At 69.0% G+C, this 55,009-nt stretch carries 58 protein-coding genes (2 of these 58 only partly in view); 34 read left to right on the top strand and 24 right to left on the bottom strand.

Going from position 1 to position 55,009, the window contains the following annotated elements:
• Together EV644_RS30165 and EV644_RS30160 are read left to right on the top strand one after the other, a co-directional pair.
• A protein-coding gene (locus EV644_RS30165; RefSeq protein WP_241998996.1) for a Mur ligase family protein crosses the window boundary here: on the top strand, positions 1-656 show its 3' portion. 1,039 nt of this gene lie to the left of the window's left edge; 656 of the gene's 1,695 nt are visible here — the last part of the coding sequence; its start codon lies off the left edge, out of view; it ends in the stop codon at positions 654-656.
• Between the two features lie 38 nt (positions 657-694).
• On the top strand, positions 695-1,561 hold the full coding sequence (locus EV644_RS30160) for a hypothetical protein (protein WP_132192355.1): 867 nt from the start codon (positions 695-697) through the stop codon (positions 1,559-1,561).
• A gap of 526 nt (positions 1,562-2,087) precedes the next feature.
• On the opposite strand, the gene EV644_RS30155 is transcribed toward EV644_RS30160, so the two are convergent.
• The 7 genes from EV644_RS30155 to EV644_RS30125 all read right to left on the bottom strand — a co-directional run bounded on the left by EV644_RS30155 (position 2,088) and on the right by EV644_RS30125 (position 11,504).
• On the bottom strand, positions 2,088-3,206 hold the full coding sequence (locus EV644_RS30155; RefSeq protein ID WP_241998994.1) for a Dyp-type peroxidase: 1,119 nt from the start codon (positions 3,204-3,206) through the stop codon (positions 2,088-2,090).
• Positions 3,207-3,286: 80 nt separating this feature from the next.
• A complete protein-coding gene (locus EV644_RS30150; RefSeq protein WP_132192353.1) occupies positions 3,287-3,832 on the bottom strand; it encodes a copper chaperone PCu(A)C in 546 nt (181 codons plus the stop codon).
• 77 nt (positions 3,833-3,909) lie between these two features.
• Positions 3,910-6,717, bottom strand: coding sequence for a cyanophycin synthetase (cphA, locus tag EV644_RS30145; RefSeq protein WP_132192352.1), 2,808 nt, complete (start codon positions 6,715-6,717; stop codon positions 3,910-3,912).
• On the bottom strand, positions 6,714-7,844 hold the full coding sequence (locus EV644_RS30140; RefSeq protein ID WP_132192351.1) for a cyanophycinase: 1,131 nt from the start codon (positions 7,842-7,844) through the stop codon (positions 6,714-6,716). The genes cphA and EV644_RS30140 overlap by 4 nt, the downstream gene beginning before the upstream one ends.
• A 35-nt stretch (positions 7,845-7,879) precedes the next feature.
• Positions 7,880-8,791, bottom strand: a complete 912-nt coding sequence (locus EV644_RS30135) for a zinc-binding dehydrogenase (RefSeq protein WP_132192350.1) — start codon at positions 8,789-8,791, stop codon at positions 7,880-7,882.
• Positions 8,792-9,019: 228 nt separating this feature from the next.
• Positions 9,020-10,435 (bottom strand): glycoside hydrolase family 16 protein, encoded by a 1,416-nt coding sequence (locus tag EV644_RS30130; protein WP_132192349.1) that lies wholly within the window; start codon positions 10,433-10,435, stop codon positions 9,020-9,022.
• A 115-nt stretch (positions 10,436-10,550) separates the two neighbouring features.
• On the bottom strand, positions 10,551-11,504 hold the full coding sequence (locus EV644_RS30125) for a GNAT family N-acetyltransferase (protein ID WP_132192348.1): 954 nt from the start codon (positions 11,502-11,504) through the stop codon (positions 10,551-10,553).
• A 167-nt stretch (positions 11,505-11,671) separates the two neighbouring features.
• Here EV644_RS30125 and EV644_RS30120 point away from each other — a divergent pair, with 167 nt between their 5' ends.
• Positions 11,672-12,475 (top strand): hypothetical protein, encoded by an 804-nt coding sequence (locus EV644_RS30120; RefSeq protein WP_132192347.1) that lies wholly within the window; start codon positions 11,672-11,674, stop codon positions 12,473-12,475.
• A gap of 39 nt (positions 12,476-12,514) precedes the next feature.
• Here EV644_RS30120 and serB read toward each other — a convergent pair whose 3' ends face one another.
• Together serB and EV644_RS30110 are read right to left on the bottom strand one after the other, a co-directional pair.
• Positions 12,515-13,735, bottom strand: coding sequence for a phosphoserine phosphatase SerB (serB, locus tag EV644_RS30115; RefSeq protein ID WP_132192346.1), 1,221 nt, complete (start codon positions 13,733-13,735; stop codon positions 12,515-12,517).
• 27 nt (positions 13,736-13,762) lie between these two features.
• The gene (locus EV644_RS30110) at positions 13,763-14,506 is read right to left on the bottom strand and encodes an Rv1486c family protein (RefSeq protein WP_132192345.1); all 744 of its coding nucleotides are present in this window, start codon (positions 14,504-14,506) and stop codon (positions 13,763-13,765) included.
• A 79-nt stretch (positions 14,507-14,585) separates the two neighbouring features.
• Between EV644_RS30110 and EV644_RS30105 the strand changes: the two genes are divergently transcribed.
• The 4 genes from EV644_RS30105 (at position 14,586) to EV644_RS30090 (ending at position 18,477) form a co-directional block, all read left to right on the top strand.
• Positions 14,586-15,368 carry an ABC transporter ATP-binding protein gene (locus EV644_RS30105; protein WP_132192344.1) on the top strand — a complete coding sequence of 261 codons (783 nt, stop codon included), beginning with the start codon at positions 14,586-14,588 and terminating at the stop codon, positions 15,366-15,368.
• A 202-nt stretch (positions 15,369-15,570) separates the two neighbouring features.
• Positions 15,571-16,089 (top strand): NfeD family protein, encoded by a 519-nt coding sequence (locus EV644_RS30100; protein WP_132192343.1) that lies wholly within the window; start codon positions 15,571-15,573, stop codon positions 16,087-16,089.
• A 322-nt stretch (positions 16,090-16,411) separates the two neighbouring features.
• Positions 16,412-17,587 carry an SPFH domain-containing protein gene (locus EV644_RS30095; protein ID WP_132192342.1) on the top strand — a complete coding sequence of 392 codons (1,176 nt, stop codon included), beginning with the start codon at positions 16,412-16,414 and terminating at the stop codon, positions 17,585-17,587.
• Positions 17,588-17,730: 143 nt separating this feature from the next.
• Complete coding sequence (locus EV644_RS30090; protein ID WP_132192341.1) at positions 17,731-18,477, top strand: sulfite exporter TauE/SafE family protein; 747 nt, start codon at positions 17,731-17,733, stop codon at positions 18,475-18,477.
• Positions 18,478-18,484: 7 nt separating this feature from the next.
• Here EV644_RS30090 and EV644_RS30085 read toward each other — a convergent pair whose 3' ends face one another.
• On the bottom strand, positions 18,485-19,138 hold the full coding sequence (locus EV644_RS30085; RefSeq protein ID WP_132192340.1) for a TetR/AcrR family transcriptional regulator: 654 nt from the start codon (positions 19,136-19,138) through the stop codon (positions 18,485-18,487).
• Between the two features lie 103 nt (positions 19,139-19,241).
• On the opposite strand from EV644_RS30085, the gene EV644_RS30080 reads away from it, so the two are divergent.
• On the top strand, positions 19,242-20,195 hold the full coding sequence (locus EV644_RS30080; protein WP_132192339.1) for a quinone oxidoreductase family protein: 954 nt from the start codon (positions 19,242-19,244) through the stop codon (positions 20,193-20,195).
• Positions 20,196-20,232: 37 nt separating this feature from the next.
• A complete protein-coding gene (locus EV644_RS30075; protein WP_132192338.1) occupies positions 20,233-20,664 on the top strand; it encodes an organic hydroperoxide resistance protein in 432 nt (143 codons plus the stop codon).
• 53 nt (positions 20,665-20,717) lie between these two features.
• On the opposite strand, the gene EV644_RS30070 is transcribed toward EV644_RS30075, so the two are convergent.
• The 3 genes from EV644_RS30070 to EV644_RS30060 all read right to left on the bottom strand — a co-directional run bounded on the left by EV644_RS30070 (position 20,718) and on the right by EV644_RS30060 (position 22,504).
• Positions 20,718-21,587, bottom strand: a complete 870-nt coding sequence (locus EV644_RS30070) for a Sco1979 family transcriptional regulator (RefSeq protein WP_500789601.1) — start codon at positions 21,585-21,587, stop codon at positions 20,718-20,720.
• An 84-nt stretch (positions 21,588-21,671) separates the two neighbouring features.
• Positions 21,672-22,205, bottom strand: coding sequence for a YbaK/EbsC family protein (locus EV644_RS30065; RefSeq protein ID WP_132192337.1), 534 nt, complete (start codon positions 22,203-22,205; stop codon positions 21,672-21,674).
• Positions 22,202-22,504, bottom strand: a complete 303-nt coding sequence (locus EV644_RS30060; protein WP_132192336.1) for a GNAT family N-acetyltransferase — start codon at positions 22,502-22,504, stop codon at positions 22,202-22,204. The genes EV644_RS30065 and EV644_RS30060 overlap by 4 nt, the downstream gene beginning before the upstream one ends.
• 197 nt (positions 22,505-22,701) lie before the next feature.
• Here EV644_RS30060 and EV644_RS30055 point away from each other — a divergent pair, with 197 nt between their 5' ends.
• The 10 genes from EV644_RS30055 to EV644_RS30010 all read left to right on the top strand — a co-directional run bounded on the left by EV644_RS30055 (position 22,702) and on the right by EV644_RS30010 (position 30,968).
• Positions 22,702-24,186 carry a cobyric acid synthase gene (locus EV644_RS30055; RefSeq protein ID WP_132192335.1) on the top strand — a complete coding sequence of 495 codons (1,485 nt, stop codon included), beginning with the start codon at positions 22,702-22,704 and terminating at the stop codon, positions 24,184-24,186.
• A gap of 33 nt (positions 24,187-24,219) precedes the next feature.
• Positions 24,220-24,789 (top strand): DinB family protein, encoded by a 570-nt coding sequence (locus EV644_RS30050; RefSeq protein WP_132192334.1) that lies wholly within the window; start codon positions 24,220-24,222, stop codon positions 24,787-24,789.
• Between the two features lie 77 nt (positions 24,790-24,866).
• Positions 24,867-25,793 (top strand): RNA polymerase sigma-70 factor, encoded by a 927-nt coding sequence (locus EV644_RS30045; protein WP_241998992.1) that lies wholly within the window; start codon positions 24,867-24,869, stop codon positions 25,791-25,793.
• An 18-nt stretch (positions 25,794-25,811) separates the two neighbouring features.
• Positions 25,812-26,561, top strand: a complete 750-nt coding sequence (locus EV644_RS30040) for an SDR family oxidoreductase (protein WP_132192333.1) — start codon at positions 25,812-25,814, stop codon at positions 26,559-26,561.
• Positions 26,558-26,965, top strand: a complete 408-nt coding sequence (locus EV644_RS30035) for a DUF4345 family protein (RefSeq protein WP_132192332.1) — start codon at positions 26,558-26,560, stop codon at positions 26,963-26,965. Before EV644_RS30040 ends, EV644_RS30035 begins: the two co-directional genes overlap by 4 nt.
• Before the next feature lie 34 nt (positions 26,966-26,999).
• Positions 27,000-28,124: a CaiB/BaiF CoA transferase family protein gene (locus tag EV644_RS30030; protein ID WP_132192331.1), complete on the top strand. Its 1,125-nt coding sequence runs from the start codon at positions 27,000-27,002 to the stop codon at positions 28,122-28,124.
• A gap of 25 nt (positions 28,125-28,149) precedes the next feature.
• Positions 28,150-29,292, top strand: a complete 1,143-nt coding sequence (locus EV644_RS30025) for an acyl-CoA dehydrogenase family protein (protein ID WP_132192330.1) — start codon at positions 28,150-28,152, stop codon at positions 29,290-29,292.
• A gap of 79 nt (positions 29,293-29,371) precedes the next feature.
• Positions 29,372-29,968: a molybdopterin-dependent oxidoreductase gene (locus tag EV644_RS30020; RefSeq protein WP_132192329.1), complete on the top strand. Its 597-nt coding sequence runs from the start codon at positions 29,372-29,374 to the stop codon at positions 29,966-29,968.
• Complete coding sequence (locus tag EV644_RS30015) at positions 29,938-30,693, top strand: ferredoxin reductase (protein ID WP_132192328.1); 756 nt, start codon at positions 29,938-29,940, stop codon at positions 30,691-30,693. The genes EV644_RS30020 and EV644_RS30015 overlap by 31 nt, the downstream gene beginning before the upstream one ends.
• Complete coding sequence (locus EV644_RS30010) at positions 30,690-30,968, top strand: DUF6510 family protein (protein ID WP_132192327.1); 279 nt, start codon at positions 30,690-30,692, stop codon at positions 30,966-30,968. Before EV644_RS30015 ends, EV644_RS30010 begins: the two co-directional genes overlap by 4 nt.
• A 49-nt stretch (positions 30,969-31,017) precedes the next feature.
• Here the strand turns inward: EV644_RS30010 and EV644_RS30005 are convergent, their stop codons facing one another.
• Positions 31,018-31,785, bottom strand: coding sequence for a MerR family transcriptional regulator (locus EV644_RS30005; protein WP_132192326.1), 768 nt, complete (start codon positions 31,783-31,785; stop codon positions 31,018-31,020).
• A gap of 101 nt (positions 31,786-31,886) precedes the next feature.
• On the opposite strand from EV644_RS30005, the gene EV644_RS30000 reads away from it, so the two are divergent.
• Positions 31,887-33,113: an acetyl-CoA C-acetyltransferase gene (locus EV644_RS30000; protein ID WP_132192325.1), complete on the top strand. Its 1,227-nt coding sequence runs from the start codon at positions 31,887-31,889 to the stop codon at positions 33,111-33,113.
• Complete coding sequence (locus EV644_RS29995) at positions 33,110-35,254, top strand: 3-hydroxyacyl-CoA dehydrogenase NAD-binding domain-containing protein (RefSeq protein ID WP_132192324.1); 2,145 nt, start codon at positions 33,110-33,112, stop codon at positions 35,252-35,254. Before EV644_RS30000 ends, EV644_RS29995 begins: the two co-directional genes overlap by 4 nt.
• Positions 35,255-35,464: 210 nt before the next feature.
• Here the strand turns inward: EV644_RS29995 and EV644_RS29990 are convergent, their stop codons facing one another.
• On the bottom strand, positions 35,465-36,001 hold the full coding sequence (locus EV644_RS29990) for a YbhB/YbcL family Raf kinase inhibitor-like protein (protein WP_132192323.1): 537 nt from the start codon (positions 35,999-36,001) through the stop codon (positions 35,465-35,467).
• Positions 36,002-36,180: 179 nt separating this feature from the next.
• Here EV644_RS29990 and cobT point away from each other — a divergent pair, with 179 nt between their 5' ends.
• From cobT to EV644_RS29970, 4 genes are read left to right on the top strand one after another with little or no spacing between them, the layout of a single operon-like run.
• Positions 36,181-37,233, top strand: coding sequence for a nicotinate-nucleotide--dimethylbenzimidazole phosphoribosyltransferase (cobT, locus tag EV644_RS29985; protein WP_132192322.1), 1,053 nt, complete (start codon positions 36,181-36,183; stop codon positions 37,231-37,233).
• A complete protein-coding gene (gene cobA / locus EV644_RS29980; RefSeq protein WP_132192321.1) occupies positions 37,230-38,447 on the top strand; it encodes a uroporphyrinogen-III C-methyltransferase in 1,218 nt (405 codons plus the stop codon). Before cobT ends, cobA begins: the two co-directional genes overlap by 4 nt.
• On the top strand, positions 38,444-39,259 hold the full coding sequence (locus tag EV644_RS29975) for a TrmH family RNA methyltransferase (RefSeq protein ID WP_132192320.1): 816 nt from the start codon (positions 38,444-38,446) through the stop codon (positions 39,257-39,259). Before cobA ends, EV644_RS29975 begins: the two co-directional genes overlap by 4 nt.
• Positions 39,260-39,279: 20 nt before the next feature.
• On the top strand, positions 39,280-39,825 hold the full coding sequence (locus tag EV644_RS29970; protein ID WP_132192319.1) for a GNAT family N-acetyltransferase: 546 nt from the start codon (positions 39,280-39,282) through the stop codon (positions 39,823-39,825).
• Between the two features lie 3 nt (positions 39,826-39,828).
• On the opposite strand, the gene EV644_RS29965 is transcribed toward EV644_RS29970, so the two are convergent.
• Positions 39,829-40,881, bottom strand: coding sequence for a LacI family DNA-binding transcriptional regulator (locus EV644_RS29965; RefSeq protein ID WP_132192318.1), 1,053 nt, complete (start codon positions 40,879-40,881; stop codon positions 39,829-39,831).
• 52 nt (positions 40,882-40,933) lie between these two features.
• Here EV644_RS29965 and EV644_RS29960 point away from each other — a divergent pair, with 52 nt between their 5' ends.
• Entirely contained in the window at positions 40,934-41,491 is a 558-nt protein-coding gene (locus EV644_RS29960; protein ID WP_241998989.1) for an AAA family ATPase, read from the top strand.
• Positions 41,492-41,549: 58 nt separating this feature from the next.
• Here the strand turns inward: EV644_RS29960 and def are convergent, their stop codons facing one another.
• Positions 41,550-42,158 (bottom strand): peptide deformylase, encoded by a 609-nt coding sequence (def, locus tag EV644_RS29955; RefSeq protein ID WP_132192316.1) that lies wholly within the window; start codon positions 42,156-42,158, stop codon positions 41,550-41,552.
• An 85-nt stretch (positions 42,159-42,243) separates the two neighbouring features.
• The gene (locus EV644_RS29950) at positions 42,244-43,062 is read right to left on the bottom strand and encodes an LLM class F420-dependent oxidoreductase (RefSeq protein ID WP_132192315.1); all 819 of its coding nucleotides are present in this window, start codon (positions 43,060-43,062) and stop codon (positions 42,244-42,246) included.
• Between the two features lie 67 nt (positions 43,063-43,129).
• Here EV644_RS29950 and EV644_RS29945 point away from each other — a divergent pair, with 67 nt between their 5' ends.
• Both EV644_RS29945 and EV644_RS29940 read left to right on the top strand, forming a co-directional pair.
• Positions 43,130-44,521 carry an AAA family ATPase gene (locus EV644_RS29945; protein WP_132192386.1) on the top strand — a complete coding sequence of 464 codons (1,392 nt, stop codon included), beginning with the start codon at positions 43,130-43,132 and terminating at the stop codon, positions 44,519-44,521.
• A 74-nt stretch (positions 44,522-44,595) separates the two neighbouring features.
• Positions 44,596-45,099, top strand: a complete 504-nt coding sequence (locus EV644_RS29940) for a DinB family protein (protein ID WP_132192314.1) — start codon at positions 44,596-44,598, stop codon at positions 45,097-45,099.
• Between the two features lie 40 nt (positions 45,100-45,139).
• Here the strand turns inward: EV644_RS29940 and EV644_RS29935 are convergent, their stop codons facing one another.
• Complete coding sequence (locus tag EV644_RS29935) at positions 45,140-45,559, bottom strand: SRPBCC family protein (protein ID WP_132192313.1); 420 nt, start codon at positions 45,557-45,559, stop codon at positions 45,140-45,142.
• Between the two features lie 162 nt (positions 45,560-45,721).
• Here EV644_RS29935 and EV644_RS29930 point away from each other — a divergent pair, with 162 nt between their 5' ends.
• Both EV644_RS29930 and EV644_RS29925 read left to right on the top strand, forming a co-directional pair.
• On the top strand, positions 45,722-45,997 hold the full coding sequence (locus EV644_RS29930) for an ArsR/SmtB family transcription factor (RefSeq protein WP_132192312.1): 276 nt from the start codon (positions 45,722-45,724) through the stop codon (positions 45,995-45,997).
• A 25-nt stretch (positions 45,998-46,022) separates the two neighbouring features.
• Complete coding sequence (locus EV644_RS29925) at positions 46,023-47,009, top strand: SMP-30/gluconolactonase/LRE family protein (RefSeq protein ID WP_241998987.1); 987 nt, start codon at positions 46,023-46,025, stop codon at positions 47,007-47,009.
• Between the two features lie 74 nt (positions 47,010-47,083).
• Here EV644_RS29925 and EV644_RS29920 read toward each other — a convergent pair whose 3' ends face one another.
• A complete protein-coding gene (locus EV644_RS29920; RefSeq protein ID WP_132192311.1) occupies positions 47,084-47,881 on the bottom strand; it encodes a dioxygenase family protein in 798 nt (265 codons plus the stop codon).
• 109 nt (positions 47,882-47,990) lie between these two features.
• Here EV644_RS29920 and EV644_RS29915 point away from each other — a divergent pair, with 109 nt between their 5' ends.
• Complete coding sequence (locus tag EV644_RS29915; RefSeq protein ID WP_132192310.1) at positions 47,991-48,851, top strand: LLM class flavin-dependent oxidoreductase; 861 nt, start codon at positions 47,991-47,993, stop codon at positions 48,849-48,851.
• Here EV644_RS29915 and EV644_RS29910 read toward each other — a convergent pair.
• On the bottom strand, positions 48,829-49,326 hold the full coding sequence (locus EV644_RS29910) for a DUF6328 family protein (protein WP_132192309.1): 498 nt from the start codon (positions 49,324-49,326) through the stop codon (positions 48,829-48,831). The genes EV644_RS29915 and EV644_RS29910 overlap by 23 nt on opposite strands.
• Before the next feature lie 174 nt (positions 49,327-49,500).
• The gene (locus EV644_RS29905) at positions 49,501-49,704 is read right to left on the bottom strand and encodes a cold-shock protein (protein ID WP_012921273.1); all 204 of its coding nucleotides are present in this window, start codon (positions 49,702-49,704) and stop codon (positions 49,501-49,503) included.
• A gap of 482 nt (positions 49,705-50,186) precedes the next feature.
• Between EV644_RS29905 and EV644_RS29900 the strand changes: the two genes are divergently transcribed.
• Positions 50,187-50,483: a protealysin inhibitor emfourin gene (locus EV644_RS29900; RefSeq protein ID WP_241995982.1), complete on the top strand. Its 297-nt coding sequence runs from the start codon at positions 50,187-50,189 to the stop codon at positions 50,481-50,483.
• 15 nt (positions 50,484-50,498) lie between these two features.
• On the opposite strand, the gene EV644_RS29895 is transcribed toward EV644_RS29900, so the two are convergent.
• Positions 50,499-51,296, bottom strand: a complete 798-nt coding sequence (locus EV644_RS29895; protein ID WP_369410552.1) for a fructosamine kinase family protein — start codon at positions 51,294-51,296, stop codon at positions 50,499-50,501.
• 350 nt (positions 51,297-51,646) lie between these two features.
• Here EV644_RS29895 and EV644_RS29890 point away from each other — a divergent pair, with 350 nt between their 5' ends.
• Positions 51,647-52,066 (top strand): VOC family protein, encoded by a 420-nt coding sequence (locus EV644_RS29890; RefSeq protein ID WP_132192307.1) that lies wholly within the window; start codon positions 51,647-51,649, stop codon positions 52,064-52,066.
• Positions 52,067-52,235: 169 nt separating this feature from the next.
• Positions 52,236-53,054: an alpha/beta fold hydrolase gene (locus EV644_RS29885; protein ID WP_199240059.1), complete on the top strand. Its 819-nt coding sequence runs from the start codon at positions 52,236-52,238 to the stop codon at positions 53,052-53,054.
• Here the strand turns inward: EV644_RS29885 and hrpA are convergent.
• Positions 53,041-55,009: the 3' portion of an ATP-dependent RNA helicase HrpA gene (gene hrpA, locus EV644_RS29880; RefSeq protein WP_132192305.1), read on the bottom strand. The gene runs 1,955 nt beyond the window's last position; 1,969 of the gene's 3,924 nt are visible here — the last part of the coding sequence; the start codon falls outside the window, past its right edge; the stop codon is at positions 53,041-53,043. The two genes, EV644_RS29885 and hrpA, sit on opposite strands and share 14 nt — an antisense overlap.

The following is a 55,009-nucleotide window of genomic DNA, read 5'->3' as shown; positions in this document are numbered from 1 at the left end:
AACCGCTGCTGAAGGTCGTGGACGTCCCGATGACGCTGTCCGGCCTGTCGCACTACAACGTGGAGAACGCGCTCGCGGCGACTTCGGCCGCTCTCGGGCTCGGCCTGTCCCGCAGCGCGGTGATCGAGGGACTCACCACGTTCACCCCGGGCGAGAACAACCCGGGCCGGATGAATATGTACTCCATCCGCGACTTCACCGTGGTGATCGACCTGGCCCACAACGAGGCCGGGCTCGAGGCGCTGCTGGAGATCATGAACGGCGTCCGGGAGCCGGGTGCCCGGCTGCTGCTCGCGCTCGGTTCGCCGGGTGACCGGGCCGACGACATGGTGACCGCGATGGGCGCGATCGGTGCCCGCGGCGCGGACAGGGTGGTGATCGGGCACAAGGGTGACTACCTCCGCGGCCGGCCGCCGGAGGAGCTCGAGGCGGTGTTCCGCGAAGGCACCAGTTCGGTCGGCGTCGACGACGTACCGGCGTTCCCGAGCGAGCTCGACGCGGCCAAGGCGCTGGTCGGCGAGGCGCAGCCCGGTGACGTGGTCGCCGTGATGTCTCTGCAGGATCGGGCGAGTCTTGACGCCTGGTTGCGGTCCGAGGGGGCTACCGTCGATAACCCGGAGACCTTGAAGAGCAAGGTCGAGCGAGCACAACACTGATCCCGGGCCCCCTCCGCCCGGGGCCGGAACGAGGTGTCATGCGCTACTTGTGGTCGGTGCCGGCGGCGGTGATCGCCTGGTTCGTGGTCGGCTTCGCGCCGACGTACCTGAACGCGCTGCCCGACGGCTCGACCATGTTCGTGCCGGCCCGGATCGATCTGCTCGTACTCGGCGGATTCGCCGGGGGAGTGGTGGCCGGACTGCTCATCCGTCGGATCCGGATCGTGGTGCCGCTCGTGCTCGTGGTTGCCAGCGGCGCCTGGTGGTTGAGCGGCCATGCACTGACTGACGGGCAGTTGTCGGACAAGGGATTGCTGGCCGCGTTGCTGGTGGCAAGCGCCATCGGCGGGTTCTTCGGAGCCCTGGGCACCCGTAGCTCGGTCGTCGCCGCCTTCGCGCTCGCCGTGCCGGTCGCGTGGTACGCGCTGCGCCCTGCCTCCGAGCTGGAGACCTGGCGTTGGCTGTGGCAACTGAATGGCCTGCTGGTCGCCGCCGGTCTGGCCCTGCTCCTCTACGTCGCCTGCTGGCGGCGCGGGTGGCGTTCGGCGGACTGCTGGGTGCCCCTGGCAGCGGTCTACGTCGCGTCGTTCGCCGTGGTGGATGGCGCGCAGGCGATCACCGAGGCAAGGGGCCGCAGCACGGACGAGATCGCCGACGCGGGGACGGACGCGTTCTTCCAGACCTTCGAGCCGCTGCTCCGGGAGTACTGGCCGTGGCTCGTGCTGGCGGTGCTCCTGGCGATCCCGATGGTGGCGCTCAAGATCCGCGCGCTGCCGCCGCCCCCACCGCCGCCCTCGCCGTACGACGACCGCGGCAACGACGCGGTGCTGTCGGACGACCTGGACTGGATCGACCGCGAAGAGCCCAAGCGCCGGCTGCTGCCCCGCCGCGAACCCGTCGGCTGACACGGCACGCCTGCGCAGGTCAGGCGCTACGGGACTCAGCCGGGTCGCGTACCGAGCGACAGGACGTCCTTGCCACCAGGCCACCCCAGCGCGGCCACACCCCCCTCAGACCCCGGCGAGCAACTCAGTACTGCCTGTCACTCGGTACACCCCACACCTAGACGGCAAAACCCCGAAGGACGGCATGCCGGAGCCTGGCACCACCTCCAAGCCGGCTCACACCTCCCCGCGGGAGCCACTTGGCTCTTCCGTCCCTGGGCCGCGCGAAAAGTGTCCGGATCAACCCGAGACACAACTGTCCAGTCACAAACTCGGGACAGTCCCGCCCCTGGCGGCGCCGGGCTTTGGTTTTGCACAAAGTCGGCCAGTCCAAGGCGGGATCGAGGCGAGGGAGGACCTTGTGCACCGGCTGAGCTGATTCCGGCGGCGGAAACGCTTAGCCGGTGCACAAGGTGGCGTCAGGTGGGAGGGCCTAGGTGGGCGTGCGGGGAAGGCCTGGTGGGGAGCGGGTGTGCGGGAGTGGGGGTCAGCGCAGCAGGGCCTGTGCGAGCCATTCGTCTGGGTGGAAGCCCGGTGGGATGGCGAAGACGGCTGAGCCGATGGTGGTGGTCCACTCGTTGAGGGCGTCCGCCGCGTCGAGACGAGCCAGCAGCGGGAGGAACTGGCCTGCTATGTCGGCCTGGTAGCTGAGGAAGATCAGGCCGGACTCACGGGTTGCGCCCGTGTCCTGGACGTAGTTGAGGCCCTTGCGGAAGATCCGGCGGCCGTCGTTCGTCGAGTGGTGGGAGAGTCGTGCGTGCGCGTTCTCGGCGATCACCAGGCGACCGTCGGCGTCCCGCTTCTCGAGATCCAGTTCGTCGTGCTCGACCGATCCGGTGAGCGGAGCACCGGTCGAAAGCTTCCGGCCGACCGCGCGTTCCTGTTCTGACCGGGTGAGCTCGTCCCAGGTGTCCAGGTTCATCCTGATCCGCCTGACCACTAGCGTCGTGCCGCCCCGGAACCACTCGAGTCCGTCCGTCGACCACACCGTGCTGTCGAACTCCGGAGTACCGGGTGCGGGGTTGCCGGTGCCGTCCACCTGGCCGAAGAGGTTCCGCCCGGTGACAGGTTTCCTGTCGGCGCCGGCGCCGTTCCAGAACCCCGTCTGCCGCCAAACCGGCCGCGCGAACGGAGCCGCATCAGCCACGAGACGCCGTACTGCGTGAACGACCGACACCGGGTCGTCCGCGCCGACGAGCAGGAGGAGATCACCACCAGACCACGCTGGCTGCAGGCGATCGTGCGACATCACCGGCAGGTCGTCGAGCCCACCAGGCTTCAACCCAGCAAGCCCTGGCAGGCTGAACACCCGAGGCCCGAAGCCGACAGTCGTCGTCAGCGCGACGCCAGGGAGGGCGAGCTCCGGGGCAGTGTCGCCGGGTGCGGGACGACCGGCGCTCAGGGCAACGATGTCCGCCGTCCAGAGCCGCATCAACCGACCGAGCGCGGCCCGATCGGTGCCGCTCAGCAGGGTGAGTGCGACCAGCTCGGCGTGCTTGGGTGACGCCGCCGCGACAGCAGGCTGGTGATCGCCATACGGCTCGATATCCCGGACAACGACTGCGGCCTCGGTGCTGCTGGCGGCGGGGTCATCCTTGCCCAGCACAACAGCTCCGCCGGTGATGGCGGCGCCAGCCACGGCAGCCCCGGCGTACCCGAAGAGTTGCCGTCGAGACGGCCGCGCGGTCAAGGTGTGCTGGTGGGTGTGGCGGACGGGTGGTAGTGCTCTTCCTCCTCGGTGAACGCCTTCACCGGCACCGTGAGGTCGTGCGAGGAACCGTCGGAGAACTTGAGCGTCAGCGGTACTTCGTCACCGGGCTTGAGCGCCTGCTTCAGGTCCATCAGCATCACGTGGTCGCCGCTCGGCGCGAGATGGGCGTGGGACTCGGCCGGGATGTTGATGCCACCGGCCTTCTCCTGCATCATCATCTGGCCGTCCTTCATCGCCATCTCGTGCAGCTGCACCACGCCCGCCGCCGGAGAGGTTGCCGAGGTCAACCTGACGTCCGTGCCGCCCGGGTTGGTCAGGGACATGAAGGCGGCCGTCATCGTGGTGTCCTTGGCGCCGACGGTCGCACGGACCCACGCATCCTCGATCAGCACACCAGGTGTCGTGGCGGCGGCCTGCGTCGCGGAATCCGTCGAGGCCTGGGTCGGAGCCGACGATCCGCAGGAGGACAGCAACAGAGGGAGGGCGACGGCCAGACAGGCCGTCAGCAACTTGGTCTTCACGGACAGGCCAACGAGGCTTCGCTTACCCGAGTTCCCCCTGAGCGGGGACACACGGTGTGTCCCCGCTCACGGTCCGTCTACTCCTCTGACGGGGAAGCTTCCTCGTCCGACCGGACGAAGTCCGGATCGCCGCCCTCGTCTCCCGAACGGGCGCCCGCCTGGGCGAGGTGGGACACCGATTCGAGTTCCGCCAGCACGGTCTGGTGCTGGTCGACGCAGAGCACCACGAGGTCACCGGGGTTGGATCTGCTCAGCGCGTGCCGGATCGCGGTCAGCTCGTCGATCACGGTCTCGACCTGACGACAGCGCGCACCGTTCTCCATCGCCGTACGGACGCCCTCGCTGATCAACTCGGCCGACTCGCCGCGCTTGCGACCACGCAACCGCGCGTCCTCGCGGACGATCACGACGTCGAAGTGCTGCGCCGCGACGTCGCCCAGTTCGCGCATGTCGTCGTCCCGGCGGTCGCCCGCGGTCGCGATCACGCCGATCCGCGACGGCCGGCCGAGCTCGGACGACGCGTTCAGGCTCTCGCCGAGCTTGTCGACGAAGTCGCCGAGCATCCGCATCGCCGGGGCGTTGTGGCAGTAGTCGACGATGACGGTCCGCCCGTCGACGTCGATCTCGTTCAGCCGGCCGGGGGACAGGTAGTACGACGTGTTGAACGTCCGCAGGCCCTGCCGGATGTCGTGCAGGGGAGCCCCGGCCGCGAAGGCTGCCGCGGCGGCGGCCATCGCGTTCTGCACGTTCATCATCGCCCGCCCGCCGAACGTTGCCGGCAGCAAGTGGGTCCACGCCAGCTGCATCGACCGCCGGCCGTGCTTCATGATGATCATGTCGCCCAGGTCGGAGCGGTCCAGCACGACCGCACGACCACCGCGCCGGCAATGGCCCTCGATGTAGTCGCGCACCTCGCTGCCGGGCTCGGAGACGCTGAACCACACCACCTCGCCCGAGCACTTCCGTCGCATCTTGCGAACCAGCGGATCGTCGGCGTTCAGTACTGCGAACCCGTTGCGCGGCACCGCCTCCACCAGCACGGCCTTCACGTCGGCCAGTTGCTCGAGGGTGTCCACCCCGCGCATGCCCAGGTGGTCCGGCTGGATGTTCAGCACCACGGCGACGTCGTTGCGCTGGTAGCCGAGGCCCTCGCGCAGGATCCCGCCGCGAGCCACCTCGAACACGGCGAAGTCGACCCGCGGGTTCTGCAGCACCATCCGGGCGGACTTCGGCCCGGACGCGTCGGACCGGATCACCAGCCGCTCGTCGATCACGATGCCGTCGGTCGAGGTCATCCCGACCTTGCGGCCCATCCCCTTGAAGACGTGGCTGATCATCCGCGAGGTGGTCGTCTTGCCGTTGGTCCCGGTGACCGCGACGATCGGGATCCGGCTGGTCGCGCCCGGCGGGAACAGCATGTCCACCACCGGCTTGGCGATGTACTGCGGGTCGCCGATCGTCGGGTTCGTGTGCATCCGGAACCCGGGGGCGGCGTTCACCTCGCAGATCGCGCCGCCGGTCTCGCGGACCGGCTGGGTGATGTCCGGGCAGATGAAGTCGATGCCGGCGATGTCCAGCCCGATCATCCGGGCCGCTTCCTCGGCGATCTCGACGTTCTCCGGGTGCGCCTCGAACGTGCGGTCGATCGAGATCCCGCCGGTCGACATGTTCCCGGTGAGCGTGAGCTTCACCATGGTGTCCTCGGGCGGTACGTCGTCCAGCTCGAAGCCCTGGCTGCGGACCAGTTCGCGCGCGGCCGCGTTCACCGTGATCCGGGTCAGGATCTTCTCGTGGCCGACGCCTCGCCGCGGGTCCGCATTGGTGATGTCGACCAGTTCGGCCACGGTGTGCACGCCGTCGCCGACGACGTGCGCGGGCACCCGCTCGGCGATGGCCTCCATCCGGCCGTTGATGATCAGACAGCGATAGTCCTTGCCGGTGACGAAGTTCTCCACGATCACCGAGCCCCGCCGCGACTGCTCGGCCGCGATCGGGAACGCTTCACGCAGTTCGTCCGCGTCCTTCAGGTTCAGGCAGACGCCCCGACCGTGGTTGCCGTCCAGCGGCTTGCACACGACCGGGTAGCCGATCTTGTTCGCCAGCTGTACCGCGTCCTCGACGTCGCGGACCGAACCCGACCGCGGCACCGGCAGTCCCGCCGAGGCGAGCAAGCGGGTGGTCAGGTCCTTGTCGCTGGCGACGTCCACCGCGATCGAGCCGGTCTCGGACGTCATCGTGGCCCGGATCCGCTTCGCGTGCACGCCCTGCCCGAGCTGGACCAGGCTGAACTTGTTCAGCCGGATCCACGGGATGTCGCGGGACACCGCCTCGTCGACGATCGCCTGGGTGGACGGCCCGAACGCGGTCCGCTCGGCCTGCTTGATGAACCGTTCGAGCTCGGTGGTGAAGTCGAACCCGGGATCCGGCTGCACCAGGTGGTTCACGAACCGGACGGCGAGCTCACCCGCGGCCAGGCCGACCGCCTCGTCGGCGTACGCGTAGACGATGTTGTAGCGGCCGGGCACGCCCTTGACCTGGCGGGTCTTGCCGCGCCGCATGTCGTGGCCGGCCTCCTGCTGCAGTTGCAGCGAGACGTGCTCGGCGATGTGGCCGAGCCAGGTGCCCTCCTGCAGCCGCTCGATGAAGCCACCGCGGCGGCCGCGCGAGCAGTGGTGCTGGTCCAGCCGGGGGAGGTGCTCGAGCAGCCGCTCGGTGAAGCCGTCGATCGTGTTGGAGGGGAAGTGCTCGAGCGACCCCAAGTCGACCACCAGCTGGATGGCGGGGTCGTAGCTCCACACGTTCGGGCCCCGGTAGACCCGGGTCTCGATGATCTTCAGGTCCGGGCTGGGGGTGCCCTGGGTCTGGTCGGCGGCGGTATCGGTCATGCGGTCCCACTGTCTGGTTGCGGCCCTGGAGTCGGCCCTGGCTCGGAGTCTGGTCGGCTGAGTTCGGCGCCCGCGCTCAGAGGCTCGGTCGCCTCCGGTCTGGACTGCCCGGCGGCCGACGATCTGGACTTCGCCGTGGCCGCCTTCTTGGCGGGCGCCGCCTTCGCCGTCCGGCGTCCGGCCCGGCGCTTGCGCTCGGCGTAGTACGCCGGAGAGACGCCCTCGGCGGCGATCTCCTTGGCGAGGTTGCGCAGATCCGCGCCGGCGGCCTCGATCGAGGCGATCTCCTCGGCCGGCGGCTGCGCGCCGTACGAGAGCAGCACGCGGGCCTTGAGGTCGAAGGTCGCGGTCGCGGGGAGCACGTGCAGGACGACGCCGGACGCGAGGATCGCCTCGGAGCGGCTCGCGTAGTGCGCGTTCGAGGTGATCCGGCTGCCGTCGAAGATCGTCACCGCACCCCGCCCGACGACCTCCAGATGAGACCCCCGTACGACGGCCGCGGTGTCCTCGTCGACGCCGATCCCGAGCAGCCCGGGGGACTGCGCCACCAGGGACAGCAGCCGGCCGTACCGGTTGCGCTGGGCGAAGTGCTGGTCCACGATCGCGCCCTGGACCAGGCCGAGCCCACCGGCCAACTGGCTCATCCGCTGCCGCGGGGTCGCCCCGGAGCGCCCGAACGCGATCATGTGCTCGGCCAGGATGCTCGCGCCGGCCGACGTACCGCCGACGGCCGCGCCCCGGGCATGAGCGGCGGTCACGGCCCGGCCGAACGCGGTACCCGTGACCACGCCGCTCAGCTTGAGCTGGTTGCCGCCGGTCATGAAGATCCCGGTCGCCTCGTTCAGCGGCTCGATGAAGGCGGGGTCGTCGGCGTCCTCACGGTTCTCCGGCCGTACGCCGACCACGCTGGCGGCGCCGAGCGCCGCGAACAACGCCGAGTACACGTCGACCACGTCCGGCCCCAGCGCGGAGGCCGTCGGAACCACCACGATCCGCGCCTTCGAGCCACCCGCCGCCTCGACGAACTCCTGCAGGACCATCCGCTTCTTCAGCTTGTCCTCGGCCCCACCAATGGCGAACAGAGCCCCCGGCCCGCCCGTCGTCACCCCACCCTGCTGTTCAGACATAGCCGAACAATAAGTGCTCCAGCCCCGAACAGCCCTCAGTGGACCCGCAAGACCGCCTTCCCGGTGATCCGGCGAGAAAGGAACGCCTCGATCACCGCCGGGGTTTCCTCCCAGGGCGCCTCGACCTCGACACCGACATCGAGCTTGAACCCAGCCACCAGTCCGAGCAGCCGGGTCAGGTCGTCCTGGACGCTGTCATGCGCCGTCAACTCGTCGAAGTTGTTCAAGGTGTAGATCCGCGCCCCCGCCGACCGATCGAACCCACCGGCCCGGAAGCTGATCCGCTCATCCGGATCAGGCGTCGCAAGATTGACCAGCACCCCACGCGGCCGCAGGCACTCGATCGCATCCCCGAAGACCTCCCCACCAACACAATCCACGATGAGGTCGTAGCTACCTCGGACCTCCGTCGTGACGAGGTCAGCCCCCGGCAGCTCGACCGCCGTACGGACCAAGGCTGTTACGTGTGCCCCAGCCGCCTTCGCCAGTTGAGTAGCGAACCGGCCGACCCCAGCCCTGGCCCCGGTCACCAACACTCGCTTGCCGAGCAGGAACCCGCCGACCTCGAGCGAGCGCAGCGCAGTGAGCCCAGCAGTCGGCAGAGCACAGGCCTGCGCGTCAGTCACGTTGCCAGGCAGCACGGTCAACCAGTTGGCGGGGACGGCGACGTACTCCGCCCATGCACCCCGGCTCCGGACCAGGCCGACCACCCGCCCACCGACGGCCATGCCGTCCTGAAGCTTGCTGACGTCGGCCGGCCCCGCTTCGAGTGTCCCCGCGAAGTCCCACCCGACCGGGGCCCCCTCGGGCAGTTTCCGGAGATCTTCAACCTCACCCCGATTCAGGGAGAAGGCATTCACCTTGACAAGCACCTCGTGCGGTAGAGGCATGGGGTCGGGTACGGGCGTCAGCGCAACCGACGACCCTGCCTTCGTAAGAGCCAGCATGCTCCCGACCGTACGTGGCGCCGGGCCGGAACGACCCGGCACCACGTCGGGTCATTGCAGTCGAGCCATTGCCGCGGCCTCCGTCGCATCAGGCGCCTGCCCGTGGTTCACTCTCAAGTGGTCCACCATCTGGTGCTCCGGGGCGGCCTCGGCTTGCTGATGAACCAGTACTGCGGCGGCTGCCGCGACCAGCACGTCCCCCGTGGCAAGGACCTCTTCGCGCGCATGTCAGTGGCCGAAGATGAACCAGTTGAGGTTCACGAAGTCAGCCGGCTGACCACTGGTGAAAGTGAGGTACACGTCGTGCACCCCGGTGACGGCGCCGATGTTCGCCGGGACTGTCCGCCAGCTCTGCCAGCCGCCGGTGTTGGCGATGGCGAAGCTGCCGATCGGTGCGTTCGACCTGTTGTCCAGGCGCACCTCGACGAGGCCGCTGACACCACCCGAGGCACCTGATGCGACCCGACCGCTGAACTGATGTGCCGCCGAGCTGCTGAAGTCGATGCTGCGATACATTGCCCAGTCGCCGTTGGCCAGCTGCATGAGGTTCTGCCCACCGCCTGAGTCAGTGGTGGTCTCCACGCCCGTACCGCCTTGCTGCGTGTAGGACTCGGCCTGGATGGTGCTGTAGGCACTGCCTCCGCCTCCGGGCGGGGGAGTGGTGGGTGGCGTGGTGGGCGGCGTGGTGGGCGGGGTGCCGCCGCCCTTCGTCGACACCGCCACGTAGTCCACGATCATCGGGCGATCCGGCACGGTCTCGGCCCGGGGCGTGGGACCGTTCAGCGCGTCGGGGAAGGCGCCGCCGATCGCGAGGTTCAGCAGGATGAAGTACCCCGCGTGGTTCGTCATGTTGGCCCAGGTGTCGGCCGGCAACTGCCCCTGGCTGACCGAGTGGAACTGCTGGCCGTCGACGTACCAGCGGAACTGGTTCGGCGAGATGCTCTGGTCCCACTCGAACCGGTAGGTGTGGAACGCGGACTGGCACGACGAGCCGGGACAGGCCCTGTTGCCGGCGATCCCGCTGGTCTCGTTGCACGGGCCGCCGGGGTTCACGCCGCAGTGCAGGACGCCCCAGACGGAATTGATCCCGTTGACGTTCTCCATGATGTCGAACTCGCCGATGCCCGGCCAGTTCCAGTAGTTCCCCCGGTACGGCTGGCCGAGCGCCCAGAAGGCGGGCCAGTACCCGAGTGCCGCGTTGCCCGTCACGTTCGGCATCTGGATCCTGCCCTCGATCGCGAGGACGCCGCCGGAGGGTGGCTTGAAGTTGCTGCGCTGGGTCTCGATCCGGGCCGACGTCCAGTTGCCGGCGCCGTCCCGGCGTGGCGTGATCCGGAGGTTTCCGGCGCCGTCCAACGCGAGGTTGCTGGTGCTGTTCGTGTAGTTCTGGATCTCGCCGGTGCCCCAGTTGCCGGGGCCGCCGGGGTAGCCGTGGCCGGTGTCGACGATCCAGTTGGCGCTGGACGGCAGCGAGCCTCCGGCGCCGTCGAAGTCGTCGCTCCAGACCGTCGTCCAGCCGGCGGCGGGCGGCGGCACGCTCGCCTGGGCCGCGATGGTCAGCGGGACGGCGACCAGGACGGGGGCGAGCAGGGCGCTGAGGATGGTTCGGCGACGTGTGGATGGTTTGTTCGGGCGGGAACGCATGGCGACCTCCACGGTCTTGGACCGGCGCCATCACCAGTCCGGCGCCGAAAGGTACGAAGTACCTATGGGAGCGCTCTCATGGCCGTGTGTCAACGGCTCGTCACGCTGGATCGCGTCAAGACTGCGAGGGAACGTTCCCGCCCGAAGGATTCCCGCCGGGAAGGCTTCCGCGGTAGACCGTCGTACTGCGCCGAACGCTCATCCCGAGGCGCTCGTACATCGCCAGAGCGCCGGTCCCCGAGTGCGTCCAGAGGATCAGGTTCCGCCGGCCCTGCTGGTAGAACCCGTGCCTCGCGACCGTCAGCAACCCTCGCGCGATTCCCTGGCCGCGGTGGTCACGCCGTACCGCGAGCTGCTCGACGTACCCCTCATCGGAGTCGGGCAGCTCGAGGCTCAGCACCACCCCGACCAGTTCGTCAGCGGCGAACGCGAGCGGCGAGAGGGCCGGGGCGAAGGTCTCCCGCTCGATGTTCAGCCGAGCCCACTCCTCGTACGACTTCCGCCGCGGCTGCCAGTCGGCGAAGGCGTCCTCCACCACAAGGTGAACCGCCGCCGCGTCACGATCCTCGAACGGCCGCACCGTGATCCCCGCGGGCAGTGCCGGTACGACGGGCTCGACCGGCATCGGCATCTCGAGCTGCCAGTTCGTCGCCAGTACTTCGTACCCGCGCGAGCGCAGCAACTCGGTCCCGGCCTCGTCCGCGTCGTCGACAGTCTGGGCCATCCAGTCGCTGCCCAGCTCAGTGGCTCGCGCCTCGGCCCACTCGATCAGCGCGGTCCCCACGCCTTGACCCCGGAAGGCGGGATCGACGTCGATCTGCGCTCGCCGCCCGCGATTCAGCCAGGCCCATCCCGCGAGCCGGCCGCTCTGGTCGTGGATGACCAGCGTGTCGTCGGCGAGCTCGAGCCCGGGCCGGGTGATGGAGGCCAGGATCCCGTCCGCCGACGTCTCGGCGTACCCGAGCAGCTCGTTCTCGACCGCCACCACCAGCCGATGGATCGCCTCGACATCGGTGGTGCTCGCCGCCCGGCCGCTGAACCCGGCCGGCACCTTGGGAAGGACAGCCATGCCCAGATCCTCATCCGCCCGGTTGCTCTTGGCAAATAGGCCCCGGATTTGCAGCTTGTTGCAATCCAGCTGTCCTGCGCTCGCGGGCCGGATGTGTCAGCATCACTCCTCGGGTCTGCCTGAACCTCATTTGCAGCGTGACCCTCGAACCTCCCCGGGAGTCTGCTGTGCGTATCACCCTGCCGCGCGCGATCGCGTTGACCGCGATGTTGGTCCTGCCGGTCGCCTGTGGTGGTGCCGACGAGAGCCCGGCGGTCAAGGCCACGCCCTCGAACACGTCGCCCACCTCGGCTGAGCTGACGACCGGGACCTTCGCCCCGAGAGTGCTGGGTGCGCTCGAGGCGAAGGGCTCATTCCACGTGGACGGCGCGCTGGTCGGCAAAGGCCAACGGGGAGTCGCGGACTTCACGGCGGATGTGCGGACGAGGGCCGGCGTGTCCGATGTGGCCCTCGTGACCGGAGGTATCTCGGTGATCAGGCTCGGCGACACGGTGTACATGCGAGACGACAAGCTGACCGGCAGCGCGAAGCGTCCGTGGGCCAGGCTGAACCAACGCAGCAAGAATCCGGCCGAGCAGGAAGCGCTGAAGCTCGCCAAGCTGACGATCGGGGTCGCCCTGGCACACCAGGTGATCGGCGGCACGGCGTACACGACAGGTTTCAAGAGGGGCGGGCAGCCCATGATCGACACCTCCGGCGAAGCGCAGGAGTACATCTTCACCATCGATCTGGGGAAGGCGGCCGCGAATCGTGCGGTGGGGGAGATGCTCAACGAGCGCGTGGCGAAGACGACACGAAAGGGTCTGAGCGTGTCGATCGCCATCGATGGCAACGACCTGCGGCGTCGGATCGAGTGCCTGTTCAGCCTCACCACTGGCTACGCCGCGAACGTCAGGGTGACGTTGAGCGCGTTCGGGCAGCAGGTGCCGATCGTCGCGCCGTCGGCTGGGGAGATCGGGGAAGTCAGCTGAGACTGCCCGGGCAATCCGCTGTGCGCACCGAGGTCGACCTCAGGTGAGGGCGCCGTCGGCGTCGGCGGCTTCTACTTCCTCGCGGGAGATGCCGAGCAGGTAGAGGATCGTGTCGAGGTAGGGGACGCTCAGGTGGGTGTCGGCGGCCTCGCGGACGACCGGTTTGGCGTTGAAGGCGATGCCGAGGCCGGCCGCGGCCAGCATGTCCAGGTCGTTCGCGCCGTCGCCGATCGCCACCGTCTGCGACAGCGGGGTGTCCGAGGCCGCCGCGAACCGCCGCAGCGCAGTCGCCTTGCCGGCCCGATCGACGATCTCGCCGACCACCTTGCCGGTCAGCCTGCCGTCGACGATGTCCAGCACGTTCGCCGCCGCGAAGTCGATGCCGAGCTCGGCCGCGAGCTGGTCGGTGATCTGGCTGAACCCGCCGCTGACGATCGCGAACTGGTACCCGAGCCGCTTCAGCGTCCGCACCAGCGTGCGAGCCCCGGGCGCCAGCTCGATCGCGTCGTACACCTCGTCGAGCGCGGAGACAGGCAGCCCTTCGAGGGTCGCCACCCGGTGCCGCAGCGATTCGGCGAAGTCGAGCTCGCCGCGCATCGCCTGCTCGGTGACCGCGGCGACCTCGGCGAGCCGGCCCGCGTGCTCGGCGAGCATCTCGATCACCTCGCCCTGGATCAGGGTCGAGTCGACGTCCATCACGATCAGCCGCTTGGCCCGGCGATACAGACCACCCGCCTGTACTGCGACGTCCAGGCGCTGGGCGACACCTTCGAGCGCGAGGACGGCGCGCAGGGCGTCCGGGTCGGCGCCGGACACGGCGATCTCCATCGCGGTGACCGGGTAGCGCGCCATCCGGCTGATCCGGTCGATGTTCCCGCCGATGTCGGCGATCCGGCCGGCGATCGCGGCGAGCCCCGCGGCCGACAGGGGATTGCCGATCACGGTCACCTGGCTGCGGCCCTTGCGGCGCGGTTCGTTGTCGCCGATGCCCTTGGAGACGTCGATCTGAACCTCGAGGTTCTCGGCGAGCGCCTTGAGGTCCTGCTTCAGCTCCTTGTGGTCCCGTGGCGCGGTCAGCAGCACGCCGAGCACCAGCCGGCCCCGGAGTACGACCTGTTCGGCGTCGATCACGTCCAGGCCGCGGCCGGCCAGCGTCGACAGCACGGCGGAGGTGAGGCCCGGGCGGTCCGTGCCGGTCAGCGTGACCAGCAGGGTCGGGCGATCGATGGGGTGCGCGTCGTGCTCAGCCTGTCCAGTCATGACGAGGATGACGCTACCCAAGAATGGTTAACGGGGAGTGGGCGGTCCACATGCCGCGACCAGTGCGCGGCGCGCGGCAGCGGCCAGATCCAGTAGCGTGCGGCGCCTGGCGTCGGCTTCGGCGCCGGTGACGGCCGCTCCGTCGTCCTCGAGCGCCGCATCCGCGATCGCGAGCAGGCGCCTTGCGGTCGCGGCGGTCTTCACCGCGCGGGCCTCGTAGCCGGGAGCGAGTTCGTCGCCCTTGCCGGAGCCGATCCTGCGGATGTCGATCAGCGCGTCGGCGACCTCGGGCTTCCACCTCGCCACGTCCAAGGCGGCGAGCGACTCGGCCGCCTCGATCAGCGCGGCCCGCAGTCCCCGGTCGGCTTCCCCGAGGTCGGCCAGTGGGGGACTGGTCGCGGGCAACACCGTCCACTGCACCGCCGGTCCGACGTACGCCGGTACGAGCCCGAGCTCAGTCCCGGTCAGTACTACGGCCTCGCCGGTCTCGAGCGCGGCCTCGTTGAACGGAGGTGGTCCGGCCAGCCCGATCGGGTCGCCGGGGATCGGCAGGGCGAGATGCGCCTGGGTGGCGCCGGCCGCGCGGAGCAGGTTGAGTGCCACCGGCAACGTCGCGGGCGCCGGGTGGGCGGCGAGGCCGGACACGTGGTGGCCGACGTCGTCGCCGAGGATCTTGTGGGCCGCCGTGTCCGGGTCGCAGGCGCCGGTCAGCATCGCGTTGGTCCAGACGGTGAAACGCACCGAGGCGGCAGTGGTCAGCACACCTGACATTGTCCCACCCGGCGGCCGCCGGCCCGACACCACCAGGGTCGGCGCACCTCGCCGCGGCCGACCCCGTAGGTTTTGGTCCATGACTGCAGTGGTGGAGCTCGCCGGTGTCTCGATCGTCCGCGGTGATGCGCGTCTGCTCGACAACATCGACTGGGAGGTCGACGAGGCCGACCGGTGGGTGGTGATCGGCCCCAACGGCGCGGGCAAGACGACGATGCTGCAGATCCTGGCGGCCCAGATGCACCCGACCACGGGAGTCGTCGGGCTGCTCGGCGAGGTCCTCGGCGCGGTCGACGTGTTCGAGCTCCGGCCACGGATCGGCCTGACCAGCGCGGCCCTCGCGGATCGCGTGCCGCGCTCCGAACGCGTCGCCGACGTCGTCGTCTCCGCCTCGTACGCCGTACTGGGTCGCTGGCGCGAGGAGTACGACGAGCTCGACCACCAGCGGGCCAAGGAGCTGCTGACCGAGCTGGGGATCGGTCACCTCAGCGACCGCACCTTCGGCACCTTGTCCGAGGGGGAGCGCAAGCGCGTCCAGATCGCCCGGGCCCTGATGACGGACCCCGAGCTGATGCTCCTCGACGAGCCGGCGGCCGGTCTGGACCTTACGGGTCGCGAACAGTTGGTCCGCTCCCTCAGCCAGATCGCGACCGCCGAAGGTGCGCCCGCGATGGTCCTCGTCACCCACCATGTCGAGGAGATCCCGCCCGGCTTCACCCACGCCCTGCTCCTGAAGCAGGGCCGCATCGTCAGCGCCGGCCCCATCACCGACGCACTGACCGCCCAGACCCTCAGCGAAACCTTCGACATCCCCCTTGCCCTCGACCACATCGACGGCCGCTACACCGCCCGAGCCCTCTGACCGTCGACTTCATCGTCCGAGCCTTCTGACCCTCGACCGGACGAGGGGCTACACCGCCCTGGTACGGCATCACCTCTCCGCGGCGGGTGGGTTTGTGGGTGGGGTGTTGGCTGGTAGGTGAGGAGGGAATCCTCGAACCGTCCGGGTGCGTCGGACGGTTGGTGGACCTGCTGGAGGTCCTGATCGCGGATAGAGTTGGCAGATGATGGATTGGCTGCGGGACAACGTCTGGGCGGCTTGGCTCGGGATCGCCGTCGTACTCGGTCTGGCTGAGCTCGCCTCACTCGACTTCACCTTGCTGATGCTGGCGGCGGGGGCGATCACGGCCGCCGGTGTGAGCGCCGTGTTCCCGCACCTGTTGTGGCTGCAGATCGTCGTCGGCCTGATCACCTCGGCCGCGATGCTCGCCGCCATCCGTCCGTTGCTGGTCCGCAAGATCCACCACGGCGTCGAGCTGAAGACCGGCTCGGCACACGTGATCGGCCGCAACGGTGTCGTGATCAAGGAGATCCATCCCGACGGCGGCGGCTCGATCAAGCTGAACGGTGAGCTCTGGACCGCCCGCCCGTACGACGAGGTCTCCACGATTCCGCCAGGCACCCGCGTCGAGGTGATGGCCATCGACGGCGCCACCGCGGTCGTCTATCCGGTCGGCGAGCCTCTCACCCACCGCCCCGAGCTCGGCCAGCCCGACCCCACCGACCAGAAGAACGACTCCTGACCTCCCCGCCGACTGCCGCCATCTAATGCTCGGCAGCAGGCGCCCGGTGCGAGCCCTCGACGGTCGGCCTGCCCGAGCCATTGGCGGTCGAGCCGATGCACAGTCGTACTGTGGCGCGCTGGTCGGGTGGCGTTGTGCGGCGGTGCGCGCGAAGTACTGTCGGAAGTAGGACATCGTTGCCATCGGCGACGCTTCGGCCGGCGGTCCGGCGGTCCGGAACCTGACTGATCAGGGAGCCGGATCGTGAAGGAACCGTTGCCCCCAGTGGACCGTCGATAGGAAAGACTGTCCGTCCTGAGGGTTCATCGAGTGGGAGGGTCACGTGACCGCGTTCCTCATAGTGCTGGCTTTGGTCGCCTTACTGGTGGTCGTCACACTGATCAAGTCCGTCCGGGTCGTGCAGCAGCAGACCGTCGGCATCGTGGAACGGTTCGGGAAGTTCAAGGTGGGTCTGCAGCCCGGCCTGAACCTGCTGACCCCGTTCGTCGACAAGGTGCGCTACACGATCGACATGCGCGAGCAGGTCGTCGCGTTCCCGCCCCAGGGCGTCATCACCGAGGACAACCTGATGGTGTCGATCGACTCCGTCATCTACTTCCAGGTGAACGACCCGGTGCGGGCGACGTACGAGATCTCCAACTACATCCAGGCGATCGAGCAGCTCACCATGACGACGCTGCGAAACATCATCGGTGGCATGGACCTGGAGCAGACGCTGACCAGCCGCGAGGAGATCAACGAGAAGCTGCGCTACGTGCTGGACGAGGCGACCGGCAAGTGGGGCATCCGGGTGAACCGGGTGGAGCTCCGCTCGATCGACCCGCCGCCGTCGATCCAGGACTCGATGGAGAAGCAGATGCGCGCCGACCGCGACAAGCGCGCCGCGATCCTGACCGCCGAAGGTATGCGGCAGTCGGCCGTCCTGTCGGCCGAGGGTCAGAAGCAGTCCGCGATCCTCACCGCGCAAGGTGATCGGGAGTCCCGCATCCTGCGCGCGCAGGCCGAGCGGGAGGCCCGGATCCTGAAGGCCCAGGGTGAGGCGCAGGCCATCACCACCGTCTTCAACGCGATCCACGCCGGCAAGCCGGACCAGGGTCTGCTGGCCTACCAGTACCTGCAGATGCTGCCGTCGATCGCTCAAGGCGACTCGAACAAGCTGTGGATCATCCCGAGCGAGATCGGCAAGGCGATGGAGGGTCTGGGAAGTGCCGTCGGCCAGATCGCCGGCATCACCCAGAAGGCCGAGGGTCCGTTCCCGGAGCCCGATCTGGGCGACTCGCAGGCGATCCAGGTCGAGAGCGGGATGGGTTCGGCGGCGGTTCCGGATGCCGCCGTGGCCGAGGCCGACCACGCGGTCCAGGAAGCGATCGCCGCGGCACAGAACGCGGCTGTCAGTTCGCGCAGCCAGCAGCAGAGTGCGCCCCCGGCGGTGACGGCCAGCCCGGAGCCGGCCGTACAGGACGTCCCGCCGTCGGCGGAACCGCCGGTCGAGCGCTGACCAGCCTCGGTACGACGTACTGATCGCGGCCCGGCTCACACCTCAGGGTGTGAGCCGGGCCGTGTGACGTCCACTGCACTTTCCGGTTCATTGGTCGGACTGACGAGCAGGTACGTCTGTCAGGTGCGTAGAGTCTGGCAGCGATGACATGGTTCGAGGCGCTGCTCGTCTTCGTGGCGGGCATGGGCGCAGGCACAATCAACGCGGTGGTGGGTTCCGGCACTTTGCTGACCTTCCCCGCGTTGCTTGCTGTCGGCATCCCGCCGGTGGTGGCGAACGTCAGCAACACCGTCGGCCTGTCACCCGGTACCGCGGCCGGCGCGATCGGCTACCGGCGCGAACTCGAAGGCCAGCGTGGCCGGATGCTGCGGCTGATCCCGGCATCGCTGCTCGGGGGCATCGTCGGAGCGATCCTGCTGCTCAAGCTGCCCGAGTCCGCCTTCGAGGCGATCGTTCCCGGGCTGATCCTGCTCGGCTGTGTCCTGGTGGCGCTGCAGCCGTGGCTGTCCAAGCGGATCAGCCTTCCCAAGCACACCCATCGTGGCGTCTGGTGGGTGATTCCGGCCGTCTTCGCGACCGGTGTGTACGGCGGGTACTTCGGCGCCGCCCAGGGTGTTCTCCTGATGGCGATCCTCGGCATCGGGATGGACGCCAATCTGCAGCGGATGAACGGTTTGAAGAACGTGCTCGCCACGGTGGTCAACACGGTCGCGGCGATCCTGTTCATCATCGTCGCGGACGTGGACTGGCTGGCCGCGGCGCTGATCGCGGTCGGCTCGACGATCGGCGGATTCGTCGGCGCCCGCTACGGCCGCAAGCTCCACCCGACAGCTCTGCGCGTCTTGATCGTGGTGATCGGCATCATCGCCATCGTCACGATGGTCTTCTGACCAAGGACTATCCGCCGGCCTGCAGACCCGCGAGCAGCAGGTCCAGGCCGTAGTCGAACTGCTCGTCGCCGCCGGTCGTCCGGGACAGCTCCGGTGTCAGTTCGACGACGGTCGGGAACTCGGTGGGGGAGAGCGACTCGATCGTGGCCCGCAGCCGGCGCCGTTCCTGCGGGTCCTGCCGCTCGGCCGCCATCTGGATCTCCCAGGACGTCGCCCCGAGGACATAGGTGAACAAGGTGGTGTGCGTCCGGGCCGCCGTCTGCGCATCGAACCCGGCCGACCGCAGTACGCCGAGCAGGTCTTCGGCCACCCGGGCGGTCTCGTGGCCGCTCAGCGGCCGGCCGGCAAGTAGTTGCGCGAGGCAAGGATGTTGCAGCATCAACGCGCGCAGTCCGCGGCAGACGGCGCGGACCTGGTCCGGCCAGGCGACGCCTTCGGGGACCGGCGGGATGAGCCCCATCAGGTGGTCGCGGACCGCGTCGTACAGGTCGTCCTTGTTGCGGAAGTAGGTGTAGAGCGCCATCGGGCCGACGCCCAGCTCGGCGGCCAGACCGCGGAGGCTGAAGGCGTCGGAGCCCTGGCCCTCCATCAGGTCGAGCGCGGTCCGCACGATCAGCTCGGAGCTGAGCGTGTTGCGCGGAGTGCGGGTCTTCGCCGGCATCCGGGGGTGCCTCCCTGATGGGTCGTAGATCACTACGGAACGTCTACCGTACGATGTATAGTACACCGTAGAGCAGCTGGACAAGGCGAAGGGATTCTGCAGCGTGCGAGCCGTACAGATCACCGAGTTCGGTGGACCCGAGGTCCTCAAGGTCAGCGATGTCGAGGAGCCGACGGCCGGTGAGGGGCAGGTCCTGATCTCCGTCGACCGAGCCGGGATCAACTACGCCGACACCCATCAGGTCGAGAACAGCTACCTGTCGAAGGCGGAGCTGCCGCTGATCCCGGGCGGCGAGGTCGTCGGCCGTACTGCGGACGGCCGTCGCGTGGTCGCGCTCGTCGGGTCCGGTGGTTATGCCGAGAAGGCGGTGGCGCACGCGCCGTACGTGTTCGACGTGCCGGAAGGTGTCAGCGACGGGGAGGCACTGGCGCTGGTCCTGCAAGGCACGACCGCCTGGCATCTGCTGAAGACTTCGACCCACTTCAAGGCGGGGGAGTCGGTGCTGGTGCACGCGGGCGCCGGCGGTGTCGGCTCACTCGCGATCCAGCTCGCCAAGCTCTGGGGCGCCGGGCGCGTGATCGCGACCGCCTCCAGCGACGACAAGCGCAAGCAGACTCTGGAGCTCGGCGCGGACGCCGCCATCGACGGCGGCCCCGAGGGCCTGAAGGACCGCATCCTCGAGGCGAACGGCGGCAAGCCCGTCGACATCGTGCTCGAGATGGTCGGCGGTCCGGTGTTCGACGAGTCGTTCGCCGCGCTCGGCCGGTTCGGCCGCCTGGTCACCTTCGGCGCGGCCTCCCGCCAGAGCGCTAACGCGATCGAGCCGGGCCGGCTGATGAAGGGCTCGAAGACGATCGCCGGCTTCTGGCTGGCCGACTGTTTCAAGAACCCGGCGCTGCTCGGCGACCCGCTGGCCGAACTGTTCGAGCTGGCCGGTGCCGGCAAGCTCCGCCCGATCGTCGGTGGCGACTACGCGATGTCCGACGTCGCCACCGCCCACGAAGACCTGCGAGCCCGCCGTACCGTCGGCAAGCTCGTGCTTGATCCCGCCCACTGATCACCCCTCACAACCCCCCCGAAAGAAGTCCTAACAGATGACCATCGCAGTCGAGAAGGTTCTGTACACCGCCCGCGCCACCGCCCACGGCGGTCGTGACGGCCACACCGCCAGCGACGACGGCAAGCTCGATGTCACCGTCGCGCCGCCGAAGGAGATGGGTGGCAACGGCGAGGGTACGAACCCCGAGCAGTTGTTCGCGGCCGGATTCGCGTCCTGCTTCCACAGCGCGCTGAAGGTGGTCGGGCGCCGGGCCCGCCAGAACGTCGACCACTCGACGGTCACCGCGGAGGTCGGCATCGGCCCGATCAACGGTGGCGTCGGCTACGGGCTCGAGGTCGAGCTCGTCGTCAGCCTGCCGGACGTAGACCGCGCGATCGCCGAGGAGCTCGTCGCCAAGGCCCACGAGGTCTGCCCGTACTCCAACGCCACCCGCGGCAACATCAAGGTCGGCCTCGTCGTCGCCTGACGCCCGGTCGAATCGGCCCCTCTGGAGCACTGCTCCAGAGGGGCCGAAGCCTTTCAGGACATGCGTTCCAGCGCCTCGGCGAGCATCGGCTGGATGGCGGTGACCGGCGCCGCCGAGATCGTCAGCGCCTCCATGATCGCGGTGTACTCGTCAACGTCCTCGAGCTTGTCCAGGTACAGCGCGCTCGCCGCGTGCTCGATGTAGACCACGTCCGGCAGATCGCCCTCCGGGAACCGCAGGATGCTGAAGGCACCACCGGCGCCCGGGTACCCGATGCTGCTGAACGGCATCACCTGCAGGGTGATGTTCGGCAGCTTCGCCATCCTCATCAGGTACTCGATCTGCTCGCGCATCGTCGGACGTCCACCGACCGGCCGGTGCAGGACGGCCTCGTCGATGACCACCCAGAGCTTCGCCGGGTCCGGCCGGGTGAGGATCTGCTGCCGGGCCACCCGCAGGGCCACGCGCTGCTCGATCTCCTCGGCCGGCAGGTACGCCTTGCCGAGCTGGACCACCGCCCGGGCGTAGTCCTCGGTCTGCAAGAGCCCGGGCACGAAGAGCACCTCGTAGGTCCGGATCAGCTTGGCGGCCACCTCGAGCCCGACGTAGTTCGAGAACCAGCTCGGCATCACATCGCCGTACCGCGACCACCAGCCGGGGTTGTTCGCGGCGCGGGCCAGGTCCATCAGCCGCTCGCGTTCCTCGGGGTCCTTCAGGTCGTACAGGTCGAGCAGGTCGCTGACGTCACGTTCCTTGAAGCCGACCCGGCCGAGCTCCATCCGGCTGACCTTGGACTCGGAGGCGCGGATCTGCCAGCCGGCGTCGGCACGGCTGATCTTCGCCGCCTCACGCATCCGGCGCAGGTGCCCGCCGAGCATGATCCGCAGCGCGGTCGGGCCACCCTCGCCACCAGCCACCGTCACGCGGTCATCACGTCCCCGTAGGTCATGCCCGGTCAGCCGCGGCCGGGCCAGCACAATGAGAGCGTTCCGATGCTATCCGGAACTTCAGCTCGCCGACGCCAGCGCGAGCACCGTGGCGGTCGGCAGTTTGGCCAGGTCGGCGCCTTCGACAAGCAGCTTCGAGCCGCGGATCCCGCTGCCGATGACGACCGGACCGGCCTGCGCGACGGCCTCGTCGACGAGCACCGGCCAGTCGGTGGGCAACCCGATCGGGGTGATGCCGCCGTACTCCATCCCGGTCGAACCCACCGCGTCGTCCTGCGCCGCGAAGGAGATCTTCCGGACGCCGAGGTGCTTGCGGATCACGCCGTTCACGTCCGCGCGGTGGGTGGCGAGCACCATTACGGCGGCGTACGTCGACTCACCGGCGCGCTTGCCGTGCACGATCACGCAGTTCGCCGACGCCGCCATCGGTACGTCGTACTCCGCACAGAAGGCGGCGGTGTCGGCCAGCGTGGGGTCGATCGCGACGGCGTAGGCGGGGAGGTCGCCCAGCGCGGCGCGGACCGGCTCGGCCAGCAGCTCGGGCACCTCGGCGGCGGGCTTCCACTCGAGGCTGCCGAGCACCGGCGCGGTCACTTCGCTTCCGGGGCGCCGACGAGGTCGGCGTACTCGGTGTGCTCCTCGAGGAACTGCTTGTAGAAGGGGCACAGCGGCTTGACCCGCAGCCCGGTGTCCCGGGCGTCCTCGAGCGACTTGACCGCGATCTTGCCCGCCACTCCGCGGCCGCGGTAGTCCGGCAACGTCTCCGCGTGCAGGAAGGCGATCGCCGAGCTGGTCAGTTTGTAGTCGACGAAGCCCATCAGGTTGCCGTCGGCATCGCGGGCCTCGTACCGGCTGCTGTCCGGCGCGTCCGCGATGGTGATCTCGTTGTCCATACCAGCCACTCTAATCAGCCCCCCGGCAAGGCGATCCGGCCGTCCGGATGACGGTGGGTTCTAGGTTCGTGACCGTTGCGGTACCGAGTCCAGCGGAAGTTCGACTACCCGCCGGTGCCAAGGGTCGCCGCATCACCTCGGTGCTCCTGCCCGACCAGTAAGGGGAGCCGGAGGAACCGTCAGCCTAAGATCTCGGCGTGGGTTCACTTCTCGTCGCCGGTACGACGTCCGATGCGGGGAAGACGACCGTCGTGACCGCCTTGTGCCGGTGGCTGGCCAGGCAAGGCGTCCGGGTGGCGCCGTTCAAGGCGCAGAACATGTCGAACAACTCGATGGTCTGTGCCGACGGCGCCGAGATCGGCCGGGCCCAGTGGATCCAGGCCGTCGCCGCCGGGGCGGAACCCGAGGCAGCGATGAACCCGGTCCTGCTGAAGCCGGGCAGCGACCGTCGCAGTCACGTAGTACTGATGGGGGAGCCCTGGGGTGAGCTGACCGCCCGGGGCTTCCTCACCGAGCGGGCCGAGCTGGCCAAGGCTGCCTTCGCCGCGTACGACGACCTGGCGAGCCGGTACGACGTGGTGATCAGCGAGGGCGCGGGGAGTCCGACGGAGATCAACCTGCGGCGGGCCGACTACGTGAACATGGGGCTCGCCCAGCACGCCCAGGCGCCCGTTGTGGTGGTCGGCGACATCGATCGGGGCGGGGTCTTCGCGTCGATGTTCGGCACGGTGGCCCTGCTCGACGCGGCGGACCAGCGGCTGATCAGCGGGTTCGTGGTGAACAAGTTCCGCGGCGACGTGTCGTTGCTCCAGCCCGGGATCGACATGCTCCAGGGCGTGACCGGTCGTCCCACTTATGGGGTGATCCCGTGGCTGCCGGATCTCTGGCTGGACTCCGAGGACGCCCTCGACGTACCGGCCCGCCGTGCCTCCTCCACCGAGGGCGAGGTGCTCACGATCGCGGTGGTGCGGTTCCCGCGGATCAGCAACTTCACGGATCTGGACGCGCTGGCCGTCGAACCGACCACGAGTGTGTTCTTCACCGCGAGTCCGGCCGAGGTCCGCGATGCGGATCTGGTGGTGCTTCCGGGGTCCAGGGCGACGACCGCGGACCTGGCCTGGCTGCGTTCCACCGGTCTGGCGGATGCCGTGGCCGGTCGGGTCGCGGCGGGACGACCTGTGCTGGGGATCTGCGGCGGCTACCAGTTGCTCGGGGAGTCGATCTCGGATCCGCTGGGAGTCGAGGGTGGCGGCGACCACCGCGGCCTCGGGCTGTTGCCGGTGGCAACGGAGTTCGGCGCGGAGAAGGTGCTGGCCCGCCCGGCGCCGACGGCGTACGAGATCCATCACGGGGTGGTGACGGTGACCGGGGAGGCCGGCGAGTTCCCTGGTGGGTGCCGGTCCGGGGTGGTCTGGGGGACGATTTGGCACGGGTTGCTCGACGATGACGCGGCTCGACGGGCCTTCCTGACCGAGGTGGCCGGGTTGGCGGGCAAGGCTGCGCCGGACGGATCCGTGTCGTTCGCCGCGCTGCGAGAGTCGCGGCTCGACCGGCTCGCCGACGCCATCGACGAGCACCTGGACACGGCCGCTCTGCTGGCGCTGATCGAGGGCGGCGCTCCTGCCGGGGTTCCGTTCGTCCCGCCCGGCGCACCGACGGAACCTGTCGGCAGCGTGGACTAGCGTCGCCGGGAACTCGACTGGGAGGCTCTTCGGATGACGGACATCAAGGCAGAACTGCACAGCAAACTCCGGGAGTCCCGCGCGGTGATGCTGGCGAAACTCGACGGTCTGAGTGAGTACGACCGCCGTCGACCACTGGTGCCCTCCGGGACGAACCTGCTCGGCCTGGTGAAGCACCTGGCCGGCCTCGAGTACACGTACCTGGGGGAGAGCTTCGGGCGGGCGCCCGGGGAGAAGCTGGCGTGGGTCGAGGACGAGTCGATCTGGGAGGGCGCGGACATGTGGGCGCTGCCGTCGGAGAGCAGCGACTACCTGATCGGCCTGTATCAACGGGCCTGCGCCTTCGCTGACCAGACGGTCTCCGAGCTCGACCTGGACACCCCTGGCGAGGTGGCGCACTGGCCGGAGGGCGGGCGCAAGACAACTTTAGGCGTGCTGCTGATCCGCATGGTCGCCGAGACCGCGCACCATGCCGGCCACGCCGACGTCGTCCGTGAACTGATCGACGGCCAGGGCGGCTCCGATGCGGACATGCTCGACGAGGAGGACTGGCAGGCCTACTTGGTGAAGGTGCGACAGGCCGCGGAGACATTCCGCGACTGACCGTCCGCCGGCTGCCCCGCGGATGCTGAGATCCCCGCGGGTGCTGAGATCCCCGCGGGTGCTGAGATCATGGTGCGGTGTCAGTCGACGTGGACGGGCTGGAGGTGTTCCAGCAGCAACGAGGCCGGATGTTCGGTATCGCGTACAGGATCCTCGGCACGGCCACCGATGCCGAGGAAGTGCTGCAGGACGCCTGGCTCCGCTGGCAGGCCATCGATCGCTCCCGCGTGGACGACCCGGCCGCCTACCTGGCGAAGACCGTCACGAACCTCTGCCTGACCCGGCTGACGACCGCCCGCGCCCGTCGCGAGACCTACGTCGGCGAGTGGCTGCCCGAGCCGGTTCTGACCGATCCACGGCTGGACGACCTGGGCCCGCTCGAGGTGGTGGCCGAGCGCGAGTCGGTGTCGATGGCCCTGTTGATGTTGCTCGAACGTCTCAGCCCGGCCGAGCGTGCGGCGTACGTGCTGCGCGAGGCGTTCGGCTACAGCCATCGCGAGGTCGCCGAGCTCATCGGTACTACGGAGGCGAACGCGCGGCAGTTGCACTCGAGGGCGCGCAGGCGAGTCGCGGCCGAGACGCCGCCGCGGCGGGTGGATCCGGGGCGATGGCGGCAACTGGTGGAACGGTTCATCGCGGCAGCGCAGCTCGGCGACATCGCCGGGCTGGAGGCGTTGTTGGCCGAGGACGTCGTGTCCCGGGCGGACGGTGGCGGCAAGGTCGTCGCGGCCCGCAACCCGGTGATCGGCCGGCAGAAGGTGGCTCGCTACCTGATCGGCGCCCTGGAGAAGTTCGGCGCCGGCGTCGTGCCGGGATTCGCCGAGGTCAACGGCGAGCCCGCGGTGGTTGCCGTCGGCCCTGACGGAGTACGCGCGGTGTGCTTCCTCCGGTTCGACGACCAGGACCGGCTCGTGGCGCTGGAGCTGGCGATGAATCCGGACAAACTGAGCTTCACCGAGCGGCAGTTGTCACGAATCGGAGGGCTGTCGAGTCTGGGCTGGTGAACGAAAGGACACCATTCCATGCGAACCATCCTCGTCACCGGGGGAACAGGTACGGTCGGCCGCCCGACGGTCGAACGCCTCCGCCGGGCCGGCCACGAAGTACGGGTGCTGAGCCGTCAGCGCAGGCCGGATCTGCTGACCGGTGATCTGTCCACCGGCGCGGGCCTCCGTGAGGCCGTCGACGAGGTGGACACCGTCGTGCATCTGGCGACCAGCCGGGGTCACCAGGACGTCGCCCAACTGCGGCGGCTGCTCGAAGTCGTCGGTACCACCGGGATCGGCCATCTGGTGCTGATCTCGATCGTCGGGATCGAGCAGATTCCGATGCCGTACTACCGCGACAAGGTGGAGATCGAGCGGCTCGTGACCGAGTCGAAGGTCCCGTACTCGATCCTGCGCGCCACCCAGTTCCACAATCTGGTGGACGAGATTCTCAGCGCCCAGAGGTTCCTGCCCGTGCTGCTCGCTCCGGCGGTGAAGACTCAGCCGATCGCGGTCGAGGACGTCGCCGTACGGCTGACCGAGATCGCCGGTGGTGCGCCCGCCGGGCGGCTCCCCGACATCGGCGGCCCCGAGCAGACCAACCTCCCGGCTCTGGCCCGCGCTTGGAAACAAGCCAAGGGATCGCGTCGGCCGGTGGTTCCCCTGCGGCTGCCGGGCAAGGCCTTCGGCGCGTACCGCGCTGGTGCTGCCTATGCGTCGGGGGCCGGCTATGGGCGGCGGACCTTCGCGGACTTCCTGGCCGACCGCTTCGGGGTGTCAGCGTGAGGGGCCTGGTGAGGGCGGGCCTGATCGTGCTGGCCGCGATCCAGGTGGTGCTCGGGGTCTGGACGTTGCTGTTCCCGGCGAGCTTCTACGACGACGTGCCGACGGTCGACTGGACCCCGCCGTACAGCGAGCATCTGTTCCGCGACTTCGGCGGCGCCACGCTCGGACTGGCCGTGGTGGTCATCGCCGCGGCGATCTGGCTGGAGCGTCGCCTGGTGATCGTCGCCCTGCTGGCCTACCTGGCCTTCTCCTTCCCGCATGCGATATTCCACGCGGAGCATCTGGAGGGCGATTCGCCGGCGTTGTCGGCCGGGCTGCTGGTCGCCGTGGTGCTGTCGGTGCTGCTGCCGTTCGGCGTGATCACCCTGGCCGTCAGAGCGCTGCCGCGCCGGACGGTGACTTGACTACTGTGACAGTCGTACTGTCACAATGGCTCGCATGGGTCCGTTGGATGGGGTGAGGGTCGTCGAGCTGGCCGGGATCGGGCCGGCGCCGTTCGCCTGCATGCTGCTGGCCGAGCTCGGCGCGGAGGTGCTCCGGATCGAGCGGCCGGGCGGTGGCCTCGCGATGGGGCCGCCCGAGCTCGAACTGGTGAACCGCGGCCGGCGCAACGTCGCGATGGACTTGAAGAACCCGGCGGCGATCGACGCGGTGCTCCAGCTGGTCGCGGGCGCCGACGTGCTGGTCGAGGGTTTCCGGCCCGGGGTCGCCGAGCGGCTCGGCCTTGGTCCCGAGGCGTGCCACGAGGTCAACCCGAAACTGGTCTACGGGCGGATGACCGGCTGGGGCCAGGACGGACCGCTCGCTCAGACGGCCGGGCACGACATTGACTACCTCGCGCTGTCGGGTGCATTGCACCTGATCGGCCGGGCGGGTGGACCGCCGCAGGTGCCGGCGAACCTGCTCGGCGACTTCGCCGGCGGCTCCCTGTACCTCGTGGTCGGCGTGCTCGCCGCGCTGGTCGAAGCACGGGGGAGTGGTCAGGGGCAGGTCGTCGACGCCGCGATCGTGGACGGCGCGGCCCACCTCACCACGATGTTGCTCGGCGCGCAGGCGGGTGGGAGCTGGAAGCAGGAGCGCGGGACGAACCTCCTCGACACCGGTGCGCCCTTCTACGACGTGTACGAGACGGCCGACTCGCAGTACATGGCTGTCGGTGCCTTGGAGCCGCAGTTCTACGACGAGTTGATTCGGTTGCTCGGGATCACCGTGCCGGACCGGTACGACCTGGCGAGCTGGCCGGAGCTCCGCAAGGTGCTGACCGAGACCTTCGCGCAGCGCACGCGGGCGGAGTGGACCGAGGTGTTCGACGGCTCGGACGCCTGCGTGTCACCCGTCCTGCCGCTGGCAGGCGAGCATCCGCATCTTGCCGCCCGAGGCACTTTCGTCGAGAAGGACGGCGTACGGCAGGCCGCGCCCACTCCCCGGTTCTCGCGCACGCCCTCGCAACTGACCGAACCCCCGGCCCGGCCTGGGCAGCACACCCGCGCTGCCCTGACCGACTGGGGTGTGGCCGACGTGGACGAACTCTTCCGCTCCGGCGCCGCAGTACAGGCCGACTGACCCTCTCAGACCCAGGAGACCGCCCGTGGAACGTCACCTCTTCGATGCCGATCACGATGCCTTCCGCGAGACCGCGCGCGCGTTCTGCGAGAAGGAGATCGTGCCGCACCACGAGAGCTGGGAGGAGGCCGGCATCGTGCCGCGGGAGCTGTGGACCGCGGCGGGCGACGCGGGCCTGCTCGGCTTCATGGTGCCGGAGCAGTACGGCGGTGGTGGCGCGCGGGACTTCCGGTTCAACGCGGTCGTGATCGAGGAGGTCACCAAGGCACGCGCGAGTGGTCCCGGTTTCACGATCCACGCCGACGTCGTCTCGGGGTACCTGCTCGACTACACGTCGCAGGAGCAGAAGGCGCGGTGGCTGCCGAAATTCTGCACGGGCGAGACGATCACGGCGATCGCGATGACCGAGCCCGGTGCCGGCAGCGACCTGCAGGGCATCCAGACGACCGCCATCCGGGACGGCGACGACTACATCCTGAACGGCCAGAAGACGTTCATCTCCAACGGCATCCTGGCCGACCTCGTCGTGGTGGTCGCGAAGACCGACCCGGCCGCCGGTTACCAGGGCATCTCGCTGCTCGTGGTCGAGCGCGGGATGGAGGGGTTCGAGCGTGGCCGCAACCTCGACAAGATCGGGCTGAAGGCGCAGGACACCGCGGAGCTGTTCTTCGACAACGTCCGAGTGCCCGCCGCGAACCTGCTGGGCGAGGAGGGCAAGGGCTTCATCTACCTGATGGAGAAACTCCCGCAGGAACGGCTCGGCATCGCGGTGGTGGCGGCCGCCGCCTGCGAGAGCATGATCGCGATGACCCTGCGGTATGTGAAGGACCGGAAGGCGTTCGGACGGCCGATCGGGTCGTTCCAGAACAGCCGGTTCGTGCTCGCCGAGCTCGCCACCGAGACTCAGATCGCCCGGGTTTTCGTGGACCGCTGCATCGAGGAGCTCAACGCCGGCACACTCACCGTCTCGGACGCCGCGATGGCCAAGTGGTGGACCACCGAGCTGCAGAAGAAGGTCGTCGACCGCTGCCTGCAACTGCACGGTGGCTACGGCTTCATGACCGAGTACCCGATCGCCAAGGCCTACCTCGACACCCGCGTCCAGACCATCTACGGCGGCACCACCGAGATCATGAAGGAAATCATCGGCCGCACGATGGGAATCTGAGGCCCCGACCGGTCCGTGATCCCGGAGAATTCGTGGTTGACTTCGGGGGGAGTGGTTCCAGGTTGAGGGAGGTCCCCTGATGGGCATTGTGTCGCCGGGATTCACCGGCCGTCGCCGGGACGGTACGGACTTGCCGCCCGGGCAGTACCTGACTCACGATTTCCCGGTCCTGTCGGCCGGCCCGACCCCGCACATCCTCCCGGAGCACTGGGAGTTCACCGTCACCACCGAGACGGGCGGGGTCTCGCGCTGGGACTGGGCCGCGTTCACGGCGTTGCCGAGCGAGGACATCACCAAGGACCTGCACTGCGTGACCCGGTGGTCCAAGCTCGGCACGGACTGGCGGGGCGTCTCCCTCGACACCCTGCTGGCCGACGTGGAGACGGGCGCCGACTACGCCATGGCGCACAGCTACGGCGGCTACACCACGAACCTGCCGCTCGAGGACCTGGTGGACGGCCAGGCCTGGGTCGCCTACGAGTACGACGGCGAGCCGCTGCACCCGGAGCACGGCGGTCCGGCCCGGCTGCTGGTTCCCCACCTGTACCTCTGGAAGAGCGCCAAATGGGTGCGCGGTCTGGTGCTCTCGGACACCGAGGACCTGGGCTTCTGGGAGACGGCCGGCTACCACGAGTACGGAGACCCATGGAAAGAACAGCGATACGCCGGCGACTGACCTGGCAGACCGGCACCGTCACCGAGGTCCGGGAGGAGACGTCGACCGCCCGGACCATCGCCCTCGACGTACCGGACTGGCCGGGGCACCTCGCCGGGCAGCATCTCGACGTCCGGCTGACCGCCCCGGACGGGTACCGCGCCTCCCGGTCGTACTCGATCGCCTCCGCCTGGACCGGCGAGGGGATCGAGCTGACCGTGGAGCAGGTGCCCGACGGTGAGGTCTCGCCGTACCTCGTCGACGTGCTCAAGGTCGGCGATCCGCTCGAGATCCGCGGCCCGGTCGGCGGCTGGTTCGTCTGGAAGCCCGAGCAGCCCGGCCCGGTCCAGCTGATCGGCGGCGGTTCGGGCGTCGTCCCGCTGATGGCGATGCTGCGTGCCCACTCGGCCGCCGGCAGCACCGCGCCGGCTCGATTGCTGTACTCCGTGCGTCGGCCGGCCTCGGTGATCTACGTGAGCGACCTCAAGGACGTCGCGATGTCCGAGGAAGTGGCGATCACCTTCGCCTACACCCGCGAGGCGCCGCCGGGGGAGTCGCGTGAGCCCAAGCGGATCGACGCGGAGTTGCTCAAGTCGGTCGCCTTCCAGCCGGGGGACGAACCGACCACCTATGTCTGCGGGCCGACGCCGTTCGTCGAGACGGTGGCCGACCTGCTCGTCGCCGCGGGCCACGACCCGGCCCGGGTGAGAACCGAACGCTTCGGACCTACAGGAGGACCGCGATGACCGCGGACGAACCCACGTACTTGGATGGCAACGCGGCGGCGGGTGCGCTGCGCGAGGTGTTCGCGGTCGACCTCACCACGGCGATCGGGCAGTGCGCCGGCTGCGGCGACAGTGGGGTGTTCGCGGAGGCGCGGTTGTATCTCGATGCGCCAGGCATGGTCGCTCGCTGCAAGGTGTGCGACGACGTCCTGGTCCGCGTCGTCTCCACCCCTCGCGATACCTATCTCGACTTCCGCGGCCTCACCTACCTCCGCATCCCCAACGTCTCCAGCTGACAACGGCCGGTGTGGCCGGCTTCCGCCGCGCACCGGAGCGTCGAGGTTGTCAGCGGCGTGGGGGTTTGGTGCGGGAGCGGCGGATGGTGTCGCGCTGGGTTTCGCCGACGGCGCGTTCGTAGGCGAGGACCAGACCCTGGATGGTGACGGGCTTGAAGCGTTCGACGAGTTGCTGGATGTGCTCGGGCGGACCGCCGGAATCGCGGTAGTGCGGCCAGACCTTGGTGCGGAACACCTCGGTGAGCTCCTCGGCCAGGGCCCGGCCGTGCTCGGTGAAGATGCGGCCGGCGTCGAGCACCGCCTCGACGGGCAGATCGAGGTCGAGCAGTTCCACTCCGAGGCTGAGGTGCGCGGTCGCGACCTGGAAGACGTCCTCGTCCGGCGTCGGCTCGACCACCCCGAGCGCGACGAGCATCTCGATGTCGTCGTCGGTCAGCTCCCGCCCGGTGCGCCGGACCAGCGCCGCGCGATCGAGTGTCTCCGGCAGGTCCCGCATCCAGGGGGTCAGCAGGGTCCGGTGCAGCGCGATGTCCTGCGGGGTGGCGTCGACCGGGATCCGGTCCAGGTAGCCCTCGATCGCGGACAGGGTGAACCCGTGCGCCTGGAGCTCGCGGACCAGGTCGAGCCGCGCGATGTGCTCGGGTCCGTAGTACCCGACGCGTCCGCGGCGTACCGGCGGGGGGATCAGGCCGCGGCCGGCGTAGAAGCGCAGCGTGCGCACGGTCATCCCGACCCGGGCCGACAGTTCGTCGACGGTGAGCATCGCCTCGTCCGCACCGGTCTGTTCGGCGTCGGCAGGCACTGGCGACAAAGGCATGGCGCAGATCATAGTGCCCCACTCGACCATCGTGACACCAGAACTGTCACAATCGGTTGGTCAGAGCCATCACGGCACTCGCGGCAGACGACGGGACCCCCATGACCGCACCGAGTGAAGCCTTCCTGTACGACGCGATCCGGACTCCCCGTGGCAAGGGCAAGGCGGCCGGCGCCCTGCACGAGGTGAAGCCGATCCAGCTGATCACCGGCCTGCTGACCGAGCTCCGCGCCCGGCACCCCGAGCTCGACCCGACCGTGATCGACGACCTGGTGCTCGGCGTGGTCACCCCGATCGGTGACCAGGGGATGGACATCGCCCGTACCGCGGTGCTGGCGGCGGGGTATCCCGAGACGACCGGCGGGGTCCAGCTCAACCGGTTCTGCGCGTCCGGTCTGGAGGCGGTGAACCAGGCGGCGCAGCGGATCCGCTCCGGCTGGGAGGACTTCATCCTGGCCGGTGGCGTCGAGTCGATGTCGCGGGTGCCGATGGCCTCCGACGGCGGCGCCTGGGCGATGGACCCGGAGACCGCGATCCAGACCAACTTCATCCCGCAGGGCATCAGCGCGGACCTGATCGCGACCCTCGACGGGTTCTCCCGCACCGACGTCGACGCATACGCCGCCGAGTCGCACGCGCGCGCCGCCAAGGCCTGGGCCAACGGGTACTTCGCCCGCTCGGTGGTGCCGGTGGTCGACCGGAACGGGCTGCAGATCCTCGACCACGACCAGTTGGTCCGGCCCGGGACGACGGTCGAGACGCTCGCGGGGTTGCCGGTGTCGTTCGCGGCGATCGGCGAGCACGGCGGGTTCGACTCCGTCGCGCTGGAGAAGTACGTGACGGTCGAGCGGATCAACCACGTCCACCACGCGGGCAACTCGTCCGGCATCGTGGACGGCGCCGCACTGGTTGCGATCGGCAACGAGAAGGCCGGCGAGGCGATCGGCCGGGCTCCTCGCGGCCGGGTGGTCGCCGCGGCGGTCAGCGGCACCGATCCGACGATCATGCTGACCGGTCCCGCCCCGGCCGCCCGGAAGGCGCTGGCCAAGGCCGGGCTCGAGGTCTCCGACATCGACCTGTTCGAGATGAACGAGGCGTTCGCCGCGGCCGTGCTGCACTTCATGAACGACCTCGGCGTCCCGCACGAGAAGGTGAACGTCAACGGTGGCGCGATCGCGCTCGGCCACCCGCTCGGCGCGACCGGCGCCATGCTGATCGGAACCCTGCTGGACGAGCTGGAGCGCCGTGAGCTCCGCTACGGTCTGGCCACCCTGTGCGTCGGCGGCGGCATGGGCGTCGCAACCATCATCGAGAGGCTTGCCGCATGATCGACTGGTCCAACAACTTCGGCGTCGTCACCCTGACGATGAACGACCCGGCGGCGTCTGCGAACACGATGAACGACACCTACATCGCCGCGATGGCGTCGACGGTCGAGCGCCTGCAGGCCGAGAAGGCGGAGCTGAAGGGCGTGGTGATCACCAGCGCCAAGGCGACCTTCTTCGCCGGTGGCAATCTGCAGATGCTGTCCCGGATCCAGCCGGAGAACGCGGCCGAGGTCTTCGAGACGATCGAGGAGGTCAAGCGCCAGCTCCGCGTGCTGGAGACGCTCGGCGTCCCGGTCGTCGCCGCGATCAACGGCGCGGCGCTCGGCGGCGGCCTGGAGATCGCGCTCGCCTGCCACCACCGGATCGTTGCCGACGACAACCGGATCGAGCTCGGCGTGCCCGAGGTGACGCTCGGCCTGTTGCCCGGCGGTGGCGGCGTCACCCGCACGGTGCGCCTGCTCGGTCTCCAGGACGCCCTGATGAAGGTGCTCCTCCAGGGCCAGCGGATGAAGCCCGCCCACGCCAAGTCCGTCGGCATCGTGGACGAGGTCGTCCCGGCCGGTGAACTGCTCGACGCCGCCTACCGCTGGATCGAGTCGTACGACGGTGACGCCAAGCAGCCGTGGGACCGCGACGGCTACAAGATCCCTGGCGGTACTCCGGCCTCGCCCAAGCTGGCCGCGTTCCTCCCCGCGTTCCCAGCGAACCTCCGCAAGCAACTGAAGGGCGCTCCCTACCCGGCCCCGAAGGCGATCATGAGCGCCGCCGTCGAGGGCAGCCAGGTGGACTTCGCCACCGCGAGCCGGATCGAGTCCCGGTACTTCGTCTCCCTCGCCACCGGGCAGATCGCGAAGAACATGATCAATGCGTTCTTCTTCGAGCTCCAGGCGATCAACGCCGGGGCATCCCGCCCGGCCGACGTCCCGAAGTACCAGGCTCGCAAGCTGGGCGTGCTAGGCGCCGGGATGATGGGTGCCGGGATCGCCTACGTCTGCGCGAAGGCCGGCATCGAGGTGGTCCTCAAGGACGTCACCCTCGAGGCCGCAGAGAAGGGCAAGACGTACTCCGAGAAGCTGCTCGCCAAGCAGGTGCAGAAGGGCCGCAGTACGCCGGAGAAGGCCGAGGCATTCCTCAGCCTGATCACGCCGACGGCGGACCCGAATGGGCTGGCCGGGTGCGACCTGGTGATCGAGGCGGTGTTCGAGAGCGAGGAGCTGAAGCAGAAGGTTTTCGCCGAGATCGCCGGCGTGGTCGAGCCGGACGCGCTGCTCTGCTCGAACACGTCCACGCTGCCGATCACCTCGCTGGCCGACGGGATCGACCGGCCGGACGACTTCATCGGGATGCACTTCTTCTCGCCGGTGGACCGGATGCCGCTGGTCGAGCTGATCGTGGGGGAGAAGACCTCCGACCGGGCGCTGGCCAAGGCCTACGACGTGGTCCGGCAGATCAGGAAGACGCCGATCGTGGTGAACGACAGCCGCGGCTTCTTCACCTCGCGGGTGTTCGGCACGCTGGTGATGGAAGGTGCCGCCATGGTTGCCGAGGGCATCAACCCGGTGACGATCGAGCGGGCCGCGACCCAGATGGGCTTCCCGGCGCCACCGCTGGCGATGCTGGACGAGGTCACCCTGACGCTGCCGATGAAGATCCGCGACGCGGCCCGGGCAGCCGGGGACAGTGCGGGCGCCTTCGACGAGCACCCCGGGATGGCGGTGGCCGACCGCCTGGTGACGGAGTTCGACCGGAAGGGCAAGGCGGCCGGCGCCGGCTTCTACGAGTACCCGGCGGACGGGCCGAAGCATCTGTGGCCGGGGTTGTGGGAGCACTTCGTCCAGGACGACGTCGACGTACCGCTCATCGACCTGCAGGAGCGGATGGCGTTCGCGATGTCGCTCGAGACGGTGAAGTGCCTCGACGAGGGCGTGCTGCGCTCGGTCGCAGACGCCGACATCGGGTCGATCTTCGGCATCGGCTTCCCGCCCCTGCACGGTGGCGCACTGCAGTACATCAACGCGTACTCCGGCGGTCCGGCCGGCTTCGTCGCACGCAGCCGCGAACTGGCCCGGACCTACGGCGAGCGCTTCGAGCCGCCGGCGTTGCTGGTCCGCAAGGCCGAGGCCGGGGAGAAGTTCGCCTGAGCCTGCGCGCGATCACCAACGGTGGTCGTTCACGTTGAATAGTGACGCTTCGTGTCTCCAGGCGCCGCGCGACCAGAAAGTCGCGCGGCGCCTGGGTGATGCGCTCTTGCAGCGCTACCTGATCCAGGGAGTCACCCAGTCCGGCATCAAGGACTGACGCACAGGCTGCGGCGGGAGCCCCTGACCGGCTCCCGCCTCATCATTCACAACTCAGTCGGCCGCCGGCTCCTGGTAGGTCGGCGTGATGATCGCGCGGGCCAGGGTGTGGAAGGCCAGGTTGAAGCTGACCACCGCGGCGCTGGCCTCGTCGTCGACGTCCAGGGCCTCGACGTCGATCGCGTGCACCACGAAGTAGTAGCGGTGCGTCTGGTCGCCGGCCGGCGGGGCGGCGCCGCCGAACGCCTTGGTGCTGTAGTCACTGCGGACGTGGAAGGCGCCGTTGTCGAGCCGCGGCGTCGCGCCGGCGCCGGCCGGTAGTTCGGTGACGGTGGCGGGGAGGTTGACCAGGATCCAGTGCCAGAAGCCCGAGGGCGTCGGGGCGTCCGGGTCGTAACAGGTCACCACGAAACCCTTGGTCTCCGCCGGGAAGCCCTCCCAGCTGAGCTGCGGCGACGTGTTGCCACCGGCAAACACCTGGGCGGCGCCGAGGGGCTCGCCGTCGGCGACGTCGGTGCTCGTGACGGTGAAGGAGCCGACCTTCGGGAGCAGTTCGTAGGGGTCCGGTGCGACCGGCCGTTCGAGCGACATCTGTGATCCTCCGGGATCTCGCGACGTGTGGTGATTCCGACATTACTGGCCGATTCAGGCGGTCCCCACCCCGGCAGCACCCATCAGGGGCCGGGATCAGGTCTGGTCGCGGGCGCGGAGATGCGAAGATCGGTGCTGGCCGCGTCCAGGTGGCCGTAACTGGAGTGGAGGCACCAGCGGTGGAGGAGTTTCTGGCCCGGATCGGGCCCGCGGACGAGCAGGCGATGCGCGCCGCCACGGAGCGTCAGCTCGCGCTGACAAAACCGGCCGGTTCCCTCGGCGTGCTCGAGGAGTTGTCCGTCCGGGTGGCCGGGATGACCGCCTCCTGCCCGCCTGCGGTGCCGAGCCCTGCCGTCGTCACGGTATTCGCGGCAGACCACGGTGTGCACGCCCAGGGCGTCTCACCCTGGCCCCAGGCAGTGACTGCCGCCATGCTGGCGAACTTCGCCGCCGGCGGCGCAGCGGTGAACGCGTTCGCCGTGAACAACCGGGTCGACGTCCGGGTGGTGGACGTCGGGGTGGCGAGTGACGTGGACAGGCTGGACATCGTGCACGCCAAGGTGCGCCCCGGGACCCGCGATCTCGCGACGGAGAAAGCGCTCTCTGAGGAGGAGGTGCTGGCCGCGGTCACGGTGGGCTTCGAACTCGCGGACAACCTCGTCCGCGACGGCTACCGCTGCCTGCTCACCGGCGACATGGGGATCGCGAACACGACCGCCTCCGCCGCGCTGATCGCCACCTTCACCGGGATGACCGCCGAGGCGGTGACCGGCCGGGGGACCGGGATCGACGACGCCACCCTGGCCCACAAGACCTCGGTGGTCCGCTCCGCCCTGGCGTTGCACGCCGTACCGGCGTCGGATCCGCTGGGAGCGCTTTCGGCGTACGGCGGGCTGGAGCACGCCGCGCTCGCCGGGTACATCCTGGGTGGAGCCGCGAACAGGGTGCCGGTGATCCTCGACGGGGTGATCGCGGGTGCGGCCGCCCTGGTCGCCCAGGCGCTCCACCCGGCAGTCATCGAGTACTGCGTCGCCGGGCACCGCTCGGCCGAGCCTGGTCACGCGGTGGCGCTGAAGACGCTCGGCCTGCAGCCGCTGGTGGATCTCGACCTGCGCCTGGGCGAGGGCACCGGCGCGGTACTGGCCTACCCGATTCTGACCTGCGCGGTCCGGGCGCTGGCCGAGATGGCGACGTTCGAGTCTGCCGGAATCACCGCGGAGGACGACGCGTGACGGAACCCGCGCCGTACCTGTCCGGGCTGGTGCTGACCGGCCGCCGCGTCGTGGTGGTCGGTGGCGGCGGAGTCGCGCAGCGCCGGCTGCCCCGGCTGCTCGAGACGGGTGCCCAGATCGACCTGATCTCGCCGGCGATCACGCCGACCATCGAGGGTCTGCTGATGAACCCGGACCTGCGCTGGGTCGAACGCGGGTACGCCGAGGGCGACCTCGACGGCGCGTGGTACGTGGTGGTGGCGACGGATGATGCCGCGGTCAACGATCAGGTGTCCGCGGAGGCCGAGGAGCGGCGGATCTTCTGCGTCCGCTCCGACGACCGGTCCCGCGCGACCGCCTGGACTCCGGCTTCCGGGCAGCACGACCAGGTGACGATCGGCGTCCTGGGTGGCGGTGACCACCGGCGGTCGGCCGCAGTACGGGACGCGATTCTGGAAGAACTCCGGACGGGTGCGCTCGGGGCTCGTGAATCGCTGGCCAAGCAGCCTGGCGTCTACCTCGTCGGCGGCGGGCCGGGTGATCCCGACCTGATCACCGTGCGCGGACGGCGGTTGCTGGCCGAGGCTGACGTGGTCGTCGCCGATCGGCTGGCGCCGCAGCCGTTGCTGGAGGAGTTGCACCCGGACGTCGAGTTGATCGACGCGGCGAAGCTTCCGCGTGGGCGGTCGGCGCAGCAGGAGGAGATCAACCGGATCCTGGTCGATCGTGCGCTGCTGGGCAAGGTCGTGGTGCGGCTGAAGGGCGGCGACCCTTACGTCTTCGGGCGGGGCTTCGAGGAGGCGCTCGCGTGTGCCGAGGCCGGGGTGCCGTGGACAGTGGTGCCGGGGATCACGAGTTCGATCTCGGTGCCGGCGGTGGCCGGGATCCCGGTGACGCATCGCGGGGTGACGCATGAGTTCACGGTGGTGTCCGGGCACATCCCGCCGGGACACCCGGACTCGCTGATCAACTGGCAGGCGCTCGCTCAGCTCTCCGGGACGCTGGTGCTGCTGATGGCGGTGGAGAACTTGCCGGCCATCGCGGCGACGCTGATGGAGCACGGCCGGCCCGCCTCGACACCCGCCGCGGCGATTGCCGATGGCACCCTTCCGGGCCAGCAGATGGTCAGGTCCGACCTGGCCGGTATCGCCGCCACGATGGCCGCCGCCGGTGTCGGCGCCCCGGCGATCGTTGTCATCGGCAACGTCGTCGACGTGGCCGCGCAGGTGTCATGAGCCGGTTGATCCCGCTCGACGATGCCGCGGACGATCGGCTGGCGGACTACGTCCAGCTGCGGGAGGTGAACCTGCGCCGGCTGCTCGAGGAGGAGCACGGACTGTTCATCGCCGAGGGCGCCAAGGTGATCCGGCGGGCGGCCGAAGCGGGGTACGAGCCGCGGTCGTTCCTGCTGGCGCCGCGCTGGCTGGACACCTTGCAGGATGTGCTGGACAAGTGGCCTTCGGTGCCGGTCTATGTGGTGTCGGAAGAACTGGCCGAGAAGGTGACCGGATTCCACGTGCACCGGGGCGCGCTGGCGTCGTACAGGCGTCGGGCCTCGGTCGGGCTGGAGGCCTTGCTCGAAGGACTGGGTGAGCGGGCGCGGGTGGCGATCTTCGACGACATCGTCGACCACACGAACGTCGGGGCCGGGTTCCGGGCGGCCGCGGCGATGGGAGTCGACGCGGTACTGGTGTCGCCGACCTGTGCGGATCCGCTGTACCGGCGGTCGGTCAAGGTGTCGATGGGAACGGTCTTCCAGGTCCCGTGGACACGGCTCAAGAGTTGGCCGGGAGACCTTGCGCGGTTGCAGGAACACGGGTTCGTGGCGGCTGGTTTCGCGTTGTCCGACGACTCGATCAGTCTGGACGAACTGGTGGCCCGGCACGACGACAAGCTCGCGCTGATCTTCGGGACCGAGGGCCACGGGTTGAAGCCGCACGTGCTCGCGCAGGCCGACCTCACCGTACGGATCCCGATGTCCGGCGGCGTCGACTCCCTGAACGTGGCATCCTCGGCAGCGGTCGCCTTCTACGCCACGCGACCCTGACCCCGCCGCGAGGAGGCGCCATGCATACGACGGACCGCCTGGTGCTGAGGCCGTTCCGCGACGAGGACCTGCCGGAGTGGGCCGCGATGAACGCCGATCCCGAGGTGATGGAGTTCCTGGGCGGCGAGCCGCTCACTCGCGAGAAGTCGGACTGGATCGCCGGGGCGGTGAACGCGCAGCACGAGGCCGAGGGGATCGGCTTCCTCGCGATCGAGCGCAGGTCCGACGGCGCGTTCCTCGGGGCGGGCGGCCTGCAGCGGGAACCCTGGTATCCCGACGAGATGGAACTCGGCTGGCGGTTGGCCCGGGAGTACTGGGGTCATGGCTACGCGACGGAGGCGGCCAAGTCGTGGCTGGCCTACGCGTTCACCGAGCTCGACCTGCCGCGGGTCATCTCGATCACCGACGCGCCGAACCTCCGGAGCATCGCGGTGATGAAGCGGATCGGGATGACCTTCGACCACGCCGCCGAACTCGTCGAGGACGGTGTCCCTTTCGACGCGGTCATCTACTCGATCACGACCGCCGCCTGGTCCAACCTCCTGACGGAAACCGCCGGGAGCTGAAGGTCAGGTCGGGAGCGGCGGGGTGCTGGCGCGGAGTACTGGGTAGGCGGGCGCGGTTCGGCGGGTGGGGTTCGGGTCGGTGGTGGTGGCTCGGTGGACGGCTTCCTCGGCGACGGCGTCCAGGGCTACGTGGACGGTGGTCAGGTTCGGTACTACGTCCCGGAGCGTGGTGATGTCGTCGAAGCCGGCGATGCCGAGGTCTTCGGGGATGCGAAGGCCGCGTTCGCGCAGACCGGCGAGTGCGCCCAGCGCCATGTCGTCGGTGACGGCGAACACCAGTTGCAGGTCGCGGAGCTGGTCGTCGCCCAGGCCGAGGATGAACTCGCGGGCTCCGGACCAGCTGAAGTCGGGGTGGTGTACCCGGGAGCCGGCGTCCGCGACCCCCGATTCCTCCAGACCGGCCACGAATCCCTCGACGCGTCGCTGCATGCTCAGCAGGGGAGTGCCGCTGCCGAGTACGAGGCAACGCTGGTAGCCGAGCCCGGCGAGCTGGAGTGCCAGCTGCCGGGCTCCTTCGTGGTTGTCGAAGTCGACGGTCTCGAACGGCAGGTCCGACCGGCTGATCAGGACGACCCGGCCGCCGGTCTCCTCGTACCGCTGGAGCTCGTCGACGAGTTGCTGCTCGGACGGCGGATCGACGTACCCGGAACCGGCCAGGATGATCGCTCGCGGCTGCTGGCCACGGAGCTCACGGACCAGGTCGAGCTCGCGATCCGCCTGCCGCTCGGTGACGGCGATCGACACGTGCAGCCCCAGCGTCTCGGCCTGCTTCATGATCTCGGCCGCCATCGCGGAGAAGTACGGGTCCGAGATCAGGCTGATCACCAGCGCGATCGTTCGCGACGTACCGCGGGCCATCGCCTGGGCCGGGAGGTTCGGGGTGTAGCCGAGCTCGCGGGCGGCGTGCAGGACCCGCTGGCGATAGCTCTCGGCGACCTTGCGGGACGAGCCGTTGAGCACTCGGGACGCGGTCGGCTGCGAGACACCCGCCTCCCGCGCGACATCGTCGAGCGTGACCGGCCGTCTGGGACCTGAGCCTCGGGACGCTCCACTCACTGCCGCAGTTTATGGCCGAAAACCGCTGGACGCTCGTGATGGGATGGCCGTCATGCGGAAAGTCGTGCTGATCACCGGAATGCAGGCCGCCGGGAAGTCCACCATCGCCCCACTGCTCGCCGCCCGCCTCGGTCCACCCGCCGCCACCATCGACGGCGACGTGTTCTACCACGCGGTTGTCGCCGGGTCCGCGGTGATGACGCCCGAGCCTTCCGACGAGGCGGTCCGCCAACTCCGCCTCCGGTACGACGCAACCGCCCTCGTGGCCCGGCATTACGTCGAAGCCGGCTTCGACTTCGTCTGCTCCGACATCATGATGGGCGACGACGTCACCCGCTGGCTCGACTCCTTCGCCGGCCTGGCCGAGCCGCACCTGGTCGTCCTGACCCCGTCCGTCGACTCGATCGTCGAACGCGAACTGGCCCGAGGATCCAACTCCTACCGCGACTGGCAACCACCGGGCGGCACTCTCGCGGAGGCCGTGAAGGCCCTGCAAACCGGCCTCGCCGACACGCCTCGCCGAGGCCTCTGGCTGGACACCACTGGCCAGACCCCCGACGAAACCGTCGCCACCATCCTCGAGGACGACCTCAAATCGTCCCTGTGGTGAGCGCCTGACACCAGGCCTGGGCTGGAAGAGCGCCGCGCCCGGCGGACCGGTGTCCAGGTCAGGCGTTGAGGCCTTCCTCTTCCTGGTGGTCCTCAGGGTGGAGCATGGGGGAGACGGGCCAGTCGGACGGGTAGTCGAGGGCGAGCTCCTCGGCCTCGGCGTAGAGGCGCTTACGGTACTTGCGGGAGAGGCGGTCGCCGAAGACGGTGCCCTGGGTGTGGTCGGTCTCGTGCTGCAGGCAGCGGGCGAAGAGGCCGGTGCCTTCGTAGGTGACAGGCTCGCCGTTCTCGTCGACGCCGGTGACGCGGGCCCAGTCCGGGCGGACGCACTTGGTGAAGGCGCCGGGCAGCGAGAGGCAGCCCTCCTCGCCTTCGTCCAGCCGGCGGTCCTTGCCCTCGGGGAGCTCGACGACCGGGTTGCAGACGACGCCCTGGTGCTGCACGCCGTCCTTGTCGGGGCAGTCGAAGACGAACAGTTGCAGGTCGACCCCGACCTGGTTCGCGGCCAGACCGACACCTTCGGCGGCGTTCATCGTCGCGACCATGTCCGCGACGAGCTTGTGCAGGTCCTCGCCGAACTCGGTGACGGGCTTGTTCAGCCGGTGCATGACGTCCTCGCCCCACCGCGTGATGGGCAGCACCGAACCGTTCGTAGGCAGCGTAGGCATGGCGGAAATCCTAGCGAAGCCAGGCGCCACCGCCACGCCCGCGGTCCGGAGTACGCCGGTACTGCGGACCGCGGGCGGCAGGTGGTCAGACCTGGCCGTTGACCTCGTCGCGCCAGGCGACCCAGTCGCGGACCAGGCCGAGGTCGTAGTCCGGGCCGGAGGTGCTGATGGTGAACAGCCGGGTGCCCACGTCGAGCAGGGACTTGCCCAGCTCCTCGGGGGTCTTGTCGCCGACGCCGGCCGAGCGCTCGATCTCGCCCGGGTCGCGGCCGATCGTCTTGCAGTGCCCGTCGAGCACGTCGTGCTTGTGCGCGATCGTCTCGGCGTCGCCGAAGCCGTGCCAGATGTTCGCGTGCTGCGCGACGAGCTTCAACGTCTTCTTCTCGCCGCCACCGCCGATCAGCACCGGGATGTCGCGGGTCGGTTTCGGGTTGAGCTTGGTCCAGCGCTGCTCGATCCGCGGCAGCGCCTCGCCGAGCGCGTCCAGCCGGCCGCCCGCCGTACCGAACTCATAGCCGTACTCGTCGTAGTCCCGCTGGAACCAGCCGGACCCGATGCCGAGGATCAGCCGGCCGTCGCTGATGTGGTCGACCGTCCGCGCCATGTCGGCGAGCAGGTCGGGGTTGCGGTAGGAGTTGCAGGTGACCAGGGCGCCGATCTCGACCCGCTCGGTCGCTTCCGCCCAGGCGGCGAGCATGGTCCAGGCCTCGAAGTGCAGGCCGTCGGGCTCACCCGAGAGCGGGTAGAAGTGGTCCCAGTTGAATGCCACGTCGACGCCGATCTCCTCGGCCGCGGCGACGGTCCGCCGGATGTCGGCGTACTCGGCGTGCTGGGGCTGAACCTGAACGCCGATCCGTACCGGGAAAGCGCTGTACGGACGGGCAGTGGACTCAGTCGATGTCATGGTGGAGAGCCTATACGCCGTATCGGAGGATCCTCCGGTACGGCCACCATCCGAACTGGGGGACCCGATGCCCGAGCACGAGCAGTTTCGCGAGCGCGAGGAGATCGACGAGTTCGCCAGGTTGTTCACCGGGTTCCTGGAGCGGATGCAGTTACCGCGGGTCGGGGCGGGCCGGGAGAACCTGAGAGAGCGGTTGCTCGCGCATCTCGGCGTCGATCCGGAGGGGCTGCCGGTGATCGAGTCAGGGTTCCCCCCGTTCGACCTGCCGAACGTGCAACTGGCCCTGGAGGCGTGGTTCGACACCTTCGAGGTGATCGGGCTGGCCGGACAGGACCGGAACCACTACACCCTGTCGGAACTGCTCGAGGTCGCCGAACAACGCCAGTACGGCGTGGGCGCGGTCGACTACGAGCGGATCTCGATCGACGTGGACGAGCGGATGGACTGCGTCGCCTTCGGGTTCTACCTCGGTGTCCAGGGCGACGAGCGGTACGTCGCGCTGCTGCGGAAGGCCAACCCGCAGTACGGCCGGATGACCGTGCAGCTGGAGGTGCTTGCCACCGGCAAGGAAGCCGGAGAGCGCTTCCTGGGTGCTCTGCCCGATCTCGTCCGGGAGCACAACGTGTTCCGCGGCAAGGTGGTGTCCTTCGAGGGGCACGACTTCGGCAACGGCGTCGGGCCGTTCCTGCTGCACCGCCGGCCGAACCTCAGCCGGGAGGACGTGGTGCTGCCGCCGGGCGTCCTCGAGCGGGTCGAACGTGAGGTGATCGGCATCGCCGAACACCGCGAGACGCTGCTGCGGGCCGGCCAGCATCTTCGCCGGGGAGTGCTCCTGTACGGGCCGCCGGGGACGGGCAAGACCCACACGGTCCGGTATCTGCTGTCCCGGCTTCCGTCGTTCACCGTCGTGCTGCTCGCCGGCATCAGCATCAGGTACATCGCCGAGGCCTGTGCGCTCGCCCGGATGCTCGAGCCGGCGCTGGTCGTGCTGGAGGACTGTGACCTGATCGCCGAGTCGCGGGACCACTTCCAAGGCGGCAACGCGCTGCTCTTCCAGGTACTCAACGAGATGGACGGTCTCGCCGAGGAGGCAGACGTGGCCTTCCTGCTCACCACCAACCGTGCGGATGTCCTCGAGCCTGCGCTCGTTCAGCGGCCGGGGCGGATCGACCTGGCGGTGGAGGTGCCACTGCCGGACTCCGACGGGCGGGCGCGCCTGCTGTCGCTCTACGGACCCGGACTCGAGTTCAGCCAGTCCACGGTCGACGAAGTGGTAGCCCAGACCGAAGGAACCACCGCTTCGTTTGCGAGGGAGCTCGTACGGCGGGCTGTGCTGCTCGCCGCTGAGAACGGATCCGGCTCGGTCGGGGACGCCGAACTCCGCGCGGCCGCCGGCGAACTCCTCTCCTCCCAGGACGCCCTCACCCGCCGCCTGCTGGGCAGTCCAGGCCCCACCTGATGCAGCCGGCCCGATGTAGGCCGGACGGCTGATATTGCCCCGCGGTTGTCGGTTCTGGAAGGTAGGTTCCTGGCATGGACCTCGACGGAAGACCCGATCCGCCCGCCGAGGCTGGGGAGAAGGAGACGCTGATCGGCTTCCTGGACTTCCAGCGCGCCACTCTCCGGTTGAAGTGCGAGGGACTCACGCCCGAGCAGCTCGGCACGCCGTCGGTCGAACCGTCCTCGATGACGTTGCACGGGCTGATCCGCCACCTGACCGAGGTCGAGGTCGGCTGGTTCGTGGGCACCTTCACGGACGAGCCGGTCGAGTACGCCTACTCGTCGGACGAGAACCCGGAGGGCGACTGGATCGGGCTGGACCCGCGCCAGTACTCCGCGGACCTGCACCGGTACGACGAAGCCGTCGAACGCGCGCGGTCCGTCATCACGGACCTGGAGCCGGGCACGATCGGGGACGACGACGGCAAGCGCTACACCCTGCGGTGGGTGCTCGCTCACATGATCGAGGAGTACGCCCGCCACAACGGCCACGCCGACCTGCTCCGCGAACGCCTGGACGGCTCCACGGGCGAGTAGCGCCGTCCACCGAGCGACCCGGCTGAGCGAGTAGCTCCGCTCAGGCTGGGTCGGCGCGGTGCGATTCGGCCAGCAGGTCGAGCATGTGGGACACGCCGGACTCGACCTCGGCCTGCTGTTCCGGGGTGAGGCCGGAGCTGTGGTAGGTCAGTTCGGTCCGGTCCGCGGCGAGTTCGCACAGTGTCACTGTGACGACCTCGTCAGGCCCGGACAGGTGGATGACGAGCGTCCGGGGCAGATCGAGCTCACCGAACTTCAAGGAGAACGGGACCTCTGTGCTGTCCTGCGTGGCCACGAAGACCGCCGAGATGGTCCCGCCTGGACGGACCTCGATGGCGACGCGATCGGGCGGCGTAGTGAAACCTTCCGCGACGAACCACCGCGCGAAGTATGCCGGTTCGGTGAAGGAGCGGACCACCTGGTCCGGGGCTGCTTCGACGGTACGGGTGAAGGTGAACATCGTGGGCTCCTTCGGAACTGGGTGAAAAACCAGCCTGGATTGACTGAACTTTTCAGATGGCAGAGCTGGGCCCGCCCATAGTCGGCACCTGCAGTCTGCGCCTGCCCGGGTGGCTCGTTATGTACCTTGACGGGTACGTAACTGCCTTGGTACAAACATGCAATGGAACCGCTCTCAGCGCCCTCGTGGACAAACAGCCGACGGACGATCCTGGAGACCCTGGCTGAGGGCCCGGCAACCGCGGGTGAGCTGGCGACGCTCTTACCGATCGCCCGCCCGGGCGTCTCGCGGCACCTGCGCGTGCTGCGAGATGCGGGGCTGGTCGAAGTTCGCCAAGAAGCGCAACGGCGGGTCTACAGTCTCCGCCCGCAGCCGCTCGCCGAGATCAACGACTGGCTGAGTCGATACACCCCTTCCGGATTGTTTTCGATCTGTTGACGGTGTCAGCCGTTACTGTCGGGTCATGAGCCCGAAGTCGAGCATCGCTCCTGTTCGCTGGACGCCTCCGGCGGCTCCCGCGGCCCGCCAGCCGCAGCCAATCGAGGTACGGACCGTCGCGTTGCCGGGCGCCGGACCCGAGGACGCGTTGATCGACGAGGACGGCAGCGTGCTGACCGGCCTGCTGGACGGCCGGATCCTCCGGGTCAGCGCCGACGGCAGCGCGATCAGCGTGCTGGCCGACACCGGCGGCCGCCCGCTCGGCCTGGAGTGGCTCCCGGACGGCAGGGTGCTGATCTGCGACGCGAACCGCGGGCTGCTGACGCTCGACAAGGACGGGCGGATCACCACGCTGCTCGCGGAGATCGACGGCCGGCCTATGAAGTTCTGCAACAACGCGGACATCCTGCCCGACGGCACGATCTACTTCACCGACTCGTCCACCCGGTTCGGCATCGGCGAGTGGATGGCGGACCTGCTCGAGCACTCCAGCACCGGCAGCCTCTACCGGCTCACCCCGGACGGCGAGCTCACCCGGCTGACGACCAACCGCCCGTTCCCCAACGGGGTGGCGCTGAGCGCTGACCAGAACACCTTGTTCTTCGCCGAGACCGCGAGCTACGGCCTGTTCAAGCTCGACCTGACCACCGAGGACGCCGAGCCCGAACTGGTCACGATGATCCCCGGACTGCCGGACAACATCGCGCGCGGCTCGGACGGCCTGATCTGGGTGGCGGTCGGCTCACCGCGCAACGCCCTGCTGGACTTCCTGCTGCCCAAACCGCCGGTACTGCGCAAGGTGGTCTGGGGTCTGCCCGAGTCCCTGAAGCCGAAGGCGGCCGACATCATCGAGATCCAGGCGTACGACGACGACGGGAACCTGGTGCACGATCTGCGGGGCAAGCACCCGGACTTCCGGATGCCCACCGGAGTACGGGAGCGCGACGGGAAGGTGTGGCTGAGCAGCATCGGCACCACCCACCTGGCGACCTTCGACACCCCGACCCGCTAGCGTCGCCCAACCCGCTAGCGTCCGAAGAAGCCGAGGCATAGCCCTCGGGTCTTCGGACGCAAGGCCAGGAACGGTCAGCCGAGCTGCCAGGAGCGCTTGGACAAGCCGTACCAGAAGCCGTCCACCACGGTGTCGGCCGAGCCGAGCGAGTCCTCGGCGGCGCCGAGCGACACGAACAGCGGCGCGAAGTGCTCGGTCCGCGGGTGGGCGATCGAGGCGCCCGGTCCCTTGTGCAGGAAGTCGATCAGCGAGTCGACGTCCTGGGCGGCGAGTGCTCGCCTGGCCCAGTCGTCGAACTCGATCGACCAGCTCGGTGCGGCGCCGCCGGGCGAGCCGCCGAGGTTGACCGCGCTCAGGTTGTGCGTGGTGAACCCGCTGCCCACGATCAGCACGCCCTGGTCGCGGAGCGGCGCCAGTTTGCGGCCGATGTCGAACAACTGCTTCGGGTCCAGCGTCGGCATCGATACCTGCAGGACGGGGATGTCCGCCTCGGGGTACATCTCCTTCAATGGCACGTACGCACCGTGGTCCAGCCCGCGGGTGGGGTCGTCGTACACGGGAGCCGCGGGGGAGTTCAGCAGTTTGCGGACCTGGTCCGCGAGTTCCGGCGCGCCCGGGGCGGCGTACTGGACCTGGTAGTAGCGCTCCGGGAAGCCCCAGAAGTCGTACAGCAGTGGCACGGTGTCGGTCGCGGCGAGGGTCAGCGGCGCGGCCTCCCAGTGCGCCGACACGATCAGGATCGCCTTCGGCTTGGTGATGCCGGCGGAGACAGCGGCGAGCTCTGCCGTCCACTGCCGGTCGTCGGCCAGCGGCGGCGCGCCGTGGCTCAGGTACAGCACCGGCGTCCGCCTGACTTGCAGGGTGTCGCTCATCGTCTCCGCCTCTCGGGTTCTTTCTCCCTCCAATGTAGTTGAACACTCAATTTATTCCTGCGGTTCCCGCGTCGGCGAGGTCCGCTGGCTACCCGTTACTGTGCGGATCATGCGATTCGGAATCACGATCCTGCCGGAGTACCGCTGGTCCGAGGCGGAGCCGAAGTGGCGACGGGCCGAGGAGCTCGGCTTCGATCACGCCTGGACCTACGACCACCTCACCTGGCACGGCCTGCAGGACTCCCCGTGGTACGGCACCACGCAGACGCTTACCGCGGCGGCGCTGGTGACCTCGACGGTCAAGCTCGGCACGTTCGTCACCTCGCCGAACTTCCGGCACCCGCTGACGCTGACCCGCGAGGTCCTTGCGCTGGACGACATCTCGCAGGGCCGGTTCCTCTGCGGGATCGGCTCCGGCGGCGGCATCGACCAGACCATCCTCGGCGGCGACGAGCTGACGGCACGGCAGAAGGTCGACCGGCTCGAGGAGTTCGTCGGGCTGCTCGACACGTTGCTCACCACGGACGGCGTCGACCACTTGGGCGAGTACTTCGAGACCCGGAACGCGCGCACGCTGCCCGGGTGCGTCCAGCAGCCGCGAGTGCCCTTCATCATGGCGGCGAACGGCCCGCGCTCCCTCCGCCTGGCCACCAGGTACGGCGCCGGCTGGGTGACCACCGGGCTGAAGTCGGCCGACTTCGAGACCTGGTTCTCCTCGGTGCGCGACCTCAGCCACCGGCTGGACGACGTACTGGAGGAGGGGCGGCCGTTCGACCGGTACCTCGCGCTGGACTCGGCACGTTACTCCCTGAGCAGCGTCGACGCCTTCGAGGATGTCGTCGGCCGGGCGGCGGACCTCGGCTTCACCGACGTCATCACCCACTGGCCCCGCGCCGAAGGCGTCTACGCCGGCAGTGAGGACACCCTCGAGCAGATCGCGACCGAGGTCATTCCTCGGTTGCGCGGCTAGACCGCCTGATCCACAGGGGGATGACGTACCAGAAGGTGACGAACCAGACGAGCACGATCGCGACGACCACGAACGCGGCCGTGCGGGACAGCACGACGTCGAGGGCAAGCAGGACGCCGCTGCTGATCGCGAGGATGAGGAAGAACAGGCCGCCGGCCGCCATCCGGCCGGCGATCGGGATCATCTTGTCGCGCATCTTCTTCTGGAACAGGATCCGGTGGAACGACACCGGGGCCAGGAACAGCCCGACCGCGAGCGCGCTGGTGATCAGGGTGCCGGCGTAGACGTCGTGGGTGAACGCGTCGGCGTCCTGGAAGCGGTCCGTGAAGGGGATGGCGAGCAGGAACGCGAACAGGATCTGGGTGCCGGTCTGGGCCAGCCGCAGCTCCTGCAGCAGCTCGTTCCACTGCCGGTCTAGTCGCTCGCCGGTGTCCTCCTGCTCGCGCAGGTAGTGGGCGTGGGGGTCGTCGCTCATCGGTCTCCTCAACGGTTGCCAGGACGGTACCCACAAGCAGCCGGCAACTACGCCTGACGGGCAACGACTCGTACCGGAGTACGACGGTGCTCGTGAGGGTAAATGAAAGGGCCGCCCACCGGTCGGTGAGCGGCCCTCTCGTTATTCAGTTCTTAGAAGGTCCTGATCCTGAGATCAGATCGGGCGGATGTTCTCCGCCTGCAGGCCCTTCTGGCCCTGGGTGATCTCGAACTCGACGCGCTGGTTCTCGTCCAGCGAGCGGAAGCCCGAGGTCTGGATGGCCGAGTAGTGCGCGAACACGTCCGCGCCACCGTCATCCGGGGTGATGAAGCCGAAGCCCTTGTCAGCGTTGAACCACTTGACAGTACCGACAGCCATTGTTGTCTATCTCCTTGATGGCTTGTAACAAGACGCGATCCACACCTCATGAACCGCGTGTCGCCGAAAGGCCCCAGACGACGAAACCGGCCGTACAGCACAGCGAAAGTCAGTGGGAGTCCAAAACTGCAACGCGATAACTGTAGCCGATCTCGAGCCTCGTGTGGGGGGTGACCGCGAACACGTGTCGCGGAAAGTCGCAGCCCGCCACGCTCCGTGGCTTTCCGGTCGCCCAGATGACTGGTTCCCGCCGGGCTGGCCCGGCCTGGCCCATGGACAACGAAACCCCCGCCGACCTGCAGATTCGCGCTCAGGCAGGGCTGTGGTGGCGGTTCCGGACCCCGACAAGGGTGGACAACGGGCCCTGTACGCCGGGTAATGGCCGCAAGTCCGATGTGAATTCGCCCGGCGTGTCGTACGGCGCTGGACAACCGCCGCGGCGCGGGCAAAGGTTTGGTACGACGCGGACGGAAGGCCCGGGATTGATCCTCAGAGTGGTACGCAGCGGTGGTTTCGCCGGCCTGATGGCCCGGGGCGAGCTCGACACGTCGGCTGATCCGGACGCGGAGCGGCTCGAACGGGTCGCCCGCGGCCTGGACCAGGCCCGGCTGGGTTCCGGGCGCCCGCAGCCCGACAGGTACGTCTACCAGCTCCAGGTACGCGACAGCGACGACGCGGAGCCGACGGAGCTGACTCTGGCCGAGCAGGACCTCGACCAGGAGACCGCCTGGCTCCTGGATCGAGTGCTGCAGTCCCAGGAGCCAGGAGGCGGAGCCTAGCCAGCGCCAGTTGGTCTAGCGCCAGTACTTCCGCGCGATCGCGAGGGCCCGGGGCACGTACGACGAGCCGAACATCACCACATGCGTCAGCAGCGGATGGAGCCGGTGCAGACCGACCCGATCACGCCACCCGTCCGTCAGCGGGTGCGCCTCGTTGTAGGCGCGCAGTACTCGCTCCAACTGGGGCATGCCGAACAGCCCGAGCATGGCCAAGTCAGTCTCGCGGTGGCCGCCGTGAGCCGCCGGATCGATCAGTTGCACTCCGTCGGCGGTCCAGAAGACGTTGCCGGACCACAGGTCACCGTGGATCCGGCACGGCTGCTCCGCCGGGTCGTCATACGCACCGTCGGTCAACTTGCGGCATAAGCGCTCGAAGACGGCCAGCTGGTGGTCGTCGATCGTGCCCTGGTCGTAGGCCATTCGTAGGTACGGCCGGACCCGCAGAGACGCGTAGAACTCACCCCACGCTTTCGTGGGCTCCAAGCTGTGCGGCAACTCGATCGTGCCGATGTAACCGTCGGTCTCCCACTCATCAGGCGGTACGCCGAAGTGGCGCGCGCCGGTGTCGTGCAGGACTGCCAGCCGCCGGCCGAACTCGTCAGCGGCAGCGCCCGTCGGCGGCACCGGATGGAGTCGTGGGGTCACCAGGCGGCCGGGGGACACCTGCAGCGGCTGCACCACCGGGACGCCGCCGGGGACGTCCAGCCAGCGCAGACCGGCGGCCTCGACCTCGAAGAACCCGGGCGGAGCGTCGTGCCTCTCCTTCACGAAGGCGTCGGTCATGGCGGCACTCTGCCACGAAGCCCTCGTCATCGAGCGATGTCGGTACTGCCCGGTGCTACGTCGAGGGTCCTGTTCTGCCCGGCGACGGCGAACGCGCTGAAAGCCACGCCGATCGCCGTGAGCAGGGCGATGGCCACAGGCTGGTACTGGCCCAGGGCGAAGAGGCTGAGCAGTGCGCAGGTGGCAAGCCCGAGTGTGGGTTACTCCTCGAGGTGTGAACGCCTGGGTGCTCGTCAGCCGGAGACGACTGACTCCTCAACAAGGCGTGTCGAAAGATGCGGACTGTCGGTGCGACCTGTCATCGTTGGCGGTCGGTCGGGCCTGCCAACCAGAGTGGGCGCGGCTCAGTAGATCATCCTGACAAGGAAGCTGGAGGACAGATGACGCAGGTGGCAGAGCAGCCGGGCAGCATTGCCGGGCGGCTCGGCTCGGTGGTGCTGGATTGCCCGGACCCGCTCGAGCTCGCCCGGTTCTACTCGGCGCTCTTCGGCCTGGAGGTCGACCAGCACGGTGACGACGACTGGCGGAGCCTCACCGGCCCCGGGTCGACGCTCGGCTTCCGTCGCTCGGAGGACTATGTCCCGGCCACCTGGCCCGGGGCGGCCGGCTCGTCTGGTGCAGATGGTCAGCAACTTCACCTCGACCTCATCGTCGACGACCTGTCCAGCGGACACGCGACGGTCGTCGCCCTCGGGGCCGAGCCCCTCGACCCGGTGGACGCCCCGCCCGCCGAGAACGAGCGCGGCTGGCGCGTGTACGCCGACCCGGCCGGCCACCCCTTCAGGATCTGCCTGGAGTGAATCCGCACGCATCACCCGGCGAACGGGAAGCCGCGACCTTCGACGTCCCGGGGTCGCGGCTGCTAGCTGTTCACGCCGGCAGCGGTACGTGGTCAGCTACCTCTGACGGATGGTCGGATGCCCCCTGGAACTGATATCCAAGGGGCATCCGACCGCAGGGGAGAGCGTCGTGACCAACGCACCGCAGACCGGGTACGCGCCGGTGAACGGCCTGCAGATGTACTACGAGATCCATGGCGAGGGCGGTACACCGCTGTTGCTGCTGCACGGCGGGCTGTTCGACATCGACCAGCAATTCGGGGAGCTGCTGCCGAGTCTGGCCGAAAACCGCCAGGTCATCGCTACCGACTTCCAGGGGCACGGGCGCACCAATGATGTCGACCGCCCGCTGGGGACCGCCGACCTGGCCTCGGACGTCATCGGCCTGCTGCGGCACCTGGACGTGCCGAAGGTCGACGTCTTCGGCTTCAGCGTGGGTGGCGCGGTGGCACTGCACCTCACGATCCGCAACCCCGAGCTGATCCGCAAGGCGATCATCTCCTCGGTGTCGTTCCACCCCGACGGCGAGCGGCCGGAGAACGCCGCGATCGGTGAGATGAAGGTCGAGATGATCGCCGGTACGCCGATGGAAGCGGCGTACCTGGCCAAGTCGCCTCACCCGGATCTCGAGCACCTGCAGGTGCTGCTCGACAAGCTCGGCGGCTACGACCGCGGTACGGCCGGCTGGTCCGACGAGGACATCCGCGGGATCGCCGCGCCGACGCTGATCACCGTCGGCGACAACGACGCCGTGAAGCTTGAGCACGCGGTGAAGTTCGCGCAGCTGCGGGGCAGCGACGTCAACGGCGACTTCGTGGGCGTGCCCGCGTCGCAGCTCGCGGTGTTCCCGGGCACGACCCACTTCTTCGGACTCGCCCGCACCGACCTGGTCCGCGACGTCGTGCTGGCCTACCTCGACGCCCCGATGCCGGAGGCTACGCAGTCGTGAGTGCCTTGCGGATGCGCTTGTCCGAGACCGGGTACGGCGTGCCGAGGGTCTGAGCGAACAGGCTGATCCGGAGCTCCTCGAGCATCCAGCGGACCTCGAGCAGCTCCGGACTCGGGTACTTGCCGGTCGGTACCGCGCGCAGCCGCTTCTGGTACTCGTCGGTCAGCGTCTGGACGATCGCCATCCCGGACCGGTCCCGCATCGCGTTGGCGCCGATCTTGTCCAGCCGCTGCTCGATCCCGCGCAGATAACGCACCAGATCGGGCAATCGCTTCGCTCCGGCCTCGGTGATGAAGCCGCGGTGCACAAGCCCTTCCAGCTGACCCCGTACGTCGGACAGCGCCGCGAGCAGGGCCGGACTGGACGACCTGGAGATCTGCTTGTCCACCGTGCGCGCGTGCGCCAGGACCTGCTCGACCTGCTGCAGGATCGTCAGCACGGTGTCGGCGAGATTCGACCGGACGGCATCGCGGAGACCGGCGAAACCGGTGAGGTTCCAGACCGGACCACCCGCTCCCGCCATCAGCTGGTCGACCGCCGCGGAGATCGCGTCGTCCAGCAGATCGCCGACATTGCGGTGCGGCCCGGCCAGCAGCGTCACCTTCTGCTGGTTGGTCAGGCTGCGCTGCACTACGTCGATGACAGACGGCATGGTCAGGAGCAGCAGCCGGCGGGTGCCGTTCCACATCGCCGCTGCCTGGTCCCGCTCGGTCTCCTGCAGCCGGATCGCCACGGTCTTGCCCTCGTCGACCAGCGCCGGGTACCCCGCGACGGTCAGACCGTTGCGGTGCTCGGAGAAGCTGCGCGGCAGGTCGCCGAAGGTCCAGTCGGTCAGCCCGGAGCGCTCCAGGCCGCTGACCGCCTTCGACGCGACCTGGGAGATGGCCGCCTTCGTCCTCGGCTTCAGCCGCTCCTTCAGCGCCGCGAGATCCTTGCCCTCGGCCACGGTCTTCCGCTGGTCGTCGACCACCCGGAACGTCATCCGCAGGTGTTCGGGCACCCGCGTCCAGTCCCAGTCCTCCGGCTCGATCACGACATCCCGCAGCGAGCGGAACTCTCGAGCCAGCGCATCGGTCAATGGACCCGAGGCCGGATCGAGCAGCGGCAGCACCTGCCGGGCGTTGTCGGGCGCCGGCACGATGTTGCGCCGGATCGCCTTCGGTAACGACTTGATCAGGGTGGTGACGAGCTCCTCGCGGAAGCCGGGCACACTCCACTCGAACCCGTCGGCGGTGACCTGGTTCAGCACCAGCAGCGGGAGGTGCACGGTGACGCCGTCCGCGTCGGTGCCGGGCTCGAAGGCGTACGTCAGGTCGAACGTCATCCCGTTCTGCGTCCAGGTGAGCGGGAACTCCTCCTCCTTGACCTCCGCACCCTCGCGGACCACCAGGGACCGCTCGAAGTCGAGCAGATCCGGATCGCGCTGCCGGGCCTTCTTCCACCAGGTGTCGAAGTGCCGCCCGGTGACGACGTCGGACCCGATCCGCTCGTCGTAGAAGGCGAACAGGGTCTCGTCGTCGACCAGCAGATCACGGCGCCGGGTGCGTTCCTCCAACTCCTCGACCTCCTCGATCAGCTTGCGGTTCTCGTGGAAGAACTTGTGGTGGGTGTCCCAGTCGCCTTCGACCAGCGCGTGCCGGATGAACAGCTCGCGGGACACCTCCTGGTCCACCTTGCCGTAGTTGACCTTGCGCCGGGCAACGATCGGTACGCCGTACAGGGTGACCTTCTCGTAGGCCATCACGGCGCCGGCCTTGCGTTCCCAGTGCGGCTCGGAGTAGCTGCGTTTGATCAGGTGCTGGGCGATGTCCTCGGCCCACTCGGGCTCGATCTTCGCGTTCACCCGGGCCCAGAGGCGGGACGTCTCCACCAGTTCGGCGGCCATCACGAACTGCGGCGGCTTCTTGAACAGCCCGGAGCCCGGGAAGATCGCGAACTTGGTGCCGCGCGCGCCG

Origin of the sequence: Kribbella orskensis (assembly GCF_004342085.1) — a bacterium.
Taxonomy (GTDB): Bacteria; Actinomycetota; Actinomycetes; order Propionibacteriales; family Kribbellaceae; genus Kribbella; species Kribbella orskensis.
This window is presented reverse-complemented; position numbering and strand designations above follow the sequence as displayed.

What these genes read in the sequence shown, in the direction of transcription:
- EV644_RS30160 (WP_132192355.1), top strand. Translation starts at nt 695, where the DNA reads ATGCGCTACTTGTGGTCGGTGCCGGCGGCGGTGATCGCCTGGTTCGTG.
- cphA (WP_132192352.1), bottom strand. Translation starts at nt 6,717, where the DNA reads ATGACCGATACCGCCGCCGACCAGACCCAGGGCACCCCCAGCCCGGAC.
- EV644_RS30140 (WP_132192351.1), bottom strand. Translation starts at nt 7,844, where the DNA reads ATGTCTGAACAGCAGGGTGGGGTGACGACGGGCGGGCCGGGGGCTCTG.
- EV644_RS30135 (WP_132192350.1), bottom strand. Translation starts at nt 8,791, where the DNA reads ATGCTGGCTCTTACGAAGGCAGGGTCGTCGGTTGCGCTGACGCCCGTA.
- EV644_RS30130 (WP_132192349.1), bottom strand. Translation starts at nt 10,435, where the DNA reads ATGCGTTCCCGCCCGAACAAACCATCCACACGTCGCCGAACCATCCTC.
- EV644_RS30125 (WP_132192348.1), bottom strand. Translation starts at nt 11,504, where the DNA reads ATGGCTGTCCTTCCCAAGGTGCCGGCCGGGTTCAGCGGCCGGGCGGCG.
- serB (WP_132192346.1), bottom strand. Translation starts at nt 13,735, where the DNA reads ATGACTGGACAGGCTGAGCACGACGCGCACCCCATCGATCGCCCGACC.
- EV644_RS30110 (WP_132192345.1), bottom strand. Translation starts at nt 14,506, where the DNA reads ATGTCAGGTGTGCTGACCACTGCCGCCTCGGTGCGTTTCACCGTCTGG.
- EV644_RS30105 (WP_132192344.1), top strand. Translation starts at nt 14,586, where the DNA reads ATGACTGCAGTGGTGGAGCTCGCCGGTGTCTCGATCGTCCGCGGTGAT.
- EV644_RS30100 (WP_132192343.1), top strand. Translation starts at nt 15,571, where the DNA reads ATGATGGATTGGCTGCGGGACAACGTCTGGGCGGCTTGGCTCGGGATC.
- EV644_RS30090 (WP_132192341.1), top strand. Translation starts at nt 17,731, where the DNA reads ATGACATGGTTCGAGGCGCTGCTCGTCTTCGTGGCGGGCATGGGCGCA.
- EV644_RS30085 (WP_132192340.1), bottom strand. Translation starts at nt 19,138, where the DNA reads ATGCCGGCGAAGACCCGCACTCCGCGCAACACGCTCAGCTCCGAGCTG.
- EV644_RS30075 (WP_132192338.1), top strand. Translation starts at nt 20,233, where the DNA reads ATGACCATCGCAGTCGAGAAGGTTCTGTACACCGCCCGCGCCACCGCC.
- EV644_RS30060 (WP_132192336.1), bottom strand. Translation starts at nt 22,504, where the DNA reads ATGGACAACGAGATCACCATCGCGGACGCGCCGGACAGCAGCCGGTAC.
- EV644_RS30050 (WP_132192334.1), top strand. Translation starts at nt 24,220, where the DNA reads ATGACGGACATCAAGGCAGAACTGCACAGCAAACTCCGGGAGTCCCGC.
- EV644_RS30040 (WP_132192333.1), top strand. Translation starts at nt 25,812, where the DNA reads ATGCGAACCATCCTCGTCACCGGGGGAACAGGTACGGTCGGCCGCCCG.
- EV644_RS30030 (WP_132192331.1), top strand. Translation starts at nt 27,000, where the DNA reads ATGGGTCCGTTGGATGGGGTGAGGGTCGTCGAGCTGGCCGGGATCGGG.
- EV644_RS30020 (WP_132192329.1), top strand. Translation starts at nt 29,372, where the DNA reads ATGGGCATTGTGTCGCCGGGATTCACCGGCCGTCGCCGGGACGGTACG.
- EV644_RS30015 (WP_132192328.1), top strand. Translation starts at nt 29,938, where the DNA reads ATGGAAAGAACAGCGATACGCCGGCGACTGACCTGGCAGACCGGCACC.
- EV644_RS30010 (WP_132192327.1), top strand. Translation starts at nt 30,690, where the DNA reads ATGACCGCGGACGAACCCACGTACTTGGATGGCAACGCGGCGGCGGGT.
- EV644_RS30005 (WP_132192326.1), bottom strand. Translation starts at nt 31,785, where the DNA reads ATGCCTTTGTCGCCAGTGCCTGCCGACGCCGAACAGACCGGTGCGGAC.
- EV644_RS30000 (WP_132192325.1), top strand. Translation starts at nt 31,887, where the DNA reads ATGACCGCACCGAGTGAAGCCTTCCTGTACGACGCGATCCGGACTCCC.
- EV644_RS29995 (WP_132192324.1), top strand. Translation starts at nt 33,110, where the DNA reads ATGATCGACTGGTCCAACAACTTCGGCGTCGTCACCCTGACGATGAAC.
- EV644_RS29990 (WP_132192323.1), bottom strand. Translation starts at nt 36,001, where the DNA reads ATGTCGCTCGAACGGCCGGTCGCACCGGACCCCTACGAACTGCTCCCG.
- EV644_RS29975 (WP_132192320.1), top strand. Translation starts at nt 38,444, where the DNA reads ATGAGCCGGTTGATCCCGCTCGACGATGCCGCGGACGATCGGCTGGCG.
- EV644_RS29970 (WP_132192319.1), top strand. Translation starts at nt 39,280, where the DNA reads ATGCATACGACGGACCGCCTGGTGCTGAGGCCGTTCCGCGACGAGGAC.
- EV644_RS29960 (WP_241998989.1), top strand. Translation starts at nt 40,934, where the DNA reads ATGCGGAAAGTCGTGCTGATCACCGGAATGCAGGCCGCCGGGAAGTCC.
- def (WP_132192316.1), bottom strand. Translation starts at nt 42,158, where the DNA reads ATGCCTACGCTGCCTACGAACGGTTCGGTGCTGCCCATCACGCGGTGG.
- EV644_RS29950 (WP_132192315.1), bottom strand. Translation starts at nt 43,062, where the DNA reads ATGACATCGACTGAGTCCACTGCCCGTCCGTACAGCGCTTTCCCGGTA.
- EV644_RS29945 (WP_132192386.1), top strand. Translation starts at nt 43,130, where the DNA reads ATGCCCGAGCACGAGCAGTTTCGCGAGCGCGAGGAGATCGACGAGTTC.
- EV644_RS29940 (WP_132192314.1), top strand. Translation starts at nt 44,596, where the DNA reads ATGGACCTCGACGGAAGACCCGATCCGCCCGCCGAGGCTGGGGAGAAG.
- EV644_RS29935 (WP_132192313.1), bottom strand. Translation starts at nt 45,559, where the DNA reads ATGTTCACCTTCACCCGTACCGTCGAAGCAGCCCCGGACCAGGTGGTC.
- EV644_RS29930 (WP_132192312.1), top strand. Translation starts at nt 45,722, where the DNA reads ATGGAACCGCTCTCAGCGCCCTCGTGGACAAACAGCCGACGGACGATC.
- EV644_RS29925 (WP_241998987.1), top strand. Translation starts at nt 46,023, where the DNA reads ATGAGCCCGAAGTCGAGCATCGCTCCTGTTCGCTGGACGCCTCCGGCG.
- EV644_RS29920 (WP_132192311.1), bottom strand. Translation starts at nt 47,881, where the DNA reads ATGAGCGACACCCTGCAAGTCAGGCGGACGCCGGTGCTGTACCTGAGC.
- EV644_RS29915 (WP_132192310.1), top strand. Translation starts at nt 47,991, where the DNA reads ATGCGATTCGGAATCACGATCCTGCCGGAGTACCGCTGGTCCGAGGCG.
- EV644_RS29910 (WP_132192309.1), bottom strand. Translation starts at nt 49,326, where the DNA reads ATGAGCGACGACCCCCACGCCCACTACCTGCGCGAGCAGGAGGACACC.
- EV644_RS29905 (WP_012921273.1), bottom strand. Translation starts at nt 49,704, where the DNA reads ATGGCTGTCGGTACTGTCAAGTGGTTCAACGCTGACAAGGGCTTCGGC.
- EV644_RS29895 (WP_369410552.1), bottom strand. Translation starts at nt 51,296, where the DNA reads ATGACGAGGGCTTCGTGGCAGAGTGCCGCCATGACCGACGCCTTCGTG.
- EV644_RS29890 (WP_132192307.1), top strand. Translation starts at nt 51,647, where the DNA reads ATGACGCAGGTGGCAGAGCAGCCGGGCAGCATTGCCGGGCGGCTCGGC.